Origin of the sequence: Tenacibaculum aiptasiae (assembly GCF_008806755.1) — a bacterium.
Lineage (GTDB): Bacteria > Bacteroidota > Bacteroidia > Flavobacteriales > Flavobacteriaceae > Polaribacter > Polaribacter aiptasiae.
In genome coordinates, this window is record NZ_WAAU01000034.1 from 1 (window position 1) to 49109 (window position 49109).

A 49109-nucleotide genomic window follows, 5' to 3' on the forward strand; every position below is an offset into this window, starting at 1 on the left:
ATTTGAATTTCAATATTGTTATTAACCCGCTCCCTGCTTTTACTGTAGATACTCCTGTAATTGTATGTTTAAACAATCCTCAAACAAGGTTAGAACCTATTAACCCAAATGCTACTTATAGTTACGAATGGACTTTAAAAGGTGATCCTAAAGTACTTAGTACTGATGCATTTTTAGATGTATTAAAAGGAGGAACTTATGTAGTAAAAGCAACAATGCAAGATGGAACTGGTTGCTCTAGAAGTAGAGAAATTGTAGTAAATGAATCTATTAGCCCTACTTTAAATGATGATGATATAGTTATTGTTGACGATACAAATAACAATGGTCTTGATAACTATTCGATTAAAATAATTACAGACAATCAAAATTTAGGTATTGGTGATTACGAATTCGCTATTGTTGATGAAGATAACAATATGACAGGATTTCAAGACGATCCTTTATTCAATAATATCTATGGTGGTTTTTACAACGTTATTGTAAGAGACAAAAACGGTTGTAAACCTGATGCTCAATTAAAAGTTTCTGTTATCGAATACCCTAAATTTATCACTCCTAACGGAGATGGTAAAAATGATACTTGGAAAATTAAAGGAGCTGATTCTAGCTTCTACCCTTCTAGTAACATTACCGTAGTAGATAGATATGGTAAAATTGTAGCTATTATTCCTATAGATAGTCAAGGATGGGATGGAACTTACAATGGAAAACAACTTCCTTCTAGCGACTATTGGTTTAAAATTCAACTCGTAGATAGAAAAGGGAAACTGTATCAGCATCAAGGGCATTTCTCTGTTTTAAGAAAATAATTTTAAAAAAGACCTGTTATTAATAACAGGTCTTTTTTTTTACAAAAAACACTAAAAACAAGATAGTTAAGGAAAAAACCTGTACCATAAAATTTCTTTTTTGAGTAAATTTGTATTTAGCTACAAATTATTAAGATGAAGAAAGTAATTATCACTTTTTTCCTGCTTACCTCTCTAATAACATCTGCACAAAATGAAGCTAATATTTGGTACTTCGGTAGAAATGCTGGAATAGATTTTAGTGCGGGCAACCCAATTGCGCTTGTAAATGGCCAATTAAATACTTTTGAAGGTTGTTCTACTATTTCTGACACGAATGGAAACTTATTATTTTATTCAGATGGTACCACGGTTTGGGATAGAAATCACAATATAATGCCTAATGGCACTAATCTTTTAGGGAATAGCTCCAGTACACAGTCTGCTTTAATAGTTCCAAATCCAACAATTAATAATATTTATTATCTCTTTACAGTCGATGCGCAAGAAAATAATATGCATGGGGTTAATTACTCAATAGTAGATATGAACTTGAATGGTGGTAATGGAGATATTACCACCAAAAATATTCCTTTAGTTAGTACTGCAACCGAAAAAATAACAGCTGTTATTGGTAAAAGTTGTGATGCTATTTGGGTAATCACAGCGGACACAACGAATTTTTACGCATATGAAGTTACTACTGTTGGTGTTAATACAACACCAGTTCAATCTAACCTTATAAATACTTTAGGAGCAATGTTTAGTAGAGGTTACTTAAAAGCATCACCTGATGGCACTAAACTAGCAATGGCAGCAGCTGAATCTGGCTCTTATATATATGATTTAGATACTAACACTGGTATAATAACTAATGGTAGACGCCTAAACTTAGACTTTAATGATGGATATGGAGTTGAGTTTTCAATAACAGGAAATAAGTTATACATAGCTACAGGTATTTCTTCAAATGGTGGAACTGCAAATCTTTATCAATTTGACACATCTACTTCAGATATCAATACTATCAATAATTCAAGAGGTACACCTTTTCATACTTATCAAGGGTCAAGAGGAGCATTACAAATTGGTCCAAACGGTAAAATTTATCATGCAGTAAATAGACAGAATTTTTTAGGTGTTATTAACTCTCCTGAAAATCCTAAAAACTCGATAAACTATGTTCACAATGGAGTAAATCTTAACGGTAGAGAATCATCACAAGGACTTCCTCCATTTATCCAATCTTATTTTTTACCTACAACTATTTTAAATGCCGAAAATGACCTAGTGATTAGTAATGAAAAACAGTTTTTTTGTTCGGGAAGAGATTATGATTTAAAAGCTGGTAGAATAGAACCTGGGGCAACATATACCTGGGTAAAAGATGGAAATATTATAGGAACAGATTCTATATTAACAACAAATGATATAAACTTTGGCCCCGGAATATATGAACTCACCATTGAATTAAATGATGCTTGTAATACAACTTTAACTGCTGATGCTGATATTGAATTTGTATCACAACCAACTGTAGTTGCCATACCAGATTTTGAAAAATGTGATACAGATTCTAATCCTTCTGATCAAAGAACCTCATTTGATCTAACTACAAAAGAAGGAGAATTAACAAATAATGCCACTAATGTTAGCGTAGATTTTTTTGATCAAGCAGATATCAACTTCTTAAATCCATTACCTAAAACTAATTACATCAACACTACTAATCCAGAAACAATTGTTGTTCGAATTAGCTTTAACTCTTCCAATAACAATAACTGTTTTGCTACAGGAACATTAACACTAAGGGTTTTAAGTTCTAATTTCACTAGTAACCTAACCGATGTTTATGTTTGTGAAACTGATCTTAATGCCAACAACCAAAATGCAACAAACAGTCAGGGTTCAGGAAATGGATTTTATGATTTTTCAAAAAAAATAGATGAAATCACTTCACAAAATCCTGCTATTTCACTTAATACGCATACTATTAATTTTTATAGAAGATTAGATGATGCAAATAATAATACAAATGCTATAATAGCTCCTTATGAAGATGATTTATTTACAAACAATTCAGATGTTTATGTAAGAATCACACCGAGATCTACTTCTTCTTGTTTTACTATTACTAGTTTTAAAATATTTATTGAGCCATTGCCAATACCTAGGGGGAATCCTATCCCTATTCTTTTATGCATTAATTCACCTAATGAAACTTTACCAATTGCAACTGTAGACTTGGATGCTTCAACAGGAAACATTTTAGATAGCTATCAGTGGTATAAAAATGGAGAGCTTATTCCAAATGCAACAAACTCAATTTATAAAGCTTCAGATGCTGGCACTTATAAAGTAGAAGCATTTACTAATAATTCATTAACAGAAAACCCATGTGTAGGATACAATACTTTTACTGTTTCAATATCTAGTAAAGCTTTAATTGTAAACATAATTCCTGTAGATGATACTTTAAATGATAATAGTATAACAATAATAGTTGAAGGAAATGGCAATTACGAATATGCTTTAAATAACTCTAACAACTACAATACTGGTATTGAGAATTTAGCGTATACTTTCTCAAATTTAACTATAGGTATATACACTATAAGTATAAGAGATAAAAACGGATGCGGGATTACAAATTCTGATGAAATACCAATAATTTTTTTTCAAAAACATTGTACACCAAATCAAGATGGCATCTATGATACTTGGAAGATATTGGGGGTTGATAATGACTTTTTTCAATCTGTATCAGTTAATATTTACAATCGTTATGGAAAAAGAGTTGCTGTAATACCTAGCAAAAACCATATAGGTTGGGGAGGTATTTATAATGGTCAACAACTTCCTTCTACTGATTATTGGTATCATGCTACTTTAGTTGATAAATACGGTAAAATTCGGATTAAAAAGAGTCATTTCGCCTTATTACGGAAATAAGTTTTCTGGAGCTGACTATAACATAAAACAAATAGTATTTCAATAAAACTATACGTATTTTTGTTGTATGAACTTTGAACTACACTCAGAATTTAAGCCTACAGGAGACCAACCTTCAGCCATTAAACAACTTGTAAACGGTATAGAATCAGAAGAAAAATACCAAACTCTTTTAGGGGTTACTGGATCTGGTAAAACATTCTCCGTTGCAAATGTAATTTCAGAGGTAAATAGACCTACTCTAGTTTTGGCACATAACAAAACTTTAGCTGCCCAATTATACTCTGAGTTCAAACAGTTTTTTCCTAACAACGCTGTTGAATATTTTGTTTCATATTATGATTACTATCAGCCTGAAGCATATATTCCAGTTACGGGAACTTATATTGAAAAAGATTTATCTATCAACGACGAAATAGAACGTTTACGAATCAGTACTTCCTCTTCCCTATTATCAGGTCGTAGAGATGTACTAGTAGTAGCTTCAGTATCTTGTTTATATGGTATTGGAAATCCAAATGAATTCAAGAAAAATGTAATACCAATTAAGGTAGATCAACAAATATCAAGAACAAAGTTCTTACACTTATTAGTTACTAGTTTATATGCTCGTACAGAAGTTGAAATTAAAAGTGGGACATTTAAGGTAAAAGGAGATGTTGTTACTATTTATCCATCTTATGGAGATAGTGGTTATCGAGTTCACTTTTTTGGGGATGAAATTGAAGAAATTGAAACTTTTGATATCGAAACAAATCAAGTAGTTGATAAGTTAGATGAACTAACAATATACCCTGCCAATCTATTTGTAACTTCTCCAGATATACTGCAAAATGCCATACATAAAATTCAAGAAGATATGGTAAAGCAAGTAGATTATTTTAAAGAAATAGGTAAACATCTAGAAGCTAAAAGACTTCAAGAAAGAACCGAATTCGACTTAGAAATGATTCGCGAATTAGGTTATTGCTCTGGAATAGAAAATTACTCGCGTTATTTAGATGGAAGAGATCCAGGTACACGTCCTTTCTGCTTACTAGATTATTTCCCAGATGACTATTTAATGGTAATAGATGAAAGTCATGTTACCATTCCACAAACACATGCCATGTATGGTGGAGATAGAAGTAGAAAAGAAAATTTAGTAGAATATGGTTTTAGATTACCAGCTGCTATGGACAATCGACCATTGAAGTTTGACGAATTTGAATTACTTCAAAACCAAGTAATTTATGTATCTGCAACCCCTGCTGATTATGAATTAGAAAAAACAGAAGGTATCTTTGTAGAACAAGTAATCCGACCAACAGGATTGTTAGACCCAGTAATTGATATCCGCCCTAGTTTGAATCAAATTGATGATTTAATTGAAGAAATTCAAACTAGAGTAGAAAAAGATGAACGAACATTAGTTACTACTTTAACCAAACGAATGGCGGAAGAATTAGCAAAATATTTAACTAGAATACAAGTTCGTTGTCGCTATATTCATTCTGATGTAGACACACTAGAACGTGTTCAAATAATGCAAGACTTGCGTAAAGGTTTATTTGACGTACTTATTGGTGTTAATTTATTACGTGAAGGTTTAGACTTACCAGAAGTTTCTTTAGTAGCCATTTTAGATGCCGATAAAGAAGGTTTTTTACGTTCGCATAGGTCACTTACACAAACTATAGGAAGAGCAGCTCGTAACGTAAATGGAGTTGCTATAATGTATGCTGATAAAATTACTAATAGTATGCAACGTACTATTGACGAAACGAATCGAAGAAGAGAGAAACAAATTAATTACAATACAGCTAACGGAATTACCCCAACTCAAATAAACAAAAAAATAGACGATACGTTATCGAAAGACACCGTAACTTCTTATCATTACGACAATGCTACACAAAAAGCAGCTGAGCAAGATTTAGAATTCTTACCTAAAGAAGAAATAGAAAAACGTATCCGTGCAAAACGTAAACAAATGGAAGAGGCTGCCAAAGCATTGGATTTTATGGTCGCTGCACAGTTACGTGATGAAATTAAAGTATTAAAAGATAGTTTATAACTACTAGCAACTAATAAAATTACTCCAAAATAAAAAACGCTTTACATAAATGTAAAGCGTTTTCAATATATAACTAAGAAATTAATTTTAAGCTCCTAAAACTTCTTGAACTTTATCAGCTGCTTCTTGGAACTCAGTAGCTGAGATAATTTCCATTCCGCTATTATCAATTAATTCTTTTGCTTCTTTTGCATTTGTTCCTTGTAAACGGCAAATAATAGGCACATTAATTTTGTCACCCATATTCTTATAAGCATCTACAACACCTTGAGCAACACGATCACAACGAACGATTCCTCCAAAAATATTTACTAAGATAGCTTTTACGTTTGGATCTTTTAAAATAATTCCAAAAGCAGTTTCAACACGTTGAGCATCTGCAGTACCACCAACATCTAAGAAGTTTGCTGGATCACCACCTGCTTGCTTAATTAAATCCATAGTTCCCATTGCTAAACCAGCTCCGTTTACCATACATCCAACGTTACCATCTAAATCTACATAGTTTAAACCTGCAGCTTTAGCTTCTACTTCAATTGGGTTTTCTTCACGAATATCACGCATTGCTGCATAATCTTTATGACGATATAAAGCGTTTTCATCTAAAGTTACTTTAGCATCTACAGCCATAATTTTATCATCAGATGTTTTTAACACTGGGTTAATTTCAAACATTGCTGAATCAGACTTAATGTAAGCTGTATATAAAGCTGTAACAAACTTTACCATTTCTTTTAAAGCTGCACCGCTTAAACCTAAGTTAAAAGCAATCTTACGAGCTTGGAAAGGCATTAATCCAGTTGCAGGGTCAATCTCTTCAGTAAAAATTAAATGAGGAGTTTCTTCTGCTACAGTTTCAATATCCATACCTCCTTCTGTAGAATACATAATCATGTTTCTACCAGTAGCACGGTTTAATAAAACCGACATATAAAATTCATTCGGTTCGCTATCACCAGGATAATAAACATCCTCAGCAATTAAAACTTGGTTTACTAATTTACCTTCCGCTGAAGTTTGAGGAGTAATTAACATCATTCCTAAAATATCATTAGAAATACTTTTTACCTCATCTAAGTTTTTAGCTAACTTAACTCCACCACCTTTTCCACGACCACCTGCGTGTACTTGTGCTTTAATTACGTGCCAACCAGTTCCAGTTTCTTCAGTTAATTTTTTTGCTGCTTCAACAGCTTCTTCTGGTGTATTTGCAACAATCCCGCGTTGAATACGAACGCCAAAACTGCTTAATATTTCTTTACCTTGATATTCGTGTAAGTTCATTAGATATGAATTTTTAAAAGTCGAACAAAAATACAAATTCAAATGATATTACATTACATTTTGCCCTTTAATTTGTAGTATTTCATATGATATTCTTAGAATTACGCTTTCACATATCTTTAACGTTTAAATTGTAACGTTAAGTTTTTTAACATGTCTTTACTCTAATTAACATGATTTTATGATTTGGTTCATTAAATCATAAATAATTTAGCTAAACCTTATTACTCTATCAATCAACTATGTATAAAATCGCGACATTAATAAGCGCTATTCTTCTTATCTCTAATGGGATAAGTGCTCAAGAAATTAACAAAAACAGAAAAAAAATTAATGCTACACGTGTTGATTCTCCACCAAAAATAGATGGTATTTTAGACGACAATGCATGGAATAATACTCCTATTGCAAAAGATTTTGTAATGATGCGACCTAATAATGGAGAAGCTGAACCAAATACACACAAAACTGAAGTTAAATTAGTGTATGATGATGAAGCTATTTATGTAAGTGCTGTAATGTATGCTCCTGATCCTTCTAAAATCCCAGCAGAGTTTAATAATAGAGATCGAATTGGGAACTCAGATTTTTTTATGATGCTAATTAATCCAAATGACGATGGACAAAACCCTAATATGTTTGTAGTTACAGCATCTGGAGTACAAGCCGATTCAAAAGTTTCTACCAATAATGAAGATTTTAACTGGAATGCTGTTTGGGATAGCGCCATAAAAATAAACGATGATAATTGGTCTGTAGAAATGAAAATACCCTATAGAGCATTACGTTTTGCTAATAGACCTGTACAATCTTGGGGATTTAATTTTCATAGAGATGTAAAAAACTTAAATGCTCGTTATACTTGGAATCACATAGACAATACTCAAGGAAACTGGACACAATATGATGGTTTGGTTGAAAATTTTAAAGACATAAAACCTCCTACTAGATTGAGTTTTTATCCTTATGCTTCTACAACAGTAACTTCATTTGATGGAGATACGGATTTTGATTGGAGTGTGGGTATGGATGTAAAATATGGAATTACAGAAAACTTTACATTAGACGCTACTTTAATTCCAGATTTTGGTCAAACTGCTTTTGATAATGTTACGTTAAACCTAGGTCCTTTTGAACAACAATTTAGTGAACAACGTCAATTTTTTACTGAAGGAACAGAATTATTTACGAAAGGCCGATTATTTTATTCAAGAAGAATTGGAGGAAGTCCTATAGATCAATTCTCTGGTGAAAGGAATTTAATTGACGACGAAGATTTTACTAATGGTAGAAAAGTAAATGAAGAAATTACAGATTACCCTGATGTAAAAATGTTAAATGCTATAAAAATATCAGGAAGAACTAAAAAAGGTTTAGGAATTGGTTTTTTCAATGCGATAACAGACAAAACTGAAGCTACTATTACTAAAACAGAACAAATAATTAATGGAACTGAAATCATAAAAAATGTTAGTAGTTACAAAACAGTTACAAGTCCATTAACAAACTATAATATTATTGTATTCGATCAACAGTTTAATCAAAATTCTTCAATAACATTAATAAATACCAATGTTACTCGTGATGGTCGATTTAGAGATGCCAATGCTACTGGATTATTATGGCATGTTGAAGATAAAGGTAGTAACTACAATATAGACGGTTCTTTTAAAATGACAAACATCACTGATGATGTAGACAACCCTAATACTGGATATTCGTTTGATACTAGTATTGGTAAACAGTCTGGAAACTGGAGAGGTGAAATCGGTTATAATTTTGAAAACAAAGATTACAACCCTAATGATTTAGGGATTTTATTTAGAAATAACAGACAAAGAATCTATGGTTTTGTAGGATATCGATTATTAAAACCAAAAGGAATTTTTAATCGTTACAGAATAAACCTTTATTACAATGTAAACTTTTTACATACTCCAGGTACTTATACTGGTACCAATGCAGGTTTATCTTTTTCATCGCAAACAAGAAGTCGTTTTGGCTTTGGAGGAAATTTAAATTTCGGTACCGAATCAAAAGACTTTTTCGAACCAAGACAAGGAACACAAAGCGGTATCTTTTTTAACAGACCTCAAAGGTTAAATATTAACCATTGGGGATCTACAGATTACCGAAAAAAGTTTGCTATTGACTATAGCTGGTACTATACTTTCTTTAGAAATAACCCAAGAGAAGGATATGGCTTTAGAGTTTCACCTAGATATCGTTTTAACAACCAGTTCTCACTAATCTATGGCTTTAGATTTAACAAATCGAATAGCGATCAAGGTTATGTAACTACTTTAGATAATGATGATATTATTTTTGGGCAAAGAGATCAATCTTCTTACAATAATTCTCTTTCTGGAAAATATAGCTTTAGCACGAAATCCTCTTTATCATTAACATTCCGTCATAATTGGAGTAAAGTTCCATATCAAGATCAATTCTATAAACTAAATACTGATAATGGTTTATTAGAAGCCAATCCTTATTCTGATAATCATGATGTTAATTTTAATAGCTGGAATTTAGACCTTAATTATGTTTGGCAATTTGCTCCAGGTAGTCAATTAATAGCTTTTTACAGAAATTCTATTTCTAATTTTAATGATAATGCTAATCAAACATTTTTTAACAATTTAGATAGTTTATTTGATGAGGCAAACAGACATACCTTCTCTGTTCGATTAGTTTATTTTATCGATTATAACAATCTTAAAAATATATTATAATAGGGTTTATTATATATAGATTGAAATAAGATAAGCTTTAAAGTTTATCTTATTTCTTTTTTATACTTTCGTTACATTGAATTCAGAATTATGATTATTACTAAAAACATCCATAAACATTATGGTAATGTTGAAATTTTAAAAGGTGTAAACCTTCATATCAAAAAAGGAGAAATTGTTGCCATTGTTGGTCCTTCTGGAGCTGGAAAAACAACCTTGCTTCAAATATTAGGTACTTTAGATAAACCTCTAAAAGAACAAGATTATGACCTTTTAGTTGATAATGTATCTATTAAAGATTTAAATGATAACGAAATATCTGCTTTTAGAAATAAAAATATTGGTTTTGTTTTTCAATCACATCAGTTACTTCCGGAATTTACTGCCTTAGAAAATGTATGCATACCAGCATATATTGGAGGTAAATCAAAATTAGCTACTGAAAAAAGAGCCAAAGAACTATTAGAGTTTTTAGGATTATCACATAGAGAAAATCACAAACCAGGTCAATTATCAGGAGGAGAACAACAAAGAGTTGCTGTGGCTAGAGCTTTAATAAATGAACCTTCTGTTATTTTTGCAGATGAACCTTCTGGTAATTTAGATTCGAATTCAGCTAAAAAATTACACGAACTTTTCTTTGAACTTAGAGATAAATTTGGGCAAACATTTGTATTAGTTACCCATAATAAAGAACTAGCACAAATGGCTGATAGGACTTTAACCATGAAAGATGGAATTATAATTAGTTAGTGTAACAAATTCATGTTTTTAGCTACTTATTAGCAAATTAACTAACATGATAGAAACATTTTACGAACTAATTGCTTTTTTAAAAAATCCTGTATTAGAAAAAGATGCTAATCAGAATAGCACATATCGATTAAAGAAGTTCTTACACATACTTATTATAAGTATATTGACTGGAGCAGCTTTATCTCCTCTTTTTGTATTAATAGAACATTTAGGTTGGGTAGATATGAATAATCATGCTATGGAACAACTAATGAAAAGTTTGTCTAAAGTTCAAATTTTCCTCTTTGCTGTAGTTGCTGCACCTTTGTTAGAGGAATCCATTTTTAGAGCTCCAATAACCTTATTTCGAGGAGGAAAAATATTTAAAATAGCTTTTTATGTGTTCGCAGTTGCTTTTGGTTTAATTCACTTAAGTAATTTTCCTATAACAAACAATGTACTTATCCTCGCTCCTATCTTGGTAGCTCCTCAAATAATTTTAGGAGGCTATTTAGGTTTTATCAGAGTTCGTTTTGGATTAATTTGGAGTATTCTTTTACACGCCACTTATAATGCTTTCTTTGTTTTTATTAGTTTTGCGGGAGATTCAATATAAAATGACAAAATCAGAACTTAAAGAATTCTTAGACGAAAAAGTTTTTAAATATAATAACCTAGACTTTATTGATAGTGATCCAATTCAAATTCCGCATCGGTTTAGTTTAAAAGAAGACATAGAAATCATTGGTTTTTTAGCAGCTACAATAGCGTGGGGAAATCGTAAAATGATTATTAAAAATGCTTCAAGAATGACTGAATTACTGGGAAATTCTCCTTACGATTTTGTCATGAATCACACTGAAGATGATTTAGAAAATTTTGATGGCTTTGTTCATCGTACTTTTAATGCTGAAGACTTTAAATTTTTCATCAAATCTTTAAAAAACATCTATCAAAATCACAATGGATTAGAAGCAGTTTTAGCTACTAAAGAAGATGATAATTATAAACTAGCCATTCATAATTTCAAGCAAATATTTTTTGAAATTCCGTATTTAGATAGAACACTCAAACATGTTTCTGATCCTCTAAAAAATTCAGCTTCAAAAAGAATTAACATGTTCTTACGTTGGATGGTTCGTGATAACAAAACTGGAGTAGATTTTGGAATATGGAAAACACATTCCCCAGCTCACTTACATTGCCCTTTAGATGTACATTCTGGTAACGTTGCTCGTAAACTTGGTATTTTAAAAAGAAAACAAAACGACTGGAAAGCTTTAATTGAATTAGATACAACTCTACGAAAGTTTGACAAACATGATCCTGTTAAATACGACTTTGCATTGTTTGGATTAGGTGTTTTTGAGAAGTTTTAATACTTTTAACTCTCATAACTAACTATACTATGAAAAAAATCATCTTTTTATTTGTCTTATCATTTTCAATTACTGCAATTGCACAAGACAATAGAATTCCAATTGACTCTACTATAATTACTACTAATTCTGTTGTAATTAAAGGTAAAAGGATTCAGTACAAAGCTCAAACAGGAACACAGCCTGTATACGATAAAAATGGTGGTATAAAAGCAACTCTTTTTTATACTTATTATAAAAGAACAGATGTAAATAATAGTGAAAAAAGACCACTAATCATGTCTTTTAATGGTGGACCTGGTTCTGCCTCTGTTTGGATGCATATTGCTTATACTGGACCTAAAATTTTAAAAATTGATGATGAAGGAAATCCTATACAACCTTATGGTATAAAAGATAATCCGTATTCTATATTAGATGTCGCTGATATTGTTTTTGTAAATCCAGTAAACACAGCTTATTCTAGACCTATAGTAAAGGAGAAAAAGAAATTAGATAAAAAATACTTTTTTGGTGTAAATGCAGATGCTAAATATTTAGCTGGTTGGTTAAATACTTTTATAACAAGAAATAATAGATGGAATTCTCCTAAATATATTATTGGAGAAAGTTATGGTGGTACCCGTGTAATGCAACTAGCTTATGAATTACAAAATAGCCAATGGATGTATTTAAATGGTGTAATCATGGTATCTCCAGCAGATTATCAACTATTAAGAAATAAAAATTCTGAGGATTACGCTATTAACTTCCCTTATTTTACTGCGGCTGCATGGTATCACAAAATGTTACCTCAAAAATTACAACAGCAAGATTTATTAGATATTTTACCAGAATCTGAAAGTTTTGCAATTAATAAATTACTTCCAGCTTTAGCAAAAGGTGGTTATGTATCTAAAGAAGAAAAAGAAGCTGTGGCCGAAAAAATGGCGTATTATTCTGGAATTAAAAAAGAGGTAATACTTAGACATAACTTGGAAGTTCCTAATCGTTATTTCTGGAAAGAATTACTAAGAGATACTTCTGGAAAAACTATAGGTCGTTTAGATAGCAGATATTTAGGTATTGACAGAAGAGAAACTGGTAGTTCTCCTGATTATAGTCCAGAATTAGTTTCTTGGTTACATTCATTTACACCAGCAATTAACTACTACATTCAAAATGTTTTAAAGTTTAAAACAGATGTAAAATATAATATGTTTGGTTCTGTGCATCCTTGGGATTTCAGTAACAATAATGCTAGAGAAAACTTACGTAAATCAATGGCTCAAAATCCATATTTAAACGTATTAGTACAATCAGGTTACTATGATGGTGCTACTACTTATTCTGCTGCTAAATACACAATAGGGAAAATAGATCCAAGTGGTAAATTTAAAAATCGTTTAAGTTTTAAAGGATATAGAAGCGGTCATATGATGTACCTTAGAAAAGAAGACTTAGAAAAAGCAAATGACGATTTACGTGACTTTATAAAAAAGAGTTCAGAAAATATTGGTCCAGCAAAATATTAAAAGACAAGTATAGTTTTATGAAGAATGATTTAAATGATATGATGTGCTTAGACACTTATTTATCTTCTTTAGATGATGATAAATACAAAGAAGCTACCTCTTTAATTAACCAAAACAAAACACAAAGTATCAATTTGCTAAGCTGGGGTATTCAAGATTTATTTACTGTTAACACACTTGCTGACGATCTTAAACACATACATAAACTAGCCAACAATTTTGATTGGGGAAACAATTTCAACTCTATTTTAAAAGAAAACTCTTATGAATCTTTGGTTATCACAAACAGTGATAAACAAATTATTTGGGTAAATAGTGGCTTTAAAAAGATGACTGGTTATGATAATGAGTTTGCTATAGGAAAGTCACCTGTATTTTTACAAGGAGAAAAAACTACTGATACTTCTAGAGAGAAAATTCGTAAAAAACTATTAAAAAACAAACCATTTAAAGAGGTTATAATTAATTATAAAAAAGATAGATCAACATATAAATGTGAATTAAAAATTTTCCCTTTATATGCTCAAAACGAAACCACACATTTTTTAGCACTAGAAAAAGAAGTTGTTTAATGCAAACATTCATTCATTACTTTTTACATTTCGGTTTCCCTTTTATTCTAGCTTATGTATTCTTTAAAAAAGAATGGAAAAAAGTAAGTTTAATTCTATTAGCAACCATGCTTGTAGATTTAGATCATTTATTAGCTACACCTATTTTTGCACCAAATAGATGTAGTATTAATTTTCACCCTTTGCACACCTATTATGCAATGATTATATATGTGCTTCTTCTCTTTTTTAAAAAACCTTTTAATATTATCGGAATTGGTTTACTATTACACATGCTAACAGACTATATTGACTGTTTATTTATGTAGTTAGTTAAAAACGAATCAACCAAAAATTTAGACCTTTCATCTATACATAAATACCTTTCATCTAATTTCACATTTTCTCTTTCTAACTTAAAAGTATATTTATAATAGCTTAACTTATTAAATATGCTTCACTTAACTACAACCAACATAGATGAAATAACTTTAGAAATAAAAAAATTAGTAAAAAACAATACTGCATTAATTTCTATTGGTGAACACACAGACATAAATATTGATAATCTTGTAAGCTCATTAAATGAGGCTGACATTAACTTTATTGGTGGAATTTTCCCTATGGTAATCTGGAAAAACGATGTACAAGACAAAGGAATTATTGTTCATGAATTGAGTAATGTAGTTCAAACATATACAATCAGAAATATTAGTCAAAAAGAATTTAAGATTCCAAAAACTAATTTTAAAGAAAATACCAATTACAGTTTAATCACTTTTGTAGATGGTTTAACTTCAAGTATTTCTAATTACCTAAGTAGGCTTTATCAAGAATACGGAATGAAAACCAATTATTTTGGAGGAGGTGCAGGTAGCTTAACTTTACAACAAAAGCCATGTGTTTTTTCTAAGGAAGGCTTTTTAGAAGATACTGCTGTAGTTGCTATTATAGAAATGAAATCTTCTATTGGTGTAGAACATGGATGGCAAAAGCTAGATGGACCATACATCGTCACAAAAACTAGTGGTAATTCTATTGAAGGCATCAACTGGGATGCTCCTTATGATTTATATAAAAAAGTAGTTGAAAATGATTCTGGAATGAAATTTAGCGATACTGGGTTTTTCGAATTAGCTATGAGGTATCCTTTAGGTGTTATAAAACAAGGAACAGATTATATTATTCGAGATCCTTTATCTACAGACGAAAATGATTCATTAGTATGTGTTGGTGAAGTTGAAGAGAATACAATGATTAATATTATGAAAGGAGATAAAGATTTATTAATTAAAGCGGCTAGAAAAGCTGCTGAAAGTATTGCTGATCAAGCTCAAAAACCAAAGTTTGCAATGGTTATTGATTGTATCTCTAGAATTCTATATTTAAAAGATGATTTTAAACATGAATTAGAAAATGTTTCCGAAGCAATTTCAAATCAGCATCCTACTATTCCAACTTGCGGTGCTTTAACACTAGGAGAAATATCTTCTTACGGAAATGGCTATATCGAATTTTATAATAAAACTATAGTAGTTGGTTTATTTGAATAAATGGAGCAAGACAATAAAATATTAGATATTTTAAGACTTTATGAATATTCAATGAGCATAGGAAAATCGCTAGATTACTATGAAAATTGTAATTCTTTTTTAAAACTTCTTCTTACTAGAAGAAATCTAAATGCTTGTTGGATTCTTAACTTGAATGAAAAAGATCAGTTAATAAAAAAATATTCAATTCCACATGGTAATGATATAAACCCTGTACTAAGCCCAAACTTAAAATCGTTTTTAAATTCTATAAACAATTATATTATAATTGAATATAGTCAAGACTTTAAGGAATTAGTACCTATAAAAGTAAATGAAGGTACTATTGTAATTTATAAGCTTTATCAAGGAAATTATTTATTCTTATATACGAATACATCTAATATTTATAAAAAAAACTCCGAGCAATTATTACCTGTAATAAATAAGTTTTCACATACTTTGGAAGCTTGTATGGTTTTTGAGAAAAAACAGAAATTACTAGAACAACTTGAAGAAAAAAACAAAGACCTTAGTAATTATGCACATATCGTTTCTCACGATTTAAGATCACCTTTAAGAAATATTGAAACACTTGTTACTTGGCTAAAAGCAGATCATGTAGAAAATTTAAATAATGAAGCTGTTCAATTCCTTGACTCCATAAGTGATAATATTCACATCATGGAATCCTTAGTTAAAGGAATACTAGAATATTCAACAATTAATAGAAATGATTTCAATTTTTCCAAACTAGACTTAAATCATATTATCAAGAAAATTCTTCAATATACCAATGTACCAGAAAACATAGAAATAACAGTTTCTAAAGACTTTCCTTCTATTTTAGGAAATGAACATAGAATACAACAGTTGTTTCAAAACCTAATTGGAAATGCAATTAAATATAACGATAAGGAAAAAGGTCTTATCGAAGTTGGTTTCTTTGAAGAAGATGAAAAAACTGTTTACTACGTAAAGGATAATGGAAAAGGTATTGAAAAAGAATACCATTCAAAAATATTCAATGCTTTTCTAAAACTAGAAGACACAAAAGATTCTATTGGTATTGGACTCTCTATAGTTAAAAAGATAATAAGTAACTATGGAGGTAAAATCTGGTTAACTTCTGAACTTGGTAAAGGAACTACTTTCTTCTTTACTTTAGAAAAGTAGTTTTTCTATATCTTTTTTAAATCGCAATACCAAAAACTGGTATCGTAGTTTTTTACTTTTTCTTTCGTAGAAGAATGACAATTTTGAGAATTATCTTTATTTAAAGTATATGATTTTAAAACCTTCTCTCCTATTTCAAACGCTACTGGATTTTTAAAGATTGGGCCATCAAAACAGAAGGTATGAAACTCTCCATTTTCTCCACAAACATCAATATTATCAGGCAGTTCATTAATAAAGTCTTCATCAATAATTCTTCCTACAAACTCTTCTCCTAATAACTTAGCATTTACACAAACTGTAATAGTTTTAAAACCCAATGCTAAAAACTCTCTTAGTAAATCTTTGGTGTTTTGTTTCCATAATGGATATACACCAGTAATTCCTACTTCTTTAAGCTTAGAGTCTCTATAATTTTTTAAATCTTCTAAGAAAATATCCCCGAATATAGCGTGATTTAAGCCTAATGATTTCAATTCAGACGTTTTGTCTTTCATTTTCTCATTGTATAAATCCATAGTTACATCGGCAGGAAAATAAATCTTCTCTAAAGGAATACCAATACTTTCCGCTTGAGCATCTAACAAATTTTCATGAAGTCCATGCATAGAAACTCGCTCATAATCTTGATTTACATTTGTCACAAGTTTTTCGATATCATATTCACCTTGCTGTAATATTTTATACAAGGCATAAGCCGAATCTTTTCCAGAACTCCAATTAAAGTATGCTTTCTTCATGTAGCAAATATGCATAAAAAATCCTGCAAAAGCAGGATTTATATATCAGTTTATTTTATCACTTCAAGTAAAAATATAATGTGATTACAATTATTTTTTCTTTTGATGCATTGGAACTGGTCTTTCTTGTTTTACTACTGGTGTTCCGTATAAATCAAAGTCGCCAGCATCATATATTTCTATATCAATAAACTCTCCTAGTTTGATATAGTGCTCACGAGCATCAACGATAACATCATTATCTACATCTGGTGAATCAAACTCGGTACGTCCGTAATAATACTCGCCATCTTTTCTATCAAATAAACAACGGTAAGTATTTCCTATTTTTTCCTGATTTAATTCCCATGAAATTTGTGACTGTACCTCCATGATTTCATTTACTCTTCGGAATTTAACATCAGCAGGAACATCATCTTCTAAAACAAAAGCTCCAGTATTTTCTTCATGCGAATATTCGAAAGCTCCTAAACGTTCAAAACGCATTTCTTCCACCCAATCTTTCAATTCTTGAAATTGCTCCTCTGTTTCTCCTGGGTATCCAACAATTAAAGTTGTTCTAATTGCCATGTTAGGCACATACTCTCTAAATTTATGAATCAAAGCTGTAGTTTTTTCGTGCGTAGTACCACGTTTCATTGATTTTAAAATTTCAGTATTAATATGCTGTAATGGAATATCTAAATAATTACAAACCTTAGGTTCTTCCTTCATTACATCTAATACATCCATTGGAAATCCAGATGGAAAAGCATAATGTAAACGAATCCATTCAATTCCTTCTACTTTTACCAACGCTCTCAATAAATCAGCCAAAGCCCTCTTTTTATATAAATCCAACCCGTAATAAGTTAAATCTTGAGCTATTAACATGATCTCTTTAATACCTTTTTCAGCTAACTTAGTTGCTTCAGTAACTAAATCTTCTATTGGAGTAGACTTGTGCTTTCCTCTCATTAATGGAATTGCACAAAAAGAACAAGGTCTATCGCAACCTTCAGCTATTTTTAAATACGCATAGTGTTTAGGTGTAGTTGTTAAACGTTCACCTATTAATTCATGCTTATAATCTGCTTCTAAAACCTTTAATAAAGCAGGTAAATCGTGAGTACCAAAATACTGATCTACATTCTTTATTTCATTCTCTAAATCTGGCTTATAACGTTCGCTTAAACAACCAGAAACAAATACTTTATCTATTTCTCCAGCTTCCTTACGTTGTGCATAATGCAAAATAGTATCAATACTTTCTTCTTTAGCCTTACCTATAAACCCACAAGTATTAATTACTACAATATTACCATCATCATTTTCATCTTCATGAACTACGTCTTTACCATTAGCTTTTAATTGTCCCATTAAAACTTCACTATCGTAAACGTTTTTAGAACATCCTAAAGTAACTACATTAATTTTATTTTGCTTTGTTGTTTTAGTACGCATCTTATTTAACTTTTAAGCGACTGCAAAAATACTGTATTAATAATTGCTATTGATAGTTTTTTGGCATTTTTCTAACCTTTGTTAATTGTTCAAAAGCATAGGCCAATTTTAATAAATTAACTTCTGAATAAGGCTTCCCTATAAATGTTAAACTTTTAGGTTCTCCTGATTCATAGCCCATTGGGACTGTTATAGTCGGATATTTAGCTACAGCAGCAATTCCTGAATCAAAATTATCAATTGACAAAATTGCATCTAAATTCTGATTTTCGATTGCCTGCAAATACTTTTTACCCTCAGCATTTAATTTATTTTTTACAACTTCTAATTCTTCTAAAGTTGTTTCATCCTTTACAATACCATCCAATAATTGCTGACCATATGGTGCTCTTAATATTGAATCTTTTAAATTAAATGAAATCACATCTTGTACAGAAGTAATCTTTACATTTTTGTCTGAATAGTTTTTTAAATATTTAGGCAAATCATGCTTCATATCGATATTCAATAAAGTTAAAAAACCATCAAATGAAATTGTAGGTGGATCAACTTCTATAACTTCTGCTCCTACTGCTTTAATTTTCTCTACTGATTCTTTATAAATTTTATTTTCTAAAAGTGACTTCAAAACGCCAAATTTCTTCCCTTTTAAACTAGCATTCACTAGCTTATTATCAAGCTCTAAATCTAAAGAAGTTGCTTTTATCGAAGCTACATCAGTACTATCAACTCCAAGCATTGCATTATACAAAATAGCATTGTCGATTACATTTTTTGTCATAGGGCCAGGTGTATCTAAGGTACTAGAAATTGGAACAATTCCTGTTCTACTCAACACACCTATAGTAGGTTTTAATCCTACAACAGAATTTTTACTTGATGGAGAAGTGATAGAACCAGCTGTTTCTGTTCCAACAGCAGCAGCAGCAAAATTGGCTGCTATTGCTACACCACTTCCTGCTGAACTTCCGCCAGTTTCAAATACTTTTCTTCCATATGGATTTAACGTTTGTCCTCCTACAGCTGAATATCCTAGCGGACAGTCTGAACAAAAGAAATATGCCCATTCACTTAAATTTACCTTTCCTAAAATTAAAGCACCATTTTCTTTAAGTTTTTGAACAATAAAAGCATCTTCAGTTTTTCTGTTATTTGCTAAAGCTATTGCTCCAGCTGTTGTAGGCATATTGTTAGTATTGATATTATCTTTTAAAAGAATTGGCATACCGTAAATAGAAAATTCAGAAACATTTTCTTTTCTTAAATCTTTCTCTCTAGCTTCTTCTAATACATTTGGATTTAAGGCTATAATACTATTCAACGAAAGTTCAGAGTTCGTTTCTATTTTTCTCATTCTATACAAATAGAATAATGTTAGTTTTTCATAGCTCAGCTTCCCTTCATTAATACTTTTTTGAAGTGACGGGATGTCTTGCTCTAAAATTAGTGGTTTAAGTGTATTATATTCTTCTTCTGAAAAAGTAGACAAACTACTTTCAAATGGTTTAAAGACATCATCTATATTTTGATACTTTGATGCTATAAGTTTGAATTGCATTCGCACATTTACTTCTCTTTCTTCTTTACAAGAAATAAATACCAGAACTATGGCTAATAAAAAATATACTCTTCTCATTTTTTAATTATTTGAAAACCAAATATAATTCTTTTAAAAACGAAAAACTCCTTTCAATTATGAAAGGAGTTTTTTGTTTTTATCTATTTAGTTTTCTTATTTAAAGAAACTATCTACAAATTCGTATTTATTAAAGACTTGTAAATCGTCAATTCCTTCACCTACTCCAATATATTTTACTGGAATTTTAAATTGATCTGAAATACCTATTACAACTCCACCTTTTGCTGTACCATCTAATTTAGTTACTGCCAATGAAGTTACCTCTGTTGCCTTAGTAAATTGCTTTGCTTGTTCAAATGCATTTTGTCCTGTAGAACCATCTAATACTAGCAATACATCATGAGGTGCATCTGGAATAACTTTTTGCATTACACGTTTAATTTTAGTTAACTCATTCATTAAGTTAATCTTGTTATGTAAACGTCCAGCTGTATCAATAATAATTACATCAGCATCCTGATTTACTCCCGACTTTACAGTATCAAATGCTACTGAAGCTGGATCTGATCCCATTTCTTGACGAATTATTGGTACATCAGTTCTATCTGCCCAAACTTGTAATTGATCAATTGCTGCTGCTCTAAAAGTATCTGCTGCTCCTAAAACTACTTTTAAACCTTGTTTTTTAAATTGTGAAGCTAACTTACCTATCGTAGTTGTTTTTCCTACACCGTTAACTCCTACCACCATTAAAACATAAGGTTTTTTATTGGCTGGTATTGTAAATTCAGTTTCGTCTCCAGTATTTGTTTCAGATAACAAACCTGCTATTTCTTCACGTAAAATTTGGTTCAGTTCATCAGTCCCCAAATATTTATCACGAGAAACACGAGCTTCAATTCTATCAATAATTTTTAAAGTAGTTTCAACACCTACATCAGACGATACTAATACTTCTTCTAAATCATCTAAAACATCATCATCAACTTTGGCTTTACCTGCTACTGCTTTTGATAACTTAGAGAAAAAACTTGTTTTAGTTTTTTCTAATCCTTTATCTAAGGTTTCTTTTTTCTCTTTCGAGAAGATTTTTTTAAAAAAACTCATCGTTAAATTTTATAATCGCTTATATAGGTTAAAAACTATACCAAACTTATTATATGGTCAAATTGTCATTATTTTGTTTTTCTCTTCCATTTCTTTTGAAAGAGCAAAGCTCAAAAATACAGTTTTTTAACACATAAAAAAAGCTACCTTCTATCAGAAAGTAGCTTTAGTTTAAACTGTATATACAAGTCTTAGTTTTTCGCGATGAAATCGTTTACTTGTGAAGGATCCATAATAGCTTCAACGAAAGTATAAGCTCCTGTTTTTGGAGATTTTACCATTTTGATAGCCTTAGTTAATCTTTTTGCTCCTGTTTGTAACGATGCTACTGATTTCTTTGCCATGTTCCTATAGGTTATAAAGTTTTATAAAAAACTTTTAATTATTTAATTTCTTTATGAACTGTCATCTTCTTTAAGATTGGATTAAATTTCTTTAATTCCATTCTATCAGGAGTGTTCTTTTTGTTCTTTGTAGTGATATAACGTGAAGTTCCTGGTTTTCCAGTCGCTTTGTGCTCAGTACATTCTAATATTACCTGTACTCTGTTTCCTTTTTTTGCCATCTCTGTAAAATTTTATCTAAGTAAGGAATTATTTAGTTAAGAAACCTTTTTCTCTAGCTTCTTTAATCACAGCAGAGATTCCTTTTTTATTAATATTTTTTAATGCAGAAGCAGATACTTTTAAGGTAACCCATTTATCTTCTTCTGGGATATAGAAACGCTTAGTCATTAAATTAGCGTTAAACTTTCTTTTAGTTCTATTTAAGGCGTGAGAAACGTTGTTCCCTACCATTGCTTTCTTTCCTGTTAATTCACAAACTCTAGACATCTTCTTGACAGTTTTATAGTGTTATTTCTAAACGAGGTGCAAATATACGAACTTTTAAGAGAAATAAACAAAATATTACTAGTAATTTTTTAAAATATTTTCAGTTAATAATTCTAAAGCTTTTGTTACAGTTCTGTTTATTACTTTCTCTCTTGGCTGACCAAAATTAAACTCCTGAACCTCAGCACCATTTTTCGATACAATGGCTATATACACCAAGCCTACACTTTTATCGTTATGATCTGTGGTTGGTCCTGCATTACCTGTTACAGCAATTGCATAATCGGTTTTTAGTCTTTCAAAACATCCTTTTGCCATCTCCAAAGCAACTTCTTTACTTACTACAGTATTATCTTCAATCGTTTGTTTAGATACACCTAATAATTCTTGTTTCAATGCTGCCGTGTAAGTAATAAAGCTTCCCATATAGTAAGCAGACGAACCTGGAATAGCAACTAATGTTGAAGCTATTTTTCCACCTGTCAAACTTTCAGCTGTACTCAAAGTTTGGTTTCTCTTTTTTAATAAATTCCCTACTCGTTGTTCTATAGAAGCTTCATCATCATACCCTACTATAATATCTGATATTAATAAACTCAGACTTTCTATTTTTTCTGCTACCTCTTTTTCTAAAACCTCTTTATTATTTCCTTTTGCTGAAATTCGCAATCTAACCTTTCCAAACGAAGGCAGGTAAGCTAATTTTATATGTTCTGGTAAACTATTTTCCCACTCCTCTATTCTCCCAGCAATAACACTTTCACCTGTACCCACTGTCATTACTGTTTTATGAAGTATAAATGGAAGTTTAAATTTTTGTTGAATTCTAGGTAATACTTCATAAGTAATTAACCCTTTCATTTCATAAGGCACACCTGGTAAGGAAACAAAAACAGTTTCATTTTCATAAAACCACATTCCTGGAGCAGTTCCAAAACGATTGGTTAATAATGTAGCTTTAGAAGGTAATTGCGCTTGATACTTTTGTGCTTCATTAAAAGGATGATTTACTTTTTTAAAGAGCTCTTTGATGTTTTCTATTACCTCAGGGTATTCAACAACATCATGATCATTAAAGTACTCAGCTATTGTTTTTTTTGTAATATCATCTTTTGTAGGCCCTAGTCCTCCAGTTATTATAACAATGTCAGCTCTATTTTCTGCTTCTTTTAAAGCATTTAATATATGCTTTCTTTCATCTTGAATTGACGAAATTTGATATACTGACACTCCTATTTTATTTAATTCTTGACCTATCCACTGCGAATTCGTATCAACTATTTGTCCGATTAAGATTTCATCTCCAATCGTTATTATTTCTGCATTCATTTAATCTTCTTAAAAAAGAATCCCGCTTATACAGCGGGATAATAACTTATTTTACTTTTATTTGAAAAGCTTGTTTACCTTCTATCGTTCCAGTTAACACATCATTTTCATCTACTTTTCCAACTCCTGCTGGTGTCCCTGTAAAAATAACATCTCCTTTTTTTAAGGTAAAATATTGAGAAACATAACTAATTAACTCATCTACTTTCCATAACATACTAGAGGTATTTCCATCTTGAACTACTTCTTCATTTTTTTTCAGTTGAAACGATAAATTATCTAAATCAAACTCCTCTTTAGGAAAAAACTCTCCTATTACAGCACTACCATCAAAAGACTTTGCTTTTTCCCATGGTAATCCTTTTTCTTTACACACTGCTTGTACATCTCTGGCTGTAAAATCAATTCCCAGTCCAATAGTGTCATAATACTTATGTGCAAACTTTGGAGAAATATGTTTCCCTACTTTATTTATCTTAACCAACACCTCAACTTCATAATGTATATCATTAGAAAATGGAGGTCTAAAAAAAGGCATCTTTTTCGGAAGAATTGCAGAGTCTGGTTTTAAAAAAATCACAGGACTCTCTGGCTTTTCATTTGCCAATTCTTCTATATGTTTAGCGTAGTTACGCCCTATGCAAATTATCTTCATTCTTATTAATAAAACTTTAGTTGTTGAAATAAAAAATTAAGTATATCATTAAAATTATAACTAATAAACCTATCCTTCCATTCCAGTCTTGCTTTAAAACTTCATTGTATGAATATTTCCTTTTCAGAAATAACCATCTTATAAAAGCTCCTAATTTAGAAATGCTTGAAAAAAGAATTTCTTGTAAAAAACCGCTAAAGAAATCTTCCATTCAATTATTTAAATTATTAAGGAATCCAAGTTTTAGGGAAGTTTGGCTTACGCTTTTCTAAGAAAGCATCACGTCCTTCTTTAGCTTCATCTGTCATATACGCTAAACGTGTAACTTCTCCTGCAAATACTTGTTGTCCTACCATACCATCATCAGTTAAGTTCATAGCAAACTTTAACATTTTAATTGATGTAGGCGATTTCTCTAAAATCTCTTGTGCCCAATCAAAAGCTGTTTGTTCTAATTCATCATGAGGAACTACTGCATTTACCATTCCCATTTCATAAGCTTCTTGTGCAGAATAGTTTCTTCCTAAGAAAAATATTTCTCTTGCTTTCTTCTGCCCTACCATTTTAGCTAAATATGCCGAACCATATCCTGCATCAAACGAAGTAACATCGGCATCAGTTTGTTTAAAAATTGCATGCTCTTTACTTGCTAAAGTTAAATCGCAAGTAACATGTAAACTATGTCCTCCTCCTACTGCCCAACCAGGTACTACACAAATAACTGCTTTTGGCATAAAACGGATTAATCGTTGCACTTCTAATATATTTAATCGGTGATAACCATCTTCTCCTACATATCCTTGGTGTCCACGAGCATTCTGATCTCCTCCTGAACAAAAACTCCATACCCCATCTTTTGTAGATGGTCCTTCGGCAGATAATAACACAACACCAATATTTGTATCTTCATGAGCATCTTTAAATGCATCTAACAATTCTGAAGTAGTATGCGGACGAAATGCATTACGTACATTAGGTCTGTTAAACGCTATTCTAGCTACGTTATGCGATTTCTTATAAGTAATATCTTTATACTCTTTGGCAACTTTCCATTGAGGTTGTATCATAATTCAATAATATTTTCGTTATTAACAAAGCAAAAATAACATAATAACTTTATTTTTCTTTTCTATATTTGAACGATATAATATATTCCCTTATGAAACAACTATTTTTCTTATTTACCGTATTATTCAGTTTACAGCTTTTTTCTCAAAAAGTAATTACTGAAAAGATTAATTCTAAAGAGTTTAATAAAGATAGAATTGTAAAAATTTACATTCCTAAAGATTACGACAAAGAGGAAGCCATGAGTTATCCTGTGGCAATTGTTTTAGGTGATGGTTATCTTTTTGACTTATATGTGGGTAATGCTAAACTATATGCTAATGTAGATAAAGCTCCTAAACAAATTGTAGTTGGGATAGGTATGAAAAACTCTTACAATAAAGATGTTTCTATTATTCCTTCAAACAATGCTTTAACAAGTCACTCTACTAAGTTTTTCAACTTTATACAAAAAGAGTTAATCCCTCATATGGAAGGTAATTATAGAACTTCTCCTTTTATGACCATTGTTGGTCAAGGTATTGGAGCTAACTTTATTACTCATTTCTTAAAAGCACAAGAACCTATTTTTAATTCTTTTATATGTATTACTCCTAATTTTTCTGAATTAGCAGCTAATACTATTGCTTCTTATTCTTTAGGAAGATTAGCTTCTGTAGATAATTCATATTTTTTCTACGCAAGTAACAATAAAAAGTATATTAGAAAAGAAGTAGACGATAGATACAATCAGATAGCTACTTACCTATCTTCCTTTGAAGCTAAAAACCTTCATTTTACTTTTAATGAATTCAAAGACGCACCAAATCATTTATCTGTTATTAGTGAAACTATTCCAAGAGCATTTGCTAAAATGTTTTCTATATATTCTAAAATTACGAAAGACGAATTTGACAATAACATTAAAGATTTAGGACCTTTAGAGGCTATCAAATATGTAGAGCAAAAATATTTAGACATTGAATATTTATATGGTACTAACTTAAATGTTCGTTTAGATGATATTTTTGCTATTGAAGGAATTGTTATAGACAAGTTAGACGGTGATTATCTTAGAGTATTAGGTGATTTTGTAATGATCAAATACCCAAACTCTCATATTGGTGATTTCTACGTAGGTAAATATTATGAACTTGGTAAAGACTACGAAAAAGCAGATTTTTATTACAAAGCTGCTTACGGTAAGATGGATCCTTCTGACCCAAATGCAAATGCTTTTTACGAAAACATTAAACGTGTAAACGATTTAAAAGATAGTCAACCAAAAGAAGCACCGCTAGAAGATCTTCCAGAAGAAGATCAAGAAAATGAAGACAAACAAGAAGAGGATAAACAATAATCTCTTCTCTACTCAAAATAAAAAAGCACGTCAATTAGACGTGCTTTCTTTTTATATGTTAATTGGTTTATTTCTTCACCAACTCTATCCTGTCTTCTTTTAAAACTATCTTTTTACTTTTATATAAATTCCCTACTGCTCTTTTAAATGCTTTCTTACTCATTTGTAATCGGAATTTTATCGACTCAGGAGAGCTTTTATCGGTTAACATTAAATAACCTTTCTCTTGTAATTTCTGAAGAACTACCTCTGCATCCGAATCAATTACATTTCTAAAACCTTGAGGTCTTAGAGAAACATCTATTTTTTCGTCTTCTCTAATCTTTTTAATATAACCTACTGTTTTCATTCCTTCTTCTAAATCTTTAAAAACTTCGTTATTATATAACAAGCCTTCATATTCTTCATCGATTAAAACAGTATATCCTAATGCAGTTTGCTGACCAATTACTAAGTCTACTTTATCACCTTCTTGTAATTCCATTTTATAAGTTTTTAAAATAGTTCTTTAAAACTACATCATTAATTTCTTTAGGAGTAAAAACCTCCATTATTTTTGGTTGATTTGATACTGCGTAAAAAGCAGGCAAGTTATTATGTAACTCCTCCAAATCCTTTATTGAAACATATTCAAAATTAAACATCTTTGCTAAATGCTCAGCTGTCAAATTATGAGGAGTTTCAAAATATTCAGTTGCATTGGTGGTCAATGGCCCTGGTATAAATCGGAATATTCCACCACCAGCATTATTTAAAATAATAATTCTAAAATCATTTGGTATACAAGTATTCCATAAGGCATTACTATCATAAAAGAAACTCAAATCTCCTGTTATAAAAGTAGTTTGATTCTTATGGGCATAAGCAGCTCCAATAGCAGTACTTGTACTTCCATCAATACCACTCGTTCCTCTATTACAAAATACTTGCAAAGTCGGATTCAAATTAAACAACTGCGAATATCTAATTGTAGAACTATTACTTATTTGAAGTTGAGAGTTATCTGGTATCGCTTTTAAAACAGCCTCAAAAACTTTTAAATCTGAATATTCAGTATTCGCTAAATATTCTTTATGCTTTATTGAACGATCTTGATTTTTAGTCAACCATTTATTTTGATAAGATACCTCTTCATTTTGAGATAAGCTTTTTTCAGCTGCTAATAATTTTCTTAAAAAAGAAACTGGTTTTTCTTTTATGTGTTCTGACAAACAATGATAAGTATTCATTGCTCTCAATTCATCAATATGCCAATGCGCTGCAGGTTGATGCTTCCTTAAAAGCTGCTTGATTTTTTTAGAAATAACCATTCCACCTAAAGTTACTAAGACTTCAGGCTGCAAATCTAAAAACGCAGTAGTATCTAAAGGAAAAATAAGTTTATCTATAGAATTGATAAACTTCGGATTGTATAAGTTTGAAGTCGTTTCTGTTAAAACTACAACAGTTTCATCTTCAATCAACTCATCTAAAACATTCTGTAAATCTGTATCTGGAAAATTACTCCCTACTAAAATCATTTTTTTAGCAGTAGTTTTCCAAGTCGTTATTAATTGTTGATAATCACTTTTTAACTCTGTAACTGTATTTAAAGTGTTATCAGGAAAATCAAAAGACTTTAATATTTCAACCGTTTCATATAAAGGCTCATCAAATGGCACATTAATGTGTACAGGGCCTTTTTTAGAAACAGCAGTTTCTAAAGCATTAATTAATAACGTTGTATTGTTTTCTAACTGATGCTCTTCGTCAATCAAGTTTGCAGAATATAAAATATGATTGTCAAAAACATTTTCTTGACGAATGGTTTGACCATCTCCTATATCAATTAAATGTTTAGGTCTATCAGCAGAAATTACAACTAAAGGAATGTTACTATAAAATGCTTCAGCAATAGCTGGATAATAATTTAGTAACGCTGAACCTGATGAACAAACAATTACAACAGGTTTTTGTTTTTGTTGGGCGATTCCCATAGCAAAAAAAGCAGCACACCGCTCATCAACAACACTTAATGTTTCTATGTTAAGGTGATTTGAAAACCCAATAGTTAACGGAGCATTTCTTGATCCTGGCGATATAACAACTGTATCAATTTCAAATTGATTACAAGCTGTAACTACTAATTGTGCGAGTTCTTTTTTTGGGAACATTCTTTTAGTTTAAAAATGTCATCCTAAAGCAAAAACTTTAAAATGACATTTTATAATAAAATCAACAATGTTGATTAATTTCCTTTTTTATAATCTGCTAAAAACTTAGCTAAACCGATATCAGTTAAAGGGTGCTTTAACAATCCTTCAATTGCACTTAAAGGTCCTGTCATTACATCAGATCCTACTTTAGCACAATCGATAATATGCATTGTATGACGTACAGATGCAGCTAAAATCTCAGTATCAAACATGTAATTATCATAAATCATGCGAATTTCTTCGATTAAGTTTAATCCATCTGTAGAAATATCATCTAAACGCCCAATAAATGGAGAAACATAAGTAGCACCTGCTTTAGCAGCTAATAATGCTTGACCTGCAGAAAACACTAATGTTACATTCGTTTTAATTCCTTTATCAGAAAAATATTTACAAGCTTTTACACCATCTTTAATCATTGGTAACTTTACCACAATCTGTGGGTTTAAAGCAGCTAACGCTTCACCTTCCTTTACCATTCCTTCAAAATCAGTAGAAATAACCTCAGCAGAAACATCACCATCTACAATATCACAAATAGCTTTGTAGTGGTTAATTATGTTTTCCTCTCCAGTAATTCCTTCTTTAGCCATTAAAGATGGGTTTGTAGTTACTCCATCTAAAATTCCTAAAGCTTGCGCCTCTCTAATTTGATCTAAATTAGCTGTATCAATAAAAAATTTCATTTATATAAATTTAAAAAGTTGTGTTCAACACTTATCTAAAAAACTATGTTTTCTAAAACGTTGCGAATTTACAACTTATAATGGTTCATTAACAATTTTTCATATACTTTATCAGGTAGAATTCGTTTCAACACAATAGAAAACTTCTCCATAAAGCCTCCAATTTTATAATGTATTCTTGGATTTTTACTCTCTATAATTTGATGAATTGCCTTTGCCATAATTAATGGATCAGCACCAGAGTCTACATGTTCATCCATTAACGCTAAGTTTTCGGCATATTTTTTCTTGTAAGCAGACTCTTCAAATACTGGTGTATGATATCTTCCTGCTGCTATATTGGTAGCAAAATCACCAGGTGCTGCATTCACTACTCGAATACCAAATTGTTTCACCTCCATACTCAAGGCTTCCGTAACCAATTCTAAAGCACCTTTACTTGCTGAGTAAATTCCTCTAAACGGTAATCCCATATAACCAGCAATAGAAGTAGTATTGATAATTAATCCACTTTTCTGCTTCCTCATAGTTGGCAAAACAGCTTTCATTACTTCAATAGCGCCAAAAAAGTTAGTTTCAAAATTAGAACGCATTTCACTAGTTGGTGTATCTTCAATAGGTCCAGTAATTCCTTTCCCTGCATTATTAATCAATACATCAATCTTACCTTCTTCAGCAACTACTTTAGCTATTGCACTTTGTATCGAAACTTCATCAGTAACGTCTAAAGCAACCATTTTAAATGGTAGTGTTAACTTATCAGGATTCCTACTAGTACCATAAACAGTATATCCTTTTGTGTGTAAATAAGTGGCAATTGATTTTCCTATTCCAGAAGAAGCTCCTGTTATAAATATAACTTTAGACATTGATATAATTTTAAGCAAATATCTAAAAGATACCTTCAATAAAAAAAACTTTAAACACTTATATTAGCGCTTTAATTAGTGATTATGTTCAAAAAACACCTCCTTCTTACCTTAACTTTATTAAGTTCTTATTTGTCTTTTTCGCAAACTTCTCTTTTTGACCACTCAAAAAACTTTACACGTCAAGATTCTTTAAGAGGAAGTATTACTAAAGAACGTGCTTGGTGGGATTTAACTTACTACGATTTAAATGTACAAGTAGATCCTGATAAAAAATTCATTCAAGGAAAAAACACAGTACAATACAAAGTATTAAAGCCTCACAATGTTTTACAAATAGACTTGCAAGCTCCCTTAAAAATAACAAAGGCAATACAAAACGGAAAAGAATTAGATATAATCTCTGAAGGTAATGCTCATTTTATTCAGTTAAAAGAAAAGCAAAAAACTGGAAGTATTAACTCACTAGATGTATACTACAAAGGAAAACCAAGAGAAGCAAAACGCGCTCCTTGGGATGGTGGCTTTTCATGGAAAAAAGATAAAAACGGAAAACATTTTATAGCAACATCCTGCCAAGGATTAGGAGCAAGTATATGGTGGCCAAACAAAGACCACATGTATGATGAAGTAGACAGTATGGCTATCAATATTAGAGTACCAAAAGGATTAATGAATATTTCTAACGGACGTTTACGTAAAACTGAACATCATAAAGACAATACAACTACCTATCATTGGTTTGTAAACAACCCAATTAATAACTATGGAGTAAACATTAATATTGGTGATTATATTCATTTTTCAGAAAAATATAATGGTGAAGATGGTGAACTAGACATGAATTATTATGTTTTACACTACAATTTAGAAAAGGCAAAAAAACAGTTTAAAGACGCTCCAAAAATGATGAAAGCTTTTGAGCATTGGTTTGGAAAGTATCCTTTTTATGAAGACGGATTTAAACTAGTAGAAGTTCCTTATTTAGGAATGGAACACCAAAGTTCTGTTACTTACGGAAACCAATATTTAAACGGGTATTTAGGTCGTGATTTATCTGGAACAGGATGGGGATTAAAATTCGATTTCATCATTATTCACGAATCAGGACACGAATGGTTTGCAAACAATATTACCTATAAAGATATAGCTGATATGTGGATTCATGAAAGCTTTACAGCTTATTCAGAAAACTTGTTTTTAGATTATTACTATGGAAAGGAAGCTGCAGCAGCCTATGTAATAGGAACGCGAAGAGCTATTCAAAATGACATTCCTATTATTGGACAATACGATGTTAACAATGAAGGTTCAGGAGACATGTATTACAAGGGAGCTAATATGTTACACACTATTAGACAATTGATTAATAATGATAAAAAATGGAGAAACATTCTTCGTGGATTAAATAAAACTTTCTATCATAAAACAGTAACTACTAAAGAAATAGAAAACTATATAATTGAAAAATCTGGTTTAGATTTAACGAAGATTTTCGATCAATATTTACGCACTGTTAAAATACCTGTCTTCGAATACAAAATTAAAAACAACAAACTATCGTACCGTTGGACTAACGTAGTTAAAGACTTTAATATGCCTTTGAATGTTAAAGTAAAAAATAATACACTAGTGCTAAAGCCAACAGAAAATTGGCAAACAAAAACAATCAAGTCAAACGATATAGAAGTTGATATTAATTTTTATATAAAAACCAAAAAAGTAAATTAATCACAATCAATCCCCCGTAACTAAAATGACTGAAGTAAAAATTGCAAAATTTGAGGAGCTTTTAAAAGAATTTGAACGCGAAAAAGAGAATCAAAATTTTGTTTTCAGAGGCCACTCAAATTCCGAATACGAATTAAAAACATCTTTAGGAAGATGTGATTCATTCTATGGAAGAACAACACAACAACTAGAAAAACGTTTATTAAAATTATTTAAAGAGTCTTCACTCCCCTACTTGGAACACAGACCAAGCTCAGAGTTAGAATGGCTAGCTGTAGCCCAGCATTTTGGACTCCCAACACGTCTTTTAGATTGGTCATACAATCCACTGGTAGCAACATATTTTGCTGTTGAAGATAATCCAGATACAGATGGAGCCTTGTTTTTACTATCGGGATGTAGTACAATTCAAAATCCAGACACTTTTAAAATAGAGAGCCTAAACAAAGTCAAAAAATACAGACCTCCTTATATCTCTTCAAGAATACAAAATCAATCAGGATTATTTACCGTACATAATAATCCAGAGGAAGTGTTTACGCATGAAAAAATGAAAAAAGTAATCATTCCAAAAGAAGTAAAAAGAGATATTAAAAGAACACTATTCAAGTACGGAATAAACCAACGAATGATTTATCCAGGTTTAGAAGGAATTGCTAAAGATTTAAAATGGTTGGAGACTAGTATTTATTAGACATTCTATCAAAATAAAACACATTTATCACAAAATAAACATACAATAATGAACCAAGAGATAAAAGAAGAAATACTAGAACAGTTAAAAAAAGATATTCTTTTTGGATTTGAAAATGAAAAAGAATTATTTGAAAGTATAAATGATATGTTTTATGATTATGAAGAACTTGATACAAATTGGCTAAAAAAAGAAATTGAATTAAGGTTAAAAATACATCAAACTGAAAGTCTTAAATGGGAAAAACCAACTGACTTTGAAAGATTAGCTAAATCTTTCAACGAGTTAAATAAAGAAGGAATTGTTTCTCTTCACAAAACAGGATACACCAGACAAGATGCAGAAGGCGATTGTTTAGAAATTATTGATGAATTAAAAAATATTGGAATATTAGCTAAAGGATACTGTTATTATCATACACAAGATTTAGAAAGAGCTATTGGTCAAGAAAAAACATTATTTATTGGATACGATAGTCATAATCAAAATGATGAACTTGCTATGGAAGTTGCTAAGAAAATAGTCGATGTTTTAAGAAAGAATGGTTTTACTATCAAATGGAATAACTCTTTGGATACTAGAATTGAAATTTCTGAAATTAACTGGAAAAAAACAGTTGATAATATTGACTACAATTATAACCAAGTCTTTGATTTAATGGAAAAACATTATAAAATAAATAACATTCAAACCAAAAACCACTCTAAAAAGCCATTTTGGAAGTTTTGGTAAGGACTAAAACATCTCATAACACTTTATAAAAAAATCTATTTGGCGTATATTGCCACCCCATTAAAAGGCACTAATTATGCAAGAAAACAAAAGGTTAAACTACATAAAAGATGTGATAAAAAATATGCCAACAGGATGGTTGAGCATAACCACACATCGACTAGATATATACAACGAAGAGTTAGCAAAAACTCAATTCATAGAGCAGTTTGAAGCTTTATGTGAAAACAATAATTCAGACACAGCAACTCTAAATGAATTACCTACAGCTTATGATTATATAAGACTAGGACATCCATTATCATGTGTGTTAGAATGGGGAGTAGCGAGTATTAACAACCTAAATCCAGAAAATGTCATCAGTTTCTCATCACAGGTTGTTCCTATTTTAGCTGTTTTAAGAAAAAACTTATTAGAAAATAAGCAAACTCAAATCCTTTACACAGGAAACCTACCTAGTTCGTTTGATGCAGAAATCATTCGAAATGTATATGGATACCAATTCGACTTAAAACAAGTTGAAAATTCAAATGAAGTTACAGAATTTAATGGTAGTACTCTTTTCATTTCAGAGCAAGAAAAAGTTGAGGCACTTGAGCTAAATTCAAATATTGATTTTTACATTAGTCTTTATCCACATTTAGGAAGTATCTTATTAGTTAACGGAGCTCAAAACGAATCGTACATTTCAGAAATACAGCATGTACGAAGAAGAGAAACAGTAGCTATGACACCTGCAAATTGCTTGGAGGCATTAAAAATGTTAGTAGAAAATACTACTTACACTCATACTGATAATAATACTACTAACAACAAACAATCAGTTTTAAATTCAATAGCAACTATTACAGGTTCAAACACCAAAGCATTGGTAGGCTCTAGTGGATTATCTATACAATATGCTATTTTAATGGGACTTGTAGATTACGCACAAGAAAACCACAAAGAAAAAGCAATCAAGTTTGTTGTACCACCAAACTGTTATGGTGGAACTAACGACCAAGCAAGACGTGTTGCTGCTTGTTTAGATAATGTAGAAATCATGGACTTACCTGTAGATAGCGGTAATGACATGGTACAAAGTATAGAAGTAGTTTTAAATAAAATTGCTAGCGAAGATGCCGTGCCGTATATCATTGCAGAGATTCCTACAAACCCAAGAGTAGAAGTTCCAAACCTTATAAAATTACAAGAAACACTTAGTAAAAAGCGTACAACACCATCAGGAGAAACTGCTATTGACCCTGTATTTATATTAGATCAAACATTTTGTCCAAACGTACACTTTTTAGGAGAAGGAGAAATACTTTCAACGGTAAGAACTATCTCTTTTGCTAGTGGATCAAAATTCCCAAGTGGAGGAAAATGTACAGCAGGTTACTGTGTAGGAAATAAAATGACTGATGCTTTACTAGATAAAGTAGAAGCACATTTAAATCTTTGCGACAATGAAGCTACACATCTTCAATATGAAATACTAGCAGAACAAATGCCTTCAATGGTACAAAGAATTGCTGGAGCTTATAAAAACACTCGTGAGTTTGTTAGCTTTATTGAAGAAACATTACCAGGAGCTAAAATCAACTTTGTATCGGAAGAATTAGCAGAACAAGGATTTACACCATCAGTTTTTTCACTAGATCTTCCTACGAAAGGAGATACAGCAGAAGAAAAAGAAACTTATAAAAGAGCATTGAATCATAAGTTAATCAACTTAATGATTACTGAAATTCCAAGCGAAAGTAAATACTGTGTAAGTTACGGACAGTTAAAAGGATGTTATTGGACTATTCCAGCAACTTCAACACAAGGAACTACTAAAGAAGGAGACAAAGATTATATTGCTCGTGTAGCACTTTCGCCAGACATGGATTTAGAACTACACAAAAAAGTATTTTTAGATTTCGTTAAAAGTATATAAATCTGAGATATAACAGTATAAATTTATGGCTGTATGTAAACTTTAAAATAGTGCATACAGCCATTTTTCTTTCTAAAATTTAAATATGATAACGATAAAAGAAGCATTAACAAATACTGAATTTAAAGTAATTGAAAAATTAGCAAGCATCATTTTACATGAAGTTTATGACCCAATAATTCCTGCTGAACACACTCGTTATTTTTTAGAAAAATTTCAATCAGAAAAAGCAATTGAAAATCAAGTAAAAAAAGAAAACTATCATTATTACCTCTTACAATATAAAAACGACAATGTAGGATATTTAGGCGTTCAAAAACTTGATAAAAAACTAATTTTAAGCAAATTGTATATATTAAAAGCTTTTCGTGGTTTAAAAATAGGAAAGAGTGCTTTAAATTATGTTCATCAGTATGCTACAGAAAATCATATTGAAAACATTGAATTGATTGTTAATCAACAAAACCAAAACACTGTAGAGATTTATCAAAAAAATGGATTTAAAATAATTGATTCAATAACAAACTCTTTTCCAAACGGGCACTCTGTAAACGATTATAAAATGGAGAAAAAACTAGTATAAAAAACAAACTCTTATACACTTCGACACAAATTCGTATCTTGCCCTCTGCATTATGATACAATTTATACTTAACAATCAGATTATCAAAACATCCGAAAAATCGGGTGTTACTTTACTCGATTTTATTCGAGAACAACAACAGTTAAAAGGTACAAAAATAGGATGTCGAGAAGGAGACTGTGGAGCCTGTACTGTTTTAGTTGGAGAATTAAATAATAACAATGTTGCTTATCAAAGTATTACCTCTTGTATTTCACCATTAGGAAATGCAAATGGAAAACATATAGTTACCGTAGAAGGAACCAACTTACCAAAGGAATTAAACACCGTTCAAAAAGCAATGACAGACAATTATGCTACACAATGTGGTTTTTGTACACCAGGTTTTGTTGTTTCTATGACCGGGTATGCTTTAGACGATAGTAAATCAAATACTTGCAACGATGCTATTAGTGGTAACATTTGTAGATGTACAGGATATAAATCAATAGAAAAAGCTGGTTTAGAAATAGAAGAAAAGCTTGAACAAAAAGATAAAAACCACCAAATAGAATGGTTAATCAACGAAGGATTTATTCCAAATTATTTTAAAACCATTCCAGAAAAGTTAGCTCAATTACAACCAAAAGTTTTTGAAAAAACAGGAGTTAAAGTAGCCAACGGAACCGATGTTTATGTACGTCATGCAGATAAAATGGCAGAAGAAGATGTACATTTATTAACAGATCAAAATGCTTTAAAAGGAATTTCATTTACAGAAGGAATTTGTACCCTTGGAGCGAATACTACGGTTACGGAAATAGCAGAAAACAAAAAACTTCAAACCTTATTCCCAAAACTTAAACAGTTTTTAAAATTAGTTTCATCAGAACAAATTAGAAACATGGGAACTATTGGAGGGAACTTTGTAAATGCTTCTCCTATTGGCGATATGTCTATTTTCTTTTTGGCATTAAATTCAACTTTAACAATTCAAAAAGAAGACGATGCTTCAGAAAGACAAATCCCATTCCAAGACTTTCATCAAGATTATAAAAAATACGATTTACAAGAAGGGGAAATTTTAAAGAGTATCTCTTTTAAAGTTCCACAATCAAATGATTATTTCAACTTTGAAAAAGTAAGTAAACGTACACATTTAGATATTGCAAGTGTAAACGCAGCAGGAAGAGTTACTGCTGACAACAATATTATTACAAGTGCTCACTTTTCAGTGGGAGGTGCAGCAGCAACTCCAAAATACTTGGAAAAAACCAATGCATTTCTAATTGGAAAAACAATCAATTCAGAAACAGTAAAAGAAGCGGAAGCAGTTTTACAATCAGAAATTTCACCGATTAGTGATGTTAGAGGAGCTTCAGAATACAAACGTTTGTTAGCAAAACAATTATTCTTTGCACATTTTATAGAGTTATTTCCTAATGAAGTTGAACTAAAAAAACTGATTGCCTAATGAAGACGATGAAAAATATTGACAGTTTTACGCACGTTCGAGGAGAATCGTTATTTGTTGACGATTTAATGTTACGACAAGATGCTTTATTCGGATTGTGTTTCGATTCGCCAAAAGCACATGGAAAAATAAAATCGGTAGACTATTCAAAAGCAGAAGCACTAGATGGTGTTGTAAAAATATTTACCTACAAAGATGTACTAGGAGAAAATCAAATTGGAGGAATTATTCCAGATGAGCCTCTTTGGGCAGAAGATGAAGTACACTTTTGGGGACAACCTATAGCATTTATCGTAGCAAAAAGTGAAGCCATAGCTAAAAAAGCGAGAGCCTTAATTACTATAGATATTGAAGAACTACCTGTAATTACCACAGCAAAAGAAGCTAAAGAGAAAAAGAGTTTTATCAATGCTCCACGTTCTTTTAAATTAGGAGATTCAGAAAATACATTTGCCAATTGTGATTATGTATTTGAAGGAGAAACTTTTTCAAACGGGCAAGAACACTTATACCTAGAAACACAAGGATGTTATGCGATTCCACAAGAAAATGGAAACATTAAATTAGTATCATCTACACAAGGTCCAACTGCTGTACAAAAAACAGCTGCCAAAGTATTGGGAATTCCAATGCATAAAATAGAAGTAGATGTTATCCGTTTAGGAGGTGGATTTGGAGGAAAAGAGGATCAAGCAACACCTTGGGCTGTTATGGCTGCAGTGGCGGTACAACACTTAAACCGTCCGGTAAAGTATATGTTAAATCGTCATGACGATTTACGTATGACAGGTAAGCGACACCCCTACTCTTCTTTTTATAAAATTGGATTAACAAAAGATTTAAAAATAAAAGCGTTTGAAGTAGAGTTCTTACAAAATTCAGGAGCAGCTGCCGATTTATCACCTGCCATTGCTGAAAGAACATTATTTCACGCAACCAATAGTTATTTTATTCCAAACGTTAGCACAACCGTATACAGTTGTAAAACAAACTTACCACCTAACACGGCTTTCCGTGGTTTTGGAGGACCGCAAGGAATGTTTGTAATAGAAAGTGCAATTGCAGATGCAGCTGATCAAATAGGAGTTAATAGAAGACGCATACAAGAAGCGAACTTAATAGATGAAAACGATGAGTTTTCATATGGGCAAATAGCCAAGCAAGTAGAAGCTAAAAATACTTGGTTTACAGCCAAAGATAAATTTGAGTTAGAAAAGTTAGAAGAAGAAGTAACTAACTTCAACAACGAAAATAAGCTGTATAAAAAAGGAATTTCGTTAATGCCAATAACCTTCGGAATTTCATTTACCAACACACCAATGAATCACGCACGAGCATTGGTACACATCTACCAAGATGGAAGTGTGGGTGTATCAACAGGAGCTGTAGAAATGGGACAAAGTGTAAACACAAAAATGTTACAAGTAGCTCAATCAGTTTTTGGTATTTCTGCATCGAAATTAAAGTTAGAAACAACCAATACTACACGTGTTGCAAACACCTCTCCAACTGCAGCAAGTTCAACAGCCGATTTAAATGGAAAGGCAGTAGAAATGGCTTGTAATTCATTAATAGAAAGATTAACATCGGTAGCTTCAAAAATGCTTTCAACCGAAGAAAAAAACATTTCTTTTAGAGAAGATACGGTTTTAGTAAACGGAGAAAAGTCAACACTTACTTGGGAAGCATTAGTTGCAGAAGCAATGTTACAACGTGTAGCATTATCAGAAAATGCACATTATGCAACGCCAGTGATTCACTTTGATAAAACCAAAGAAAAAGGACATCCATTTGCATACCACGTATACGGTACAGCAATTACAACGACAACGGTAGATTGTATTAGAGGTACTTACGAAATTGATTCTGTAAAAATTGTACACGACTTTGGAAAGTCAATGAACATAGGAATCGATTTAGGTCAGATAGAAGGAGCACTTGCACAAGGAATTGGTTGGATGACAATGGAAGAAATCGCTTATAACAAAGACGGACGTTTGTTATCAAATGCTTTATCAACCTACAAAGTACCAGATATCTTTTCGGCAGCAAAAACAGTAGAAACCATTCCAGTAGAAACAGCAGGTAATGATATGGCTATTCAAAAATCAAAAGCTGTAGGTGAACCACCTTTAATGTACGGAATTGGAGTTTATTTTGCCATACAACAAGCCGTTAAGGAGTTCAATCCAAATTACAAATTAAAATTCCACTCACCATTCACACCAGAAAAAGTGTTAATGGGATTGTATGAAAAATAATACTGAACATATCATAAACGAAACAATTTTCGAAAAGTTTCCAGAGCTAGAAAGCGAGCGTCTTCTTTTTAAAGAATATCAAAAAGAAGATGCTGCTAGCTTACTTTATATTCGATCGCATCCAAAAGTTTCCAAATACATGGATTCTGAAATTCCTAAAACAATAGAAGATACTGAGAAAAGAATTGAAGGTATTCAACAAGCATTCTCAGAAAAGAAAGGAATTACTTGGACAATTATCGATAAAAACACCAATACTCTTATTGGTGATTTTGGGATTTGGAAATTGGACAGACAAAACTTTAGAGGTGAAATAGGTTATGTCTTAAGTCCAGATTATTGGGGAAAAGGCTATATGAAAGAAAGCATGGTTACGTTAATTAATTTTGCTTTCAACACCTTGAACCTACATAGCCTAGAAGCCAATGTAAATCCAGAAAATGAAAACTCAAAAAGAGCACTTTTAAAGTTTAACTTTAAAAAAGAAGCCTATTTTAGAGAAAACTATTACTACAATGGAAAGTTTTTAGATAGCGAAATATACTCGCTATTAAAAACAGATTTGTAGTCCAAAAAAGCTATTAAATAAGAACACTCAAAAATCAATTGTCATGAAAAACAAACTAACCTTACTACTAATTCTTTTAGTTTTTAGTTTACACACCTATTCACAAAGTAAAAAAGCCATCGCAGGTCAGTTTATGTTTTACTTTGAAGAAAACTACAACAAAGAATCATACGGTAAAATTTATAACCGATTTACAGCTCCTTTTCAAAAAAAAGTTTCAAAAGAAAAATGGAACTCAATCTTATCGGAGTTTCAAACCAAATATGGTAAGATTAAATATTTTAACTTTATTGAAGTTTCACAAGCAGCAGTACGCTTTAATGTAAAGTTTGAAAAAGGAAATCAACGATTTAAAATTTATCCAAGTGAACAAATTTTAAATAAACTAGATGCTTTTTTATACAGAGACAATCCAGTTTTAGAAAAAAACATTTCAAAAATTACACTGCCTTTTAAAGAAGGAAAATGGTGGGTTATGCAAGGAGGTGATACTAAAAAGCAAAATAATCACCAGACCATAAACTACCAAAAAAATGCTTTCGACTTTGTTTTATTAAATAAAGATAGTAAACGATACACAGGTAATAGACGTCAAAACGAAAACCACTTTTCATTTGGTAAAGAAGTTATTGCTCCAGTAGAAGGAGAAATAGTATCGGTTATCAATGGAGTAAAAGATAACATTCCAGGACATATCAATCGTTATTATTATTCAGGAAATACGGTTATCTTAAAAACAAAAAATAATGAGTTTCTATTTTTTGGGCATCTAAAGAACCAATCGATTAAAGTAAAAGTCGGTGATAAGGTTACTAAAGGACAAACCATAGCACAAATAGGAAATTCAGGAGCTTCCTATTATCCACAATTACATTTTCATGTACAAAATATCGAGGATATCAATGGAGCCGATGGAGTAAAATGTTTCTTTGACAAAGTAAACGTTAACGGAAACGAAAAGTCTAACTATTCTCCAGTAAAAGGAGACATCATTTCAAACTAGTCGCTATCAAATTACAATATACCAAACATAATATCATAAGAGGCGCTATTATTTATAGTGCAGGAGATACCATTGCCGCTTTATTATTAAACGAGTTTTCTATATACAGATTACTCGGAATAGTTTTAGTAGGAGCCACTATTTATGCGTTTGAAATCCCTAATTATTTTGCTTGGATAGATAAAAAAACAGCGGCATATTCAGGAATAAAAAAAACATTGGCAAAAACAGGTTTAGCAATAGCTTATTTTAATCCATTGTGGATTTTCAGGCATTTAGCTTTTATTAAGTTATTTACAGGAAATTATGATTTGATAAATAGTCAATTGCTAATCATAGCATGTTGGTCGTTTTTAGCAAACATACCAATATCTTTTATTGCTAACTATTTGATACAAAACAAAATTCGTTTAGATTGGCGATTTATGGCAAGTGCTATATTTTCGGCATTAATGGCAATATACTATGCTTTAAGCGAAACCATTTTTAATTAAACTATCAATATACAAAGTGGAATTCTGGAAACACGTATTAGAACAACTACAAAACAATCAAAAGCTATATGTCTTAACAGTCATAGAAAATTTTGGAAGTTCACCAGGTAGAAAAGGGTTTAAAATGCTAGTTACCCAAAACAAATTCATCTATGGTTCAGTAGGTGGAGGTGTTATGGAATTCTCTTTGGTAGAAGAAGCTCAGGAGTTACTTCAAAAAGAACACTCCCCTACGTTTATAAAAAAACAAATTCATAAAGGAAACATCAAAGATGGATCTGGAATGATTTGTTCAGGAGAGCAAACAGTAGCATTTCACTGTTTACATAATGAGCACATTACTACAATTCAAGAACTACTTAATTGCTTACAAAAAGGAGAAAAAGGAAGTTTACAATTAACACCTAACTCTTTCACATTTACAAAAGAAACCATTGAAAATCAATTCGAATATCAAATCAACACTAATAACGATTGGTATTTTAAAGAACATATAGGTTTTAAAGAAACTTTATATATTGTAGGAGGAGGTCATGTAGGAGTAGCCGTTTCAGAACTATTTATAAAACTAGGCTTCCATGTTGTTATTTTTGACAACAGAGAAAACCTCAACACTTTAGAAAACAACAAATTTGCACACCAAAAACAAATAATAGACTACAACAATGTTAGTGATTATATTATTAAAGGTAATACTAGCTACGTAGCCATTATGACGAATAAATATACAGATGATAAATTAGTATTGAGTAAACTTTTAAAAAACAACTATAAGTTTATGGGAGTTTTAGGAAGTAAAGCCAAACTAAAAACAATGTGGGATGTGTTATTACAAGAAGGATTTACACAAGAAGAACTAAATACTGTCCACGCTCCTATTGGTATTTCAATAAAAAGTGAAACACCTGAAGAAATTGCAGTAAGTATTGCAGCACAAATTATACAAGTTAAAAATTTAGGGAAGTAAGATTATATTGATTTTTTATTTTAATTCCACTATCTTTCAAAAGCATGGACAATAATACAATCAATACACTGTTTCTAGAGCTTGAAAAAATTGGGACACCAATTAAATTACAAAGCCATAAAACATTAATAGAATTTAATGAAATAGCACAAAAGTTATTTTTAGTAAAAAAAGGAGGTGCTGTATTGTATCATGTACATCCAACAACAGGAGAAGAAAGAGCTATCAATTTTTTCATTCCTAACTATCATCCTATAGCAACAGTAGCCCAATCATTTACTTATAACACTCCTTCTAAATACCGACTTGCTACTTTTACCAATACCGAATTGATAGAGCTTACAAAAGAAACAATTACGGAATTTAGAGCAAGCTCAGAATTAGCAGAAGTTTTTCAAAACTATGGAATCATGAGTTTATTAGATAAAAACGAATTAAGAGCCATGTTAATTAGTTTGACTAGTGAAGAAATGCTAAAATACCTACACCAAAACTTGCCACAAGTTGTACAACAAGTACCCTCAAAATACATTGCAAATTTCCTCGGAATTACACCACAATGGCTTAGCAAACTAAAACACAAACTTTGATTTCTGAAATTAATTTCAGATTTGAAAAACTTATTAGTCACAATTTTGCATTGAATTTACGGAACGTAAAAAAGAAATTATGGCAAAGTGGGACGAAAACAACATACCAAACCTTAGTAATAAAATAGCAATCATAACTGGAGGTAATACAGGATTAGGATATCAAATAAGCTTAGAGTTAGCACGAAAAAATGCAATAATCATAATAGCTTGTAGAACTATTGACAAAGGATTTACAGCAATAAACCAAATAGAAAAAACACTAACCAAAAAAATTGATGCAGATGTAATTCGTTTGGATTTAACCGATATTAATTCCGTAAAGGAGTTCACTAAAGAATTTACTAAAAAATACAATCGTTTAGACATACTGATTAATAATGCAGGAGTCGTAAGTCTAGAAAAACATCAACTTACTAAAGATGGTGTTGAAATGCATATGGCAACAAATCACTTAGGACATTTTGCTTTGGTAGGATTGTTATTACCACAAATTAAAAAAACACCAAATGCACGAGTTGTAACCATGTCTAGTGGAGCATATCTTTTTGCTAATCTCGATTTTGACGACATCAACTATGAAAAGCGAGCATATGAAAGAACCAAATGTTATGGAGCAAGTAAATTAGCCAATTTACTTTTTATGGTAAGTCTCGATAAGTTATTCAAAACGCATAATTATTCAGCAATTTCGGTAGGTGCACATCCAGGGCTTTCTGCAACCAAAGGGCAAAAAGGAAGAGCAAAAGGACTCTTTTATAAAACCATGGCACAGTCGGTTAAAATGGGAGCTTTACCTGCCTTAATGGGTGCTACAGATGAAAACACCAAAGGACAAACTTATTTTGGTCCTAGATGGTTTATTAGAGGAAATCCAAAGCCAACAAAACTAAAAGAAATAGTATTTGATGAAGTCTTAGTAAAAAAACTATGGGAATATAGTGTAGAAACAACAGGCGTTAATTATGAATTTTAAAACAGTTAAGGTTTAAGAGTTTTCTTAAGCCTTTTATTTTTCTTTAGGAAGTTCAACTTTAATAACCTCAGCTTCCCCTATTTTATTTATATCCTCATGCAACCACCATTTCTGACCAATGTGTAAATATTGTTCAATTGGTTGACTTGTTAAAAACCTTGCTAGAACATTTTGAGTTTTACCTGGTTCTATTAAATTATTTTCACCAAATTGAAAATCTCCTACAAAAGCATATTTAAAGTTTCCATCACTTTCATATTCAAAAACATTATTAGGTCTATACCCATTTCTAATTGCACTTACTCTCCCTCCCTCTTCTTCCGTATACAAAGTCAATTTACATTCAACATGATACAAAGGAGGAGTTTCTTCTAAATCAAAATCAGTTATACTATACTCTGTATATTTTCCCCATGCATGATAATCAAACACTTTTGAAGAACCTTGATCCAACCATTTCTTAAAAACTAACTTACCATTAAACCAAAGATAAAACTCATGGTCTATTATTTCTTTTTTAATTATCATTTACCTTAATCTTTTCAAACTCCTTTTCAGTCATAATCTCTACCAATTCTAATTCAATTACTTTGTGTTGAATAGGTATTTTTCTTTTATACTTTATCATTCCAATATTTTTCACATAGTATGCATATTGATAAAATATTTGCTCAACCTTATGATCAAGTGCTTTAATTATATAATCATCTCTAAATTTAACAGCTTTATATTCTTTTCCTTTTACAGTAATAATCTCAATTCCTATTTCTGCTCTTTTCTTTTCAAATTCAAAACGACCATACTTATTTACATACTTAACTGAATAAGTATACACTTTCTCTCCATTCCATTTATAAACATCTTTATCAATTATTTTTGCTTTAATTTCTTTTCTATTTCCATCTCTATCTATTTCAAAATCGGTATAAGAAGTCAACTCTGCTCCTTTTTCAGTTATAATTTCATTAAATTTATTATAGATATTGAAATTAGAATCATAAGAAACTGTTTTTAATTCCTTAGTTTCAGGAATGGACGTTACTTTCCAATACTCAATTTTTGTAGAATCATTTTTATCAACATATTTATATACCTTAGTTTCATGTTGACTAGAAAATGGATAATAAAAATTCTTTAAATCTTCTTGAGATTTACAACTGGAAATCATAGCCAAAATCAAGATTAATGCAATATTCTTTTTCATTCAATTTTATCTTTATATAAATTATTTACACATAACAACGTAAAACGTTGACCGTAAAAATAAGCATATAATTATTCTTTTATAAACCAAAAACACCCTATACCCTACCTTTTATTTTCGGTAGATATAGGATGTCAATACTTTTATAAAAATAAAATAAATTTATTCAGCTAGGTTCAATTGCCAAGAAACACCAAAGCGATCTTCAACAAAAGCAAACTTTTTACTAAATCCATAGTTATCTAAAGGCATCATAACCTTACCACCTTCAGAGAGTTTTTCAAAAGTACTAGCAATACTTTCTTCTGACTTAAGATCTACAAATAAAGAAACACCAGGAGTAAAAGTCCAATCGTGTTTAATATAACTATCGCTACACATAAAAAGGCTTCCGTTCAATATAAATCGACCTATTTTTACCTTACCAGCACCAGGTTCATTTTTTTGATTATGTTGAATATCAACAATTTTTGAGTTTTCAAACAAGTCCACATAAAAATTCATTGCTTCTTCTGCATTACCATCTTGAAAAGTCAAAAAACTTGCAATTCCATTTTCAGCATTCGATTTGTTTTGATTTAATAAAGCTAACATACTATCCCTTTCTTGTTTTAAATGATTTAATTCTTTGTTTAAGTTTCCTTCTGCCTTAAAGTTATTACAACTAACAGTAATAACTCCAAGAATTACAAATACAATAAGTTTTCTCATACCTAATAATACAACTTATAAGATTTCAACAATCTGTATATGATTACCACAGGTATCGTTAAAAACAGCCAATTTAGCAGTTCCCATTTCAGTAGGCTCTACACTAAAAACCACTCCAAGATCAACCAATCTATTGTATTCTTTTTCAACATCCTCAACATTAAACTGAGTATAAGGAATACCTGCATCAAAAAGAGCTTTCTGATAAACTTTAGCAGGTTCAAAATCTTTAGGAGCAGGCTCCAATAACAACTCAGGACCATCTTGCTCCTCACCAGAAACTAATGTTAACCATCGATTACCACCACCAACAGGAACATCAATTTTCTTAACAAAATTTAGTTTTTCAGTATAAAACACAAGAGCTTTCTCTTGGTCATGAACAGGCACACTTACAATTCTAATTTTCATCCTCTATAATTTTAAAATAATTTGATACTGCAAAGTTTCGAATTATAGGCCAAAGAAATTTATCGAAAATTGCGCTTTCGATAGGCACTAGGAGAAAATCCAGTTTTTCTTTTAAATAGATTACTAAAAGAACTTAGACTTTCAAACCCAACTTCAAAACAAGTATCAGACACCGACAAACCATTGTTTATGTATTCTTTAGACATTTCAATTCTCCTATCAATCAAATATTGATTAGGAGTTTGTCCATAATATCTTTTAAACAAACGTAAAAGGTGATATTTAGAAACAAATCGAATACGAGAAAAGAGATCTAGATTTAAATTTTCTTTAAAGTTGTTATTTATATAATTCCTCAAACCAATAACAGTATCAATTTGCCATTGATTCGCATAACAATCAGCTTTAATTCGTAATATCTCTTTTTTATAAAAACTCATCTATTCTTCTAATGTCGATATATAAATATAATAAGAATAAAATTATTGATTTCTATCTAAGGTTAGTACTTCCTTAAATTCTTTCTCATATTGCTCATATGTGTTATTGTAACTTAAAGAACCAATCTCTTTAAGTCCTTCAATGATATTTAACTCACCAATTTTTTCAAACTTGTCTTTAAATTTAAATAAGTCTTTCTGTTCAATAGAATTAATAACAAAACCGAAACGAAAATTAGGCTTTCCTCCAGCATAGTTCCATACTTTCTCAATTCCTTTTTGAGAAATTTTAGTTTCCTCTTACTATTTATAACAATCTTTTATAACCCAACGTAATCAGCTTCTTTAAGAATCAACTCACCAAGTCCATCTTCTTCTATTTTTATAGAATACCAAGCTCTCCATTGGTTACCCGTATCAGGAACAGCTAAATTAGAACTTAAATAAATCACATTTCCTTTTATACTATCAATCTCAGTTAAAAAGAGATTACATTCAGTGTAAAAATCAGAATCTAATATTTTTTCAAAGCTTGTTCTATCAATCTTTTTAGTACTAAAAATTGAATCAGTTAAAAGTTTAAAATCAGAAACCATTTTATGAGAATGATCTAAATATACTGACTCTCCATCTTGAGATAAATTCCTAACAATAGAACTATCATTTAAACTATATGTTTTTATTTCAAGTTGATATTTTTTATTAGAAATTACAAACTCTTTTTTATCAGAAATGGTATCAAGAACTAAATCCCAATAATTATAAATAGTGTCTTTTTCTTGTTTCATTTCAATTTTTGACTGTTTTTTAATATTGAAGTCAGACTGTTTTTTTTGCTTATTCAAATTATCACAAGACGATAATAAAACTAAAAATGTTAGAAGTACTATTTTTTTCATTTATTGCAATTAATTATCTAAGATTTGGATTGTAAATATAAAAGAATTAAGATTACCTTTTAATAACTAGAATAACTAACATTAGATAAAAAAATAGTACTATTGAAAAGAGAATATAATTAAGAAGATTTAAAAAAAAACTAATGGGTATAATACTACTTCCTTTTCTGCTTGGAGCAATTGTAATAGGATTACTTTCTTTAATCAAATCAATAAAACTTATTAGATTAAAAGAAATAACTGTAAAAGAATTAATTCTTGGACTCTTTGTTTCTTTAATACTTTTCGGATTAATTATATTAATATATTATATAGAAGGGCAAGCTTGGGCACTAAGTCCTGCTTTTAGGATACCAATCTTTATGATATTCTTACCTTTCGGAATACATCTTTTATTTCAAAAAAATAAAAACCGAAACCTAGTTTTTTTATCAAAAATACTTTTAGTAAGTATTTCATTAACTTTATTTCTAGGAATTATTTTCAATAATTTACTTTTTAACTTAATAGAGTACATAGGAATTAGAAGTTACTATTAATAAAAATATTTACAATTGAATAATCCGTAATTCTTGCAACCTTATTTATAAAACTAGCATCCTAAAGTATAAAATTACCAATCCCATTCTATATTCTAACGCCCTAATTTATAAAACTAGCGTCCTAAAGTATAAAACTACCAATCCCATTGTATATTCTAATACCCTAATTTATAAAACTGCCAATCCTATTGTATATTCTACAACCCTATTTTATAAAACTAGCGTCCTAAAGTAGAAAACTACCAATCCCATTGTATATTCTAATACCCTAATTTATAAAACTGCCAATCCTATTGTATATTCTACAACCCTATTTTATAAAACTAGCGTCCTAAAGTAGAAAACTACCAATCCCATTGTATATTCTAATACCCTAATTTA

At 30.7% G+C, this 49109-nt stretch carries 48 protein-coding genes; 27 read left to right on the top strand and 21 right to left on the bottom strand.

Annotated elements, in window-relative coordinates:
* From F7018_RS16495 to uvrB, 3 genes are all read left to right on the top strand, one after another.
* Positions 1 to 812: T9SS type B sorting domain-containing protein (locus F7018_RS16495; RefSeq protein WP_150901208.1), on the top strand; the 812-nt coding region annotated here is incomplete at its 5' end.
* Positions 813 to 947: 135 nt separating this feature from the next.
* Positions 948 to 3743, top strand: coding sequence for a T9SS type B sorting domain-containing protein (locus F7018_RS16500; RefSeq protein ID WP_150901209.1), 2796 nt, complete (start codon positions 948 to 950; stop codon positions 3741 to 3743).
* 67 nt (positions 3744 to 3810) lie between these two features.
* A complete protein-coding gene (gene uvrB, locus F7018_RS16505; RefSeq protein WP_150901210.1) occupies positions 3811 to 5799 on the top strand; it encodes an excinuclease ABC subunit UvrB in 1989 nt (662 codons plus the stop codon).
* An 87-nt stretch (positions 5800 to 5886) separates the two neighbouring features.
* Here uvrB and sucC read toward each other — a convergent pair whose 3' ends face one another.
* On the bottom strand, positions 5887 to 7083 hold the full coding sequence (gene sucC, locus F7018_RS16510; RefSeq protein ID WP_150901211.1) for an ADP-forming succinate--CoA ligase subunit beta: 1197 nt from the start codon (positions 7081 to 7083) through the stop codon (positions 5887 to 5889).
* 242 nt (positions 7084 to 7325) lie between these two features.
* On the opposite strand from sucC, the gene F7018_RS16515 reads away from it, so the two are divergent.
* The 9 genes from F7018_RS16515 to F7018_RS16555 all read left to right on the top strand — a co-directional run bounded on the left by F7018_RS16515 (position 7326) and on the right by F7018_RS16555 (position 16705).
* The gene (locus F7018_RS16515) at positions 7326 to 9818 is read left to right on the top strand and encodes a DUF5916 domain-containing protein (RefSeq protein ID WP_150901212.1); all 2493 of its coding nucleotides are present in this window, start codon (positions 7326 to 7328) and stop codon (positions 9816 to 9818) included.
* A 90-nt stretch (positions 9819 to 9908) separates the two neighbouring features.
* The gene (locus F7018_RS16520; protein WP_150901213.1) at positions 9909 to 10571 is read left to right on the top strand and encodes an ABC transporter ATP-binding protein; all 663 of its coding nucleotides are present in this window, start codon (positions 9909 to 9911) and stop codon (positions 10569 to 10571) included.
* A gap of 46 nt (positions 10572 to 10617) precedes the next feature.
* Positions 10618 to 11169, top strand: a complete 552-nt coding sequence (locus tag F7018_RS16525) for a CPBP family intramembrane glutamic endopeptidase (protein ID WP_150901214.1) — start codon at positions 10618 to 10620, stop codon at positions 11167 to 11169.
* 1 nt (position 11170) lies between these two features.
* Positions 11171 to 11932: a TIGR02757 family protein gene (locus tag F7018_RS16530; RefSeq protein WP_150901215.1), complete on the top strand. Its 762-nt coding sequence runs from the start codon at positions 11171 to 11173 to the stop codon at positions 11930 to 11932.
* 29 nt (positions 11933 to 11961) lie between these two features.
* On the top strand, positions 11962 to 13446 hold the full coding sequence (locus tag F7018_RS16535) for a S10 family peptidase (RefSeq protein WP_150901216.1): 1485 nt from the start codon (positions 11962 to 11964) through the stop codon (positions 13444 to 13446).
* A 17-nt stretch (positions 13447 to 13463) separates the two neighbouring features.
* On the top strand, positions 13464 to 14018 hold the full coding sequence (locus tag F7018_RS16540; RefSeq protein WP_150901217.1) for a PAS domain-containing protein: 555 nt from the start codon (positions 13464 to 13466) through the stop codon (positions 14016 to 14018).
* Positions 14018 to 14326 (top strand): DUF6122 family protein, encoded by a 309-nt coding sequence (locus F7018_RS16545; protein ID WP_150901218.1) that lies wholly within the window; start codon positions 14018 to 14020, stop codon positions 14324 to 14326. Before F7018_RS16540 ends, F7018_RS16545 begins: the two co-directional genes overlap by 1 nt.
* A gap of 123 nt (positions 14327 to 14449) precedes the next feature.
* Complete coding sequence (locus tag F7018_RS16550) at positions 14450 to 15550, top strand: FIST signal transduction protein (RefSeq protein WP_150901219.1); 1101 nt, start codon at positions 14450 to 14452, stop codon at positions 15548 to 15550.
* Positions 15551 to 16705, top strand: coding sequence for a sensor histidine kinase (locus F7018_RS16555; protein ID WP_150901220.1), 1155 nt, complete (start codon positions 15551 to 15553; stop codon positions 16703 to 16705).
* A gap of 5 nt (positions 16706 to 16710) precedes the next feature.
* On the opposite strand, the gene F7018_RS16560 is transcribed toward F7018_RS16555, so the two are convergent.
* From F7018_RS16560 to F7018_RS16605, 10 genes are all read right to left on the bottom strand, one after another.
* Positions 16711 to 17445: a Dph6-related ATP pyrophosphatase gene (locus F7018_RS16560; protein WP_150901221.1), complete on the bottom strand. Its 735-nt coding sequence runs from the start codon at positions 17443 to 17445 to the stop codon at positions 16711 to 16713.
* A gap of 90 nt (positions 17446 to 17535) precedes the next feature.
* On the bottom strand, positions 17536 to 18888 hold the full coding sequence (rimO, locus tag F7018_RS16565; protein ID WP_150901222.1) for a 30S ribosomal protein S12 methylthiotransferase RimO: 1353 nt from the start codon (positions 18886 to 18888) through the stop codon (positions 17536 to 17538).
* A gap of 46 nt (positions 18889 to 18934) precedes the next feature.
* Entirely contained in the window at positions 18935 to 20524 is a 1590-nt protein-coding gene (locus F7018_RS16570) for an amidase family protein (RefSeq protein ID WP_150901223.1), read from the bottom strand.
* Positions 20525 to 20620: 96 nt separating this feature from the next.
* Entirely contained in the window at positions 20621 to 21574 is a 954-nt protein-coding gene (gene ftsY, locus F7018_RS16575; protein WP_150901224.1) for a signal recognition particle-docking protein FtsY, read from the bottom strand.
* Between the two features lie 191 nt (positions 21575 to 21765).
* Positions 21766 to 21918 (bottom strand): DUF4295 domain-containing protein, encoded by a 153-nt coding sequence (locus tag F7018_RS16580; protein ID WP_150901225.1) that lies wholly within the window; start codon positions 21916 to 21918, stop codon positions 21766 to 21768.
* 38 nt (positions 21919 to 21956) lie between these two features.
* Positions 21957 to 22139 (bottom strand): 50S ribosomal protein L33, encoded by a 183-nt coding sequence (rpmG, locus tag F7018_RS16585; RefSeq protein ID WP_029034962.1) that lies wholly within the window; start codon positions 22137 to 22139, stop codon positions 21957 to 21959.
* A gap of 28 nt (positions 22140 to 22167) precedes the next feature.
* Positions 22168 to 22407 carry a 50S ribosomal protein L28 gene (rpmB, locus tag F7018_RS16590; protein ID WP_020082122.1) on the bottom strand — a complete coding sequence of 80 codons (240 nt, stop codon included), beginning with the start codon at positions 22405 to 22407 and terminating at the stop codon, positions 22168 to 22170.
* A 78-nt stretch (positions 22408 to 22485) separates the two neighbouring features.
* Positions 22486 to 23736, bottom strand: coding sequence for a competence/damage-inducible protein A (locus F7018_RS16595; protein WP_150901226.1), 1251 nt, complete (start codon positions 23734 to 23736; stop codon positions 22486 to 22488).
* 46 nt (positions 23737 to 23782) lie between these two features.
* Positions 23783 to 24391, bottom strand: a complete 609-nt coding sequence (locus tag F7018_RS16600; protein ID WP_150901227.1) for a fumarylacetoacetate hydrolase family protein — start codon at positions 24389 to 24391, stop codon at positions 23783 to 23785.
* Positions 24392 to 24618: 227 nt separating this feature from the next.
* Positions 24619 to 25458, bottom strand: coding sequence for a 1,4-dihydroxy-2-naphthoyl-CoA synthase (locus tag F7018_RS16605; protein WP_150901228.1), 840 nt, complete (start codon positions 25456 to 25458; stop codon positions 24619 to 24621).
* A gap of 92 nt (positions 25459 to 25550) precedes the next feature.
* Here F7018_RS16605 and F7018_RS16610 point away from each other — a divergent pair, with 92 nt between their 5' ends.
* The gene (locus tag F7018_RS16610; RefSeq protein ID WP_150901229.1) at positions 25551 to 26798 is read left to right on the top strand and encodes an alpha/beta hydrolase; all 1248 of its coding nucleotides are present in this window, start codon (positions 25551 to 25553) and stop codon (positions 26796 to 26798) included.
* 67 nt (positions 26799 to 26865) lie between these two features.
* Here F7018_RS16610 and F7018_RS16615 read toward each other — a convergent pair whose 3' ends face one another.
* The 4 genes from F7018_RS16615 to F7018_RS16630 form a co-directional block, all read right to left on the bottom strand.
* Positions 26866 to 27282, bottom strand: coding sequence for a S1 RNA-binding domain-containing protein (locus tag F7018_RS16615; RefSeq protein WP_150901230.1), 417 nt, complete (start codon positions 27280 to 27282; stop codon positions 26866 to 26868).
* A gap of 1 nt (position 27283) precedes the next feature.
* A complete protein-coding gene (gene menD / locus F7018_RS16620; RefSeq protein ID WP_150901231.1) occupies positions 27284 to 28951 on the bottom strand; it encodes a 2-succinyl-5-enolpyruvyl-6-hydroxy-3-cyclohexene-1-carboxylic-acid synthase in 1668 nt (555 codons plus the stop codon).
* A gap of 74 nt (positions 28952 to 29025) precedes the next feature.
* Positions 29026 to 29679, bottom strand: a complete 654-nt coding sequence (fsa, locus tag F7018_RS16625) for a fructose-6-phosphate aldolase (RefSeq protein WP_150901232.1) — start codon at positions 29677 to 29679, stop codon at positions 29026 to 29028.
* A gap of 68 nt (positions 29680 to 29747) precedes the next feature.
* A complete protein-coding gene (locus F7018_RS16630; protein WP_150901233.1) occupies positions 29748 to 30548 on the bottom strand; it encodes an SDR family oxidoreductase in 801 nt (266 codons plus the stop codon).
* Between the two features lie 84 nt (positions 30549 to 30632).
* Here F7018_RS16630 and F7018_RS16635 point away from each other — a divergent pair, with 84 nt between their 5' ends.
* The 13 genes from F7018_RS16635 to F7018_RS16695 all read left to right on the top strand — a co-directional run bounded on the left by F7018_RS16635 (position 30633) and on the right by F7018_RS16695 (position 44521).
* Positions 30633 to 32279, top strand: coding sequence for a M1 family metallopeptidase (locus F7018_RS16635; protein ID WP_150901234.1), 1647 nt, complete (start codon positions 30633 to 30635; stop codon positions 32277 to 32279).
* 25 nt (positions 32280 to 32304) lie between these two features.
* Entirely contained in the window at positions 32305 to 32973 is a 669-nt protein-coding gene (locus F7018_RS16640; RefSeq protein WP_150901235.1) for an FRG domain-containing protein, read from the top strand.
* 48 nt (positions 32974 to 33021) lie between these two features.
* Positions 33022 to 33705, top strand: a complete 684-nt coding sequence (locus F7018_RS16645; RefSeq protein ID WP_150901236.1) for a DUF6891 domain-containing protein — start codon at positions 33022 to 33024, stop codon at positions 33703 to 33705.
* Between the two features lie 76 nt (positions 33706 to 33781).
* The gene (locus F7018_RS16650; protein ID WP_150901237.1) at positions 33782 to 35626 is read left to right on the top strand and encodes a PLP-dependent aminotransferase family protein; all 1845 of its coding nucleotides are present in this window, start codon (positions 33782 to 33784) and stop codon (positions 35624 to 35626) included.
* Between the two features lie 85 nt (positions 35627 to 35711).
* On the top strand, positions 35712 to 36209 hold the full coding sequence (locus tag F7018_RS16655; RefSeq protein WP_150901238.1) for a GNAT family N-acetyltransferase: 498 nt from the start codon (positions 35712 to 35714) through the stop codon (positions 36207 to 36209).
* A gap of 52 nt (positions 36210 to 36261) precedes the next feature.
* A complete protein-coding gene (locus F7018_RS16660; protein WP_150901239.1) occupies positions 36262 to 37662 on the top strand; it encodes an FAD binding domain-containing protein in 1401 nt (466 codons plus the stop codon).
* Complete coding sequence (locus F7018_RS16665) at positions 37662 to 39923, top strand: xanthine dehydrogenase molybdopterin binding subunit (RefSeq protein ID WP_217701393.1); 2262 nt, start codon at positions 37662 to 37664, stop codon at positions 39921 to 39923. Before F7018_RS16660 ends, F7018_RS16665 begins: the two co-directional genes overlap by 1 nt.
* The gene (locus F7018_RS16670; protein ID WP_246175233.1) at positions 39913 to 40491 is read left to right on the top strand and encodes a GNAT family N-acetyltransferase; all 579 of its coding nucleotides are present in this window, start codon (positions 39913 to 39915) and stop codon (positions 40489 to 40491) included. The genes F7018_RS16665 and F7018_RS16670 overlap by 11 nt, the downstream gene beginning before the upstream one ends.
* 43 nt (positions 40492 to 40534) lie before the next feature.
* A complete protein-coding gene (locus F7018_RS16675; protein WP_150901240.1) occupies positions 40535 to 41494 on the top strand; it encodes a peptidoglycan DD-metalloendopeptidase family protein in 960 nt (319 codons plus the stop codon).
* 218 nt (positions 41495 to 41712) lie between these two features.
* Positions 41713 to 41988 (top strand): hypothetical protein, encoded by a 276-nt coding sequence (locus F7018_RS18705; RefSeq protein WP_217701394.1) that lies wholly within the window; start codon positions 41713 to 41715, stop codon positions 41986 to 41988.
* Positions 41989 to 42004: 16 nt separating this feature from the next.
* Positions 42005 to 42955 carry an XdhC family protein gene (locus tag F7018_RS16685; protein ID WP_150901242.1) on the top strand — a complete coding sequence of 317 codons (951 nt, stop codon included), beginning with the start codon at positions 42005 to 42007 and terminating at the stop codon, positions 42953 to 42955.
* Positions 42956 to 42999: 44 nt separating this feature from the next.
* Positions 43000 to 43545 carry a Crp/Fnr family transcriptional regulator gene (locus F7018_RS16690; RefSeq protein WP_150901243.1) on the top strand — a complete coding sequence of 182 codons (546 nt, stop codon included), beginning with the start codon at positions 43000 to 43002 and terminating at the stop codon, positions 43543 to 43545.
* Between the two features lie 79 nt (positions 43546 to 43624).
* Complete coding sequence (locus F7018_RS16695; protein WP_150901244.1) at positions 43625 to 44521, top strand: oxidoreductase; 897 nt, start codon at positions 43625 to 43627, stop codon at positions 44519 to 44521.
* Between the two features lie 33 nt (positions 44522 to 44554).
* Here the strand turns inward: F7018_RS16695 and F7018_RS16700 are convergent, their stop codons facing one another.
* The 6 genes from F7018_RS16700 to F7018_RS16725 all read right to left on the bottom strand — a co-directional run bounded on the left by F7018_RS16700 (position 44555) and on the right by F7018_RS16725 (position 48186).
* Positions 44555 to 45049 carry a hypothetical protein gene (locus tag F7018_RS16700; protein ID WP_150901245.1) on the bottom strand — a complete coding sequence of 165 codons (495 nt, stop codon included), beginning with the start codon at positions 45047 to 45049 and terminating at the stop codon, positions 44555 to 44557.
* Positions 45039 to 45725, bottom strand: a complete 687-nt coding sequence (locus tag F7018_RS16705) for a hypothetical protein (protein ID WP_150901246.1) — start codon at positions 45723 to 45725, stop codon at positions 45039 to 45041. The genes F7018_RS16700 and F7018_RS16705 overlap by 11 nt, the downstream gene beginning before the upstream one ends.
* 162 nt (positions 45726 to 45887) lie before the next feature.
* Complete coding sequence (locus tag F7018_RS16710) at positions 45888 to 46436, bottom strand: VOC family protein (protein WP_246175234.1); 549 nt, start codon at positions 46434 to 46436, stop codon at positions 45888 to 45890.
* Between the two features lie 15 nt (positions 46437 to 46451).
* The gene (locus F7018_RS16715; protein ID WP_150901247.1) at positions 46452 to 46847 is read right to left on the bottom strand and encodes a VOC family protein; all 396 of its coding nucleotides are present in this window, start codon (positions 46845 to 46847) and stop codon (positions 46452 to 46454) included.
* A 59-nt stretch (positions 46848 to 46906) separates the two neighbouring features.
* A complete protein-coding gene (locus tag F7018_RS16720) occupies positions 46907 to 47287 on the bottom strand; it encodes a helix-turn-helix domain-containing protein (RefSeq protein WP_150901248.1) in 381 nt (126 codons plus the stop codon).
* 320 nt (positions 47288 to 47607) lie between these two features.
* Positions 47608 to 48186 carry a hypothetical protein gene (locus tag F7018_RS16725; protein ID WP_150901249.1) on the bottom strand — a complete coding sequence of 193 codons (579 nt, stop codon included), beginning with the start codon at positions 48184 to 48186 and terminating at the stop codon, positions 47608 to 47610.
* Between the two features lie 143 nt (positions 48187 to 48329).
* Here F7018_RS16725 and F7018_RS16730 point away from each other — a divergent pair, with 143 nt between their 5' ends.
* Positions 48330 to 48725 carry a hypothetical protein gene (locus F7018_RS16730; RefSeq protein WP_150901250.1) on the top strand — a complete coding sequence of 132 codons (396 nt, stop codon included), beginning with the start codon at positions 48330 to 48332 and terminating at the stop codon, positions 48723 to 48725.
* The last annotated feature ends 384 nt before the right edge of the window (positions 48726 to 49109 follow it).

What these genes read in the sequence shown, in the direction of transcription:
- F7018_RS16500 (WP_150901209.1), top strand. Translation starts at nt 948, where the DNA reads ATGAAGAAAGTAATTATCACTTTTTTCCTGCTTACCTCTCTAATAACA.
- uvrB (WP_150901210.1), top strand. Translation starts at nt 3,811, where the DNA reads ATGAACTTTGAACTACACTCAGAATTTAAGCCTACAGGAGACCAACCT.
- sucC (WP_150901211.1), bottom strand. Translation starts at nt 7,083, where the DNA reads ATGAACTTACACGAATATCAAGGTAAAGAAATATTAAGCAGTTTTGGC.
- F7018_RS16515 (WP_150901212.1), top strand. Translation starts at nt 7,326, where the DNA reads ATGTATAAAATCGCGACATTAATAAGCGCTATTCTTCTTATCTCTAAT.
- F7018_RS16520 (WP_150901213.1), top strand. Translation starts at nt 9,909, where the DNA reads ATGATTATTACTAAAAACATCCATAAACATTATGGTAATGTTGAAATT.
- F7018_RS16525 (WP_150901214.1), top strand. Translation starts at nt 10,618, where the DNA reads ATGATAGAAACATTTTACGAACTAATTGCTTTTTTAAAAAATCCTGTA.
- F7018_RS16530 (WP_150901215.1), top strand. Translation starts at nt 11,171, where the DNA reads ATGACAAAATCAGAACTTAAAGAATTCTTAGACGAAAAAGTTTTTAAA.
- F7018_RS16535 (WP_150901216.1), top strand. Translation starts at nt 11,962, where the DNA reads ATGAAAAAAATCATCTTTTTATTTGTCTTATCATTTTCAATTACTGCA.
- F7018_RS16540 (WP_150901217.1), top strand. Translation starts at nt 13,464, where the DNA reads ATGAAGAATGATTTAAATGATATGATGTGCTTAGACACTTATTTATCT.
- F7018_RS16545 (WP_150901218.1), top strand. Translation starts at nt 14,018, where the DNA reads ATGCAAACATTCATTCATTACTTTTTACATTTCGGTTTCCCTTTTATT.
- F7018_RS16550 (WP_150901219.1), top strand. Translation starts at nt 14,450, where the DNA reads ATGCTTCACTTAACTACAACCAACATAGATGAAATAACTTTAGAAATA.
- F7018_RS16555 (WP_150901220.1), top strand. Translation starts at nt 15,551, where the DNA reads ATGGAGCAAGACAATAAAATATTAGATATTTTAAGACTTTATGAATAT.
- F7018_RS16560 (WP_150901221.1), bottom strand. Translation starts at nt 17,445, where the DNA reads ATGAAGAAAGCATACTTTAATTGGAGTTCTGGAAAAGATTCGGCTTAT.
- rimO (WP_150901222.1), bottom strand. Translation starts at nt 18,888, where the DNA reads ATGCGTACTAAAACAACAAAGCAAAATAAAATTAATGTAGTTACTTTA.
- F7018_RS16570 (WP_150901223.1), bottom strand. Translation starts at nt 20,524, where the DNA reads ATGAGAAGAGTATATTTTTTATTAGCCATAGTTCTGGTATTTATTTCT.
- ftsY (WP_150901224.1), bottom strand. Translation starts at nt 21,574, where the DNA reads ATGAGTTTTTTTAAAAAAATCTTCTCGAAAGAGAAAAAAGAAACCTTA.
- F7018_RS16580 (WP_150901225.1), bottom strand. Translation starts at nt 21,918, where the DNA reads ATGGCAAAGAAATCAGTAGCATCGTTACAAACAGGAGCAAAAAGATTA.
- rpmG (WP_029034962.1), bottom strand. Translation starts at nt 22,139, where the DNA reads ATGGCAAAAAAAGGAAACAGAGTACAGGTAATATTAGAATGTACTGAG.
- rpmB (WP_020082122.1), bottom strand. Translation starts at nt 22,407, where the DNA reads ATGTCTAGAGTTTGTGAATTAACAGGAAAGAAAGCAATGGTAGGGAAC.
- F7018_RS16595 (WP_150901226.1), bottom strand. Translation starts at nt 23,736, where the DNA reads ATGAATGCAGAAATAATAACGATTGGAGATGAAATCTTAATCGGACAA.
- F7018_RS16600 (WP_150901227.1), bottom strand. Translation starts at nt 24,391, where the DNA reads ATGAAGATAATTTGCATAGGGCGTAACTACGCTAAACATATAGAAGAA.
- F7018_RS16605 (WP_150901228.1), bottom strand. Translation starts at nt 25,458, where the DNA reads ATGATACAACCTCAATGGAAAGTTGCCAAAGAGTATAAAGATATTACT.
- F7018_RS16610 (WP_150901229.1), top strand. Translation starts at nt 25,551, where the DNA reads ATGAAACAACTATTTTTCTTATTTACCGTATTATTCAGTTTACAGCTT.
- F7018_RS16615 (WP_150901230.1), bottom strand. Translation starts at nt 27,282, where the DNA reads ATGGAATTACAAGAAGGTGATAAAGTAGACTTAGTAATTGGTCAGCAA.
- menD (WP_150901231.1), bottom strand. Translation starts at nt 28,951, where the DNA reads ATGTTCCCAAAAAAAGAACTCGCACAATTAGTAGTTACAGCTTGTAAT.
- fsa (WP_150901232.1), bottom strand. Translation starts at nt 29,679, where the DNA reads ATGAAATTTTTTATTGATACAGCTAATTTAGATCAAATTAGAGAGGCG.
- F7018_RS16630 (WP_150901233.1), bottom strand. Translation starts at nt 30,548, where the DNA reads ATGTCTAAAGTTATATTTATAACAGGAGCTTCTTCTGGAATAGGAAAA.
- F7018_RS16635 (WP_150901234.1), top strand. Translation starts at nt 30,633, where the DNA reads ATGTTCAAAAAACACCTCCTTCTTACCTTAACTTTATTAAGTTCTTAT.
- F7018_RS16640 (WP_150901235.1), top strand. Translation starts at nt 32,305, where the DNA reads ATGACTGAAGTAAAAATTGCAAAATTTGAGGAGCTTTTAAAAGAATTT.
- F7018_RS16645 (WP_150901236.1), top strand. Translation starts at nt 33,022, where the DNA reads ATGAACCAAGAGATAAAAGAAGAAATACTAGAACAGTTAAAAAAAGAT.
- F7018_RS16650 (WP_150901237.1), top strand. Translation starts at nt 33,782, where the DNA reads ATGCAAGAAAACAAAAGGTTAAACTACATAAAAGATGTGATAAAAAAT.
- F7018_RS16655 (WP_150901238.1), top strand. Translation starts at nt 35,712, where the DNA reads ATGATAACGATAAAAGAAGCATTAACAAATACTGAATTTAAAGTAATT.
- F7018_RS16660 (WP_150901239.1), top strand. Translation starts at nt 36,262, where the DNA reads ATGATACAATTTATACTTAACAATCAGATTATCAAAACATCCGAAAAA.
- F7018_RS16665 (WP_217701393.1), top strand. Translation starts at nt 37,662, where the DNA reads ATGAAGACGATGAAAAATATTGACAGTTTTACGCACGTTCGAGGAGAA.
- F7018_RS16670 (WP_246175233.1), top strand. Translation starts at nt 39,913, where the DNA reads ATGAAAAATAATACTGAACATATCATAAACGAAACAATTTTCGAAAAG.
- F7018_RS16675 (WP_150901240.1), top strand. Translation starts at nt 40,535, where the DNA reads ATGAAAAACAAACTAACCTTACTACTAATTCTTTTAGTTTTTAGTTTA.
- F7018_RS16690 (WP_150901243.1), top strand. Translation starts at nt 43,000, where the DNA reads ATGGACAATAATACAATCAATACACTGTTTCTAGAGCTTGAAAAAATT.
- F7018_RS16695 (WP_150901244.1), top strand. Translation starts at nt 43,625, where the DNA reads ATGGCAAAGTGGGACGAAAACAACATACCAAACCTTAGTAATAAAATA.
- F7018_RS16700 (WP_150901245.1), bottom strand. Translation starts at nt 45,049, where the DNA reads ATGATAATTAAAAAAGAAATAATAGACCATGAGTTTTATCTTTGGTTT.
- F7018_RS16705 (WP_150901246.1), bottom strand. Translation starts at nt 45,725, where the DNA reads ATGAAAAAGAATATTGCATTAATCTTGATTTTGGCTATGATTTCCAGT.
- F7018_RS16710 (WP_246175234.1), bottom strand. Translation starts at nt 46,436, where the DNA reads ATGAGAAAACTTATTGTATTTGTAATTCTTGGAGTTATTACTGTTAGT.
- F7018_RS16715 (WP_150901247.1), bottom strand. Translation starts at nt 46,847, where the DNA reads ATGAAAATTAGAATTGTAAGTGTGCCTGTTCATGACCAAGAGAAAGCT.
- F7018_RS16720 (WP_150901248.1), bottom strand. Translation starts at nt 47,287, where the DNA reads ATGAGTTTTTATAAAAAAGAGATATTACGAATTAAAGCTGATTGTTAT.
- F7018_RS16725 (WP_150901249.1), bottom strand. Translation starts at nt 48,186, where the DNA reads ATGAAAAAAATAGTACTTCTAACATTTTTAGTTTTATTATCGTCTTGT.
- F7018_RS16730 (WP_150901250.1), top strand. Translation starts at nt 48,330, where the DNA reads ATGGGTATAATACTACTTCCTTTTCTGCTTGGAGCAATTGTAATAGGA.